The sequence below is a fragment of the Streptomyces sp. enrichment culture genome (assembly GCF_964273255.1).
In the GTDB taxonomy this organism is placed as follows: Bacteria; Actinomycetota; Actinomycetes; order Streptomycetales; family Streptomycetaceae; genus Streptomyces.
This window is the reverse complement of record NZ_OZ186835.1, coordinates 5,071,555-5,126,999: the sequence shown is the minus strand read 5'-3', so window position 1 is coordinate 5,126,999 and position 55,445 is coordinate 5,071,555. Positions and strand designations below refer to the sequence as shown.

Sequence of the window (55,445 nt, the reverse complement as noted above, 5' to 3'; positions counted from 1 at the left end):
GCCCGCTCCCGGGCCCAGGCGAGGGCGGCCGGGGACAGGTCGACGGCGTCCACGTCGTAACCGTGGGCCGCCAGGTACAGCGCGTTGCGTCCGGGCCCGCAGCCGAGTTCCAGCGCCCGGCCCCCGGTGAGGAGTCCCCGTTCCACGCAGGACACGAGGTGCGCGTCGGGTTTCGCGGCGAAGAACGGCACCGGGCGGGAGCGGTCGGCGTAGAAGCCGTCCCACCAGTCGGCGCCCCGGTCCGTCCAGCGGTCGGCCCCCGGTGCGAACAGGTTGTCCAGCAGGTCCAGTACGTCGTCGACAGTGCGCGTGCTCCGGTCCATCCGGTCCCCTTTCCAGGCAGGGCAACACTACCGCCGGGGAAGGTAAAAGCCCAGGTCAGACAGGGTGCGCGAGGGCGAGGCGAGGAGCCTGGGCGGCCCGCTGCGGGGCGGCCGGCGGAGTGCCGGACCACCTGCCCGCGCCGGTGCGGAAAGGCTCTCACGGACGGGACGGAAGGCCGTCCGCACCCATGTCCCGGCGGCCCGGCCGACGCTTTCTCAGCCGGCCGGACGCCGGTGGGCCGGTGCCGGCCGTCCGCCGTCAGTGCTGGTCCGCCACCTTCCGCGGCAGCCACAGCCACATCAGCAGGGCACCGACGAGCAGGACCGCCGTGCCGGTGCGGAAGGCGAGGGCGTACCCCTCCGTGAGGGCTTCGGGGCTGGTGCTGCCGCCCGCGCGGGAGGCCGCGATGGTCGACATGACCGCCAGGCCGAGGGAACCGCCCATCGTGCGGGAGGTGTTGATCATCCCGGAGACCAGACCGGCCTCCTCGGGGGCAGCGCCACTGGTGGCGACGCTGGCGAGCGGGGTTCCGGCGAGGCCCGCGCCCAGCATCATCAGGATGCCGGGGAACATGATCGCCGTCAGATACGCCCCGTCGGCGGTCATCGTCGACTGCCAGGCGAAGCCCGCCACCGCCACCAGGGTGCCGAGGACGGCGACGGCGCGGGAGCCGAGCCGGTGCATCAGGCGGGGCGCCAGCTTGGAGCCGAGCACCACGGCGAGGGAGCTGGGCACCAGCGCGAACCCGGCCTCCAGCGGGGTGTAACCGAGGACGTTCTGCGCGTACAGGGTCATGAAGAACCACATGCAGAACATCGCCGAGCCGGACAGGAACATCCCCACGTTGGCCGACGACACCGAGCGCAGCCGGAGCAGGCCCAGCGGCATCAGCGGGGCCCGGGTGCGGGCCTCCACGAGCAGGAACAGGGCGATCAGCAGCAGGCCGACGGTGAGCGGGACCAGGGTGGCGGTCGCGGCCCAGCCCTCGGCCTCGGTCTGCGAGATGCCGTAGGCGAGGGTGGCGAGGCCGCCGGTGACCAGGAGCGCGCCGGGCAGGTCGAGCCGGCGCCCGTCCCCCGCCCGGCTCTCCGCCAGCCACGCCAGCGCACCGGCCAGCACCACCGCGCCCACCGGCACGTTGATCAGCAGGACCCAGCGCCAGGACAGCAGGTCCACCAGCACGCCGCCGACGAACCCGCCCGCCGCGCCGCCCCCGGCGCCGACGGCGGTCCAGGTGGCGATCGCCCGGGCGCGGGCGGCGCCCTCCGGCACGGCCTCGGTGACGATGGTCAGCGTCGACGGGGCGAGGACGGCCGCCCCGAGGCCCTGCACCGCCCGCGCCAGGAGCAGCTGCCAGCCCTCCTGCGCCAGTCCGCCGGCCAGGGAGGCCAGCGTGAAGAGGGTGAGGCCGACCAGGAACATCCGCTTGCGCCCGAACAGGTCGCCCGCGCGTCCGCCGAGCAGCATGAACCCGGCGAAGGCGATGGCGTACGCGTTGACGACCCACTGCAGGCCCTGCTCGCTCAGGCCGAGGCCGGTCCGCATCGAGGGCAGCGCGACGTTGACGACGGAGACGTCGAGCACGACGAGGAACTGCCCCGCACACGCGAGCGCCACCACCATCCAGGCAGGAGGTGAGGGACGGCGGCGGGCGGTTCCGGCGGGGGCTTCCTGGGCGTCGAGCATGAGGGCCATGCTCTCAAGTGCCGGATGTGCCGTGCATCGGGATTTCGCCGGGCAGGTCCTCGGCCCGGGGACCTAGGTCCGGCCCGGACCCGACGCCAGGGGCTCGCCCGGACGGGCGGACGGGGCAGACGGGGCAGACGGGACCGACGGGCGGGGGTGCGGCGGCGACCGGCCCGGACGGAGGGGTACGCCCCGGCTACCGACCGGCCCGGGCGGAGGGTGTGCCCCGGCTACCGACCGGTACCCCTGTCGTCCGGCCTCCCGGCCGGTAGGGCAGCATGGCGCCCTGAGACAGCGAGACCCGAGCGAGCACCCGAGAGGACGCCGATGGCGCCGGCACCCGAGCCCGAGATCCTGGCCGCGTTCGAGGCGGCGAAGGGCTTCATGCCCGTGGACGAGGGCCTGGCCCTGTACGCGGCCGCCGTGGAGGCCGGCCGGCTGGGCCTGCCGCTGCTCGAGATCGGCACCTACTGCGGGCGCTCCACGCTGCTCCTGGCCGACGCGGCGCGGGCCGCCGGGGTCGCCGTACTGACCGTGGACCACCACCGGGGCAGCGAGGAGCAGCAGCCCGGCTGGGAGTACCACGACCCGGAGACGGTCGACCCGGACCTGGGCGTGATGGACACGCTGCCCGCCTTCCGCCGGACCCTGTACCGGGCCGGTCTGGAGGAGCACGTGGTGGCCCTGGTGGGACGCTCCCCGCAGATCGCGGCGCTCTGGAACACCCCGCTCGGCCTGGTGTTCGTCGACGGCGGCCACACCGACGAGCACGCCACCGCCGACTACGAGGGCTGGGCCCCGCACGTCGCCGACGGCGGCCTCCTCGTCATCCACGACGTCTTCCCGGACCCGGTCGACGAGTTCACCGGCCAGGCCCCCTACCGGGTCCACCTGCGCGCCCTCGCCTCGGGGGCCTTCACCGAGGTCTCCGCCACGGGCTCCCTGCGGGTCCTGCGCCGCACCGCGCCCGGGACCTGAACGCCAGGGCGACGGGCGGGGCAGTACGAGGAGCAGCAGGCGGGGGCAGCGCCCCTGTCAGGTCACCCGCTCCCGCGTCCCGGGCGCCGGGCGTCGTGCCGATGAGCCGGAGGGGCGGTGCCGTGGCCGCTAGGGTGGCTGCGTGTCGTACACAGGCCCCGACTTCGATCCGCCCCGGCCCCGCCGGTCCCCGCGCCGCCCCCTGATCGTGGCGGCCGCCGCACTCGTGCCCGGGGCGCTGCTCGGCTGGGCGGTGTACGCGGCCGTGGGCGGTTCGGACGACGACGGCGACAACGGGTCCGCCGCGCCCCGGCCGTCGGCGGCGGCGCCCGCGTCGTCGGGCGGGCCGTCCTCGCCCGGGGCCTCCGCGTCGGAGCCGGGCGGTCCGGACGACGGGACACCGAGCGCCTCCGCGACCTCGTCCTCCCCGTCCGCCCCGGCCTCGGCGCCGGCCGGTTCGGGGGCGTTGAAGGGGAAGGTCGTCGTCATCGACCCGGGGCACAACCCCGGCAACTTCCAGCACGCCGCCGAGATCAACCGCCAGGTGGACATCGGGACGAACCGCAAGGAGTGCGACACGACCGGGACCGCCACCAACGACGGTTACCCGGAGGCGAAGTTCACCCTCGACCTCGCCCACCGGATGCGCGCCCTCCTGGAGGAGCAGGGCGCCACGGTGAAGCTGACGCAGGACGCCGACCGGCCCTTCGGACCGTGCATCGACGAGCGGGCGCGGATCGGCAACGAGGCGAAGGCCGACGCGGTCGTCTCCCTGCACGCGGACGGGGCGGGCGCCGGGCAGCGCGGTTTCCACGTCATCCTGCCGGGCGCGGTGAACGCCGGCGGGGCCGACACCCGCGCCATCGTGGGCCCTTCGCGCGAACTGGGTGAACGCATCGCGGGGAACTTCGTCCGGGTCACGGGCAACGCGCCGTCCAACTACGTCGGCGGCGGCACCGGTCTCGTCACGCGGAAGGACTTGGGCGGTCTCAATCTGTCAACGGTTCCCAAGGTGTTCGTCGAGTGCGGCAACATGCGCGATAGCAAGGACGCGGCGCTGCTGACCAGTGGCGCCTGGCGGCAGAAAGCGGCGCGGGGGATCTCTGACGGAATCGTGAGTTTCCTGCGCGGGCAGAGGTCGGCGCGCTGATCCGGGCGGACAGCTCCAGCGTGCGGACGGTAGTGTCCTCCTACGATGAGGGGTCACCCCCGCGCTTCACACCGGAGCCTGAGGGCGACAAGGTGACAGCGACGCCTCTTCCGACGACGAGACGACCTACGAAGGACCTGAAGTGAATATCCGCTCCCTCACTCGAGGCGACGGCGTGGTGATCGGAGCAGCGGTATTGCTGTTCATCGCGTCTTTCCTCGACACGTTCGGCGGCGACGGCGACGACATCCCCAACGCCTGGGACAACCTCGGCCTGGTGATGAGCCTGTACATCGCCGGTATCGCCGGTGCGGCCCTCATCGTCGTGTCCCGCGCGCTGCCCCAGCCGCCCAAGGTCGCCGGTCTGGACCTGGGCCAGTTCGGTGTGGCCCTGACGGTCTTCGCCGCGTGGACCTCCTTCTGGTCGATCATCGACCCGATGGGCGCGTTCGACGAGGTCTTCTCCGCCTTCAACAGCCGTGAGCCGGACACCGGTGCCGGTCTCATCCTCGGTCTGATCGCGGCGCTGCTGCTGGCCGCCGCGGCGATCGCGACGCCGCTGGTGCCCGCCCTGAAGGGCGCCCTCATCCCGGCCGCGCGGCCCGCCGCCCCGCAGCCCTACGGTGCGCAGCCGCCCGGTGGTTACGGCTACCCGGGGGCGCCGCAGCAGGCGTCCTTCGGCGGTCAGCCGCAGCCCGGGCAGCCCGGGCAGCAGCCGTTCCCCGGCCAGCCGCAGGGGCAGCCGGCCGCTCCGGCCGCCGGTGACTTCTCGCCGTTCTGGTTCGCCGTGCCGGTGACCCGGCCGCTGTTCGCGGAGGACGGCTCGCCCGCCCCGATCGCCGAACTGGCGCCCGGCACCTGGTACCTCGCGGTCGAGCAGCGCGGTCAGGCGCTCGTCGCCCAGACGCAGGACGGCCGCCGCGGGGTCCTCCAGGACACCTCGGGCATCCAGCGCGGCTGACCCGGCCGACCGGGCCCGCCCCTCGTCACGGCCCCTCGCCCCTCCGGGCGGGGGGCCGTTGCCGTGCGGTCGGCACCTGCTCGGAGCAGAGATGAACTGACACTCCGTCAGTACGCGTGCGTGCGGCCCGGTCTCCCGCCCGGCTCCTGGGGCCGTCGCCCCTCCCCCGGTCACTGTGGCGCGGGGTGCGCGAGGGACCGGTGACCGACCTTCCCGCCCCGGCGCCGGAGGGCCCGCTGCTGCGGGCCCTGGCGAACGCGGAACTCAGTCCCCGAGGCCGGGAAGGGCCGAAGGCACGCGTCGGGACCGCGCACAGGCGGATCCCGGCGGCCAGCCGCAGCCCCCTCCGGCCCCCGGTGCGCCGGGCCGCCCGGCCGGGGGCCTGGGACACCGGGGCCGGCCGGGGCGGGCCGGGGACTCCGTGACCGGCGGCGCCGGGCGCCGGCGTCACCGGGGCTCCCCGGGTGCGCCGGTTGCCTCCGGGCCACCGGGGGCTCCGGGATCACCGGGGGCTCCGGGGGCTGAGGAGCCGCCGGGCGCCGGGTAAACAGCGGAGCCGCCCGCCCTCGTGGAGCCGCCCGCGACCCCCGGGCCGTTGTCCGCCGCCCCGGGTTCGTCGTCCGCCGACCGCGTGCGCGGTGGGCGTCCCGGGCCCGGCCGGCCGCCCGCCAGGTGCAGCAGGCAGGCGTCGGGTTCGGCGAAGGGGAGCAGGTCGACGTCCTGGGGCTCCGGGCCCAGGGCGGCCAGGGCGGCCCGGGTCAGTCCCTCGTGGACGCCGCAGACCACCCCGGGGTGTTCGCGGGCCGTCTCGACGAAGGGGCAGCGCGGCAGCCGCACCCGGCGGGCCCCGTCGTCCGCCTCGGGCGCGAAGCCGATCTCCGTTAGCAGCCCGAGCACCCGGCGCCGGGCGTCCCCCAGATCCGCGCTCGGCTCCTGCCCGGCGGTGAGGACGCGCCCCCAGTCCTCGCCCGCCGCGAGGGCCTCCGCGCGCGGGTCGGCGGCGGACCGGGCGATGCGGGCGGCCAGGACGGCGGCGAGTCCGGCGTACTCCCGGGCGGGGGACGCCTGCGGCGACCGCGCCCGGTAGAGCCGGGCAGGTCGGCCCCGGCCGGCCGGGGCCGACCGCTCGCGGACGGCGAGACCGTCGTCCACCAGGGCGTCCAGGTGCTCCCGGACGGTGTTGACGTGCAGCGCGCAGACCCGCGCCAGGGCGGCGGCCGTCACCGGGCCGGACTGTCCGCGCAGGTACTGCAGGACCCCCCGGCGCTGCCGGGACAGCGGCAGCCGGTCCGCGCCACTGCCGGGAAGCGGTCCCTTATTTTCCACGGCCATGTCCGTACTATATTGCAGACATCGACCCGGACCGACCGGGACGGGTCGTCCACCGCCGGAAGGACGCGCCGTCATGAGCACCCTGACCATCGCATCGGACCCCCGGGACGCGGCGGCCGCCGAGGCCGTCGAGACCCATCACGAGCAGCTGGCGGGCGAGTTGGCCGGGCGGGTGACGATGCTGCTCGCGGCGGCGGAGGGCGACCCGGCCGAGGCGGAGACCGTGCGTTCGGCGCTGGTCGATTTCTGCGACCGGGACCTGCTGCCGCACGCGGCCGCCGAGGAGCGGGCCCTCTACCCGGCCGCCCGCGACCTGCCCGAGGCGCGGCTGCTGATCGACGGCATGCTGGCCGAGCACCGCAGGCTGACCGCTCTCGTCGACGCCCTGCGCGCCACCGGCTCCCCGGTGCGGACGGCGGCCGACGCCCGGGCACTCCAGGTGATGTTCGAGGAGCACCTGGAGAAGGAGAACACGCTGGTCCTGCCCCTGCTGGCCGCCTCGTCGGACATCTCGCTGGCCGGGCTCCTCGCGGGCATGCACGAACTCCTCGGTCACGAGCACGGCCACTCCCACGGCCACGAGCACGGCGCGGAGGGCGAGCAGGCCGGGTCCGGCGGCGGCTGCGGCGGGAGCTGCGCCTGCGGCGGCTCGGACGACGTCGACGCGCCGGAACTCGACGTGCGGGAGGTCCCGCACGCGATCCGTCACGCGACGGTCTTCGGGGCCCTGTCCGCCGTGCCCGCGGGCCGGGCGCTGGTGCTGGTGGCGCCGCACGACCCGCTGCCGCTGCTGCGGCAGATCGAGAGCCGGCACCCCGACACGTTCACGGTGGAGTACCTGGAGCGGGGCCCCGAGGCGTGGCGCCTGCTGCTCAGCCACCGCTGAGCGGAAGGTCCCGCACGACGGGCACCGCGCACGGCCGCCCGGTCCGTCCCCGGGCGGCCGTGGCGGGGCCCCGTCCCGTCGCCGAACCGCCCTGGCGCCCGGGAGGTTCCGGGTTTCAACCGGGGTTCCGGGGCCAGACGGAAAACATGTCCCCTCGCTATCGCACTGGTTCCACGTCGGCAGGGACGGTCGTCGCGGTGATCGCGGACATCATGGCCGTCATCCTGATCCTGTGGATTCTGATGTATCTGATGGACGCCAACCGGGCCAACGCCCTGGTGCAGTTCGTCCACGACGCGGCCAACTGGCTGGCCGGCTGGTCGCGTGACCTGTTCACCTTCGACGAGGCCTGGGCACGGGTCGTCGCGGGCTACGGACTGGCCGCGGTGGTCTACCTGTTCATCGGCCACGCCATCGCCAACCGCCTGCACCGCCGCTGACCGGGCCCCCCACCACTGACCGGGCCGCCCGCCGCTGACCGAGCCGCCCCCGGCCCCCGGTCCTCGGCCCCCGGCCCCCGGCCATGACGGGCCGCCGACGGCATCCGCACGGCCGCTGCGCCCGCCCGCCGAGGCGCGCGGGCGCGGCGGCCGAAGGCGGCTCAGCGCAGGGCGCAGCAGTCCGGGTCGAGGCCCCTGGGCAGGTGCTCGCCGCCGAAGACCGCGCAGGTGGCCTCGTGGCCGCCGAGCGCGGCGACGGCCAGCAGCAGGGCACCCGCCGTCCAGGTGGTCAGCTCCCGCGGCCAGATGGCCCGGTCGTCGAAGACGTAGCCCGTCCAGTACAGGCCGGTCTCCGGGTCCCGCAGGTGCTGGATCGACTGGAGCACCTCCAGCGCGCGGTCGGACTCGCCGATCGCCCACAGTGCCAGGGCGAGTTCGGCGGACTCACCGCCCGTGACCCACGGGTTGGGGATCACGCAGCGCACCCCGAGTCCGGGGACGACGAAGCGGTCCCAGCCCTCCTCGATGCGGGCCTTGGCCTCCTCGTCGGTAAGGGCGCCGCCCAGGACCGGGTAGTACCAGTCCATGGAGTAGCGGTCCTTGTCGAGGAACCGCTCCGGGTGGTGCCGGATCGCGTGCCGGAGCGCGCCGGCCGCCAACTCCCAGTCGGGCTGCGGTTCTTCGCGCTGCTCGGCGATGGCGAGCGCGCAGCGCAGGGCGTGGTGGATCGAGGACGAGCCGGTGAGCAGCGCGTCCGCGGTGGCCGTGCCGTCGTCGTCGCGCCGCCAGCCGATCTGCCCGCCGGGCTGCTGCAGCCGCAGCACGAACTCCACGGCCGCGTAGACGCAGGGCCACATGCGGTCCAGGAAGGCGTCGTCGCCGGTGGACAGGTAGTGGTGCCAGACGCCGACCGCGACGTAGGCGACGAAGTTGGTCTCCCGGCCGCGGTCGGTGACGTCGCGGTGGTCGCCGTCGGCGTAGGCGGCGTACCACGAGCCGTCCTCGTTCTGGTGCCGGGCCAGCCACAGGTAGGCCTGCTCGGCCGCCTCGTGGGCGCCCGCCGTGTCCAGGGCCATGGCGGCCTCGACGTGGTCCCAGGGGTCCAGGTGGTGGCCGCGGAACCAGGGGATCGCGCCGTCGGCCCGCTGCCCGGCGAGGATGCCGGCGACGGTCTCGGCGGCCTGACCCGCGGTGAGGACCCCGGTCAGGACCAGGTGTTCCGTCCGGGGAGTGGTCACGTCGCCGCCGCCTCCGCCCCGGCACCGGCCTCGGCACCCGTCGCGGCCCCGGCTCCGGCCGGGATCCCGGCGTCCGCGCCGGTTCCGGTGGACGGCAGGTGCGGCTTGGTCGCGTAGGCCACGAAGCTCTTGCCGATCAGCGGGTTCAGCGCCCGCTCGGCGACCCGGGTGGCCAGCGGCTTCTTCATGATGTCCCAGACCAGCAGCTTGTGGTACGCCCGCACCGGCAGCGCCTGGTCGTTGTCCACGCCGAAGGCGCACTTCAGCCACCAGTACGGCGAGTGCAGGGCGTGCGCGTGGTGCGTGCCGTACGGCTTGAGGCCCGCCTCGCGGATCCTGCCCAGCAGTTCGTCCGCGCGGTAGATGCGGATGTGGCCGCCCTCCACCTCGTGGTAGGCGTCGGACAGCGTCCAGCAGACCTTCTCGGGTCCGTAGCGCGGCACGGTGACGGCGATGCGGCCGCCGGGCTTGAGGACGCGGACCATCTCGGCGAGGACGCCCTTGTCGTCGTGGATGTGCTCCATCACCTCGGAGATGATCACGACGTCGAAGGACGCGTCGGGGAAGGGCAGGGCGAGGGCGTCGCCCTCCATGGCCGTGGCGGTGGCCCCGGCGGGCGCCTCACCGGCCTCCTTCATCGCCGCGAACCACTTGGCGACCTCGCGGATCTCCTCCGCGTTCCGGTCCAGCGCGACGACCTGCGCGCCGCGCCGGTAACACTCGAACGCGTGCCGCCCGGCGCCGCATCCGAGGTCCAGGACGCGGTCGCCCGGGGCGAGCGGGAACCGGGTGAAGTCGACGGTCAGCACGTGGCCCTGCTTTCGGGAGAGTCGGCACCTTCAACGGCGTGGGGAGGAACGGAGGCTGCCGCGGCCTGCGCGGCCGGCGCGGGCGGGGCGGCGGGGGACGGCGCCGGGGCGGTCCGCGGGCCGCGCGGACGTCCGGGCGCCGGGGCGGCGGCGCGGTCCATCGCCTCGCGGTAGCGGGCCACGGTGCCCTCCGCGGCGCGGGCCCAGGTGAAGTGCCGCAGCACGCGGTCCCGTCCGGCCGCGCCGAGGCGGGCGCGCAGCGCGGCGTCGCCCAGCAGGCGGGTCAGTCCGGCGGCCAGGGCCCCGGCGTCGCCCGGCGGCACCGCCAGGCAGGTCTCGCCGTCGCGGCCGGCCACCTCGGGGATGGCGCCGCCGGTGGTGGCGAGCAGCGGGGTGCCGGTGGCCATGGCCTCGGCGGCGGGCAGCGAGAAGCCCTCGTAGAGCGACGGCACGCACGCCACCTGCGCGGAGCGCACCAGGTCGACCAGTTCGGCGTCGGTGATGCCCTTGACGAACTCCACGGCGCCTTCGAGGCCGTAGCGTTCCATCGCCTGCACGACGGGCCCCTTCTCGGGCCGCTTGCCGACGACGACGAGGTGGGCGTCGGGCTGTTCGACGCGGACCTTCGCCAGCGCCTCGACCAGGAAGACCAGGCCCTTGAGCGGCACGTCGGCGCTGGACGTCGTCACGATCCGGCCGGGCACCACGGGCACCGAGGGGTCCGGGGAGAACAGGTCGGTGTCGGCGCCGATGTGGACGACGTGGATGCGGTCCTGCCGGACACCGAGGTGGTCGGCGATCTCGTCGCGGGAGGTGCCGGAGACGGTGAGCACGGAGGGCAGGCGGCGGGCGACGCGCTTCTGCATCCGCGTGAACGCGTACCAGCGGCGCACCGCGTAGCGCCGCTTCCGGCTGTCCGCCGCGTCGAGCTCCAGCTGCCGGTCGACGGTGATGGGGTGGTGGACCGTGGTCACCAGGGGCGCGCCGAGGTCACCGAGGAGGCCGTAGCCGAGGGTCTGGTTGTCGTGCACGACGTCGAAGTCGCCGCGCCGGGCGCGCAGATGGCGGCGGGCCCGCAGGGAGAACGTCAGCGGCTCGGGGAATCCGCCGGTCCACATGGTGGCGACCTCGAGGGCGTCGATCCAGTCGCGGTACTCGCCCCGGCCGGGGGTGCGGAAGGGGTCCGGCTGCCGGTAGAGGTCCAGGCTCGGCAGCTCGGTCAGGCTCGGCCCGTCGTGGCCCGGCCCGAGGACGTCGAGGACGGGATAGGGCTGGGCGCCGATGACCTCGACCCGGTGCCCGAGCCGGGCGAGTTCGCGCGAGAGGTGGCGGACGTAGACGCCCTGACCGCCGCAGAACGGGTTTCCCTTGTAGGTGAGGAGTGCGATGCGGAGCGGTCGCGAGCCGTCGGCTGCGGGGCCCTGCGAAGGCCCGGCCTGACTGGCCTCAGCGGTCACTTAGGGCCCCCTTCTCCCTGCACTGTCCCGCGAGGTTACGCCGGGACGCTAATCTAGAACAAGTTACAGAGTTGATCGTTCGGAGGCTTCGAATCTACCGGCAGGTAGGAGCGCTCGGTGCAGTGGATCAGGTGATTCACGCCACGGCCGACGGCGTGCCATGCTGTCCGATCATCCACCCTCACCGACTGTCACGGAACGGGACCCATGCCCGCGGAAGCCAACCCAGACAAGGCGACCAAGGCGGCCAAGGAAGCCAAGGCGGACAAGGCGGCCAAGCAGACGGCGGGGGCCGACGGCGCGCGGCTCTCCTCCCCGGCGTCCCCGCTCACCGAGCGGCAGGAGGCACGCCGGCGCAGCATTCTGCACGCGACCGCCCAACTGGCCTGCCGGGGCGGCTTCGACGCGGTCCAGATGCGTGAGGTCGCGGAGTCCTCCCACGTGGCGCTGGGCACGCTGTACCGCTACTTCCCGTCCAAGATCCACCTGCTGGTCGCCACCATGCAGGACCAGTTGGAGCACCTGCACGGCACCCTGGGCAAGAGGCCCCCGGCCGGGGAGACGGCGGGCGAGCGGGTCGCGGAGACCCTGATGCGGGCCTTCCGCGCGCTCCAGCGGGAACCGCACCTGGCCGACGCGATGGTGCGGGCGCTGACCTTCGCCGACCGCAGCGTGAGCCCCGAGGTCGACCAGGTGTCGCGCCAGACCACGGCGATCATCCTGGACGCCATGGGCCTGGAGGACCCCACCGCCGCCACCGCCGAGCAGTTGTCCGCGGTCCGGGTCATCGAGCACACCTGGCACTCGGCCCTGATCACCTGGCTCTCGGGCCGCGCCTCCATCGCGCAGGTCCGGATCGACATCGAGACGGCGTCCCGGCTGATCGACCTGACGGCCGCGGAGGCGGAGCGGCCCTGACGGAGAGGGCGGGCGCGCTCGTCCCCCAGGGGCGGCCCACTCCAGGGTACCCCGCCACAGGGGCCCCGCCCTGGCACGTCCCCCGGGGCTCCCGGCCCCCGGGCTCCCGACCCGGGGCTCCCGACCCGGGATCCCCCGCGGGGCTCCCCGCTCCCGGAAACTCCCCACCGGGACCCCGTCACCGCCTCGCCGGACGCCGGGCCGGCGTCCTCTGCGCCATGCCTCCGCCGACGGCACCGTCCACGAACCCCGGCCCGCCACCGTGGCATGTGATCCGCCAGAGGGGCGCGTCTAGGCCGTTTCTTTCAGATCATCGGATCGTTGGTCTGGGTGTGTCGTTGACTGACGCCCAGTGGGCCCGCATCGAGCCGTTGTTGCCGGACCGGACCCCTCGGCGCGGTGGTCGGTGGCGTGATCACCGGCAGGTGATCGACGCGATCGCGTTCAAGTACCGCACCGGCACCCCGTGGATGGACCTGCCCGAGCAGTTCGGGTCGTGGAAGGGCGCGTACAACCGGCTGCGGAAGTGGGCCGCCGACGGCACTTGGGAGAAGGTCTTCACCGCCCTGCTCGCCCAGGCCGACGCCGAAGGCGACCTCGACTGGGTCGTCGCAGTCGACTCCACTGTCGTGCGCGCACACCAGCACGCCGCCGGGGCCCGTCAAAAGGGGCCCCGGCCGGCGAGCCGGCTGACCATGCCCTCGGACGGTCCCGCGGCGGACTGACCACGAAGATCCACCTCGTCGCGGACGGCGGTTGCCGACCGCTGGCGTTCGTCATCACGCCGGGTCAAGCAGGTGACGCACCCGCCTTCGAGCAGGTCATGGCCCGGTTACGGGTGCCCAGACGGATCGGCCGCCCCAGGGTCACGCCAGACGTGGTCCTGGCCGACAAGGCGTATTCGTCCCGGGCGATCCGCCTCCATCTTCGACAGCGGAAGATCCGAGCGGTGATCCCGCAGCCGGCGGACCAGGCTGCGAACCGCAAGCGACGTGGTCGGCTCGGGGGCCGTCCCCCGGCCTTCGACCGCGAGACCTACAAGCAGCGCAACACCGTCGAGCGGTGCATCAACAAGCTCAAGCAATGGCGCGGCCTGGCCACCCGCTACGACAAGACGGCCACCATTTACCTAGCCGGACTGCACCTCGCCGCCATCTTCATCTGGTCGACGAGGTGATCCGAAAGAAACGGCCTAGAGGGGCGCGTCGCACTCGAACCCGAACGTCTCCTGGGCGGCGTCAGCGGGGAACTCCGGATGATCGCGCCAGATCCGGGCGAAGGAGACCAGAAGATTCCATGCGGCGGCGGCCACATCCGGCGTCGCCCCGCCCGGATGCGGAGTGGCCCGATGGAAGCGCACCGCGGCGATCTGCTTGTCCGCGGCCAGACGCAGGGCCGTTGCCGCGCGGCGGGCTTCACCGTGGAGGGGGGCCGGGTCAGGGATGCGCTCCGACACGAAGCGGACCAATCGGTCGACCTGGTCCTCGGAGATCCGCTCCACCCATCCCACCCCCCGTGGCCGGCAAGCCCGTTCGTCCGGTGCCCGGCGCCAACTGTCGCACCTCGCAGCGTTCCCGGCGGCCTCCTGACACCTCGCTCGACCAGCCTACGCATCCGCCGGGGCCGCCACCGCCATGGACCGCTGACCCTCCCCCCGGTCTCCGCACGCATTCCGACGACGTGGCCGACGACGTCGGACGACGACCTGACCGAGGCGCAGACGTGCCCGAGGCACAGGGGCACTCCCCCGCGGCGGCTCCCCCACCGGGACCTCGCCGACCGGGGCCCGACGGCCCGGGGGACGGCCCCGACCGGCGCCGCACGGCGAGGGCCGCACTCCCGGAGCGGAGCCGGCCGGGGGTGCCTCCCGGCCCGTCACACCCCCGCCGCTCCCCCGTCACACCCTCCGCGTGACCTCAGCCACCTCCCCGCCACCGCCCCTGGTGGCCCGGTCGGGGGCGGGTAGAGTGGCCGCGTCGTTTCACACCCGTACGGGGGGAAGCCGGTGCGAATCCGGCGCTGACCCGCAGCCGTGAGCCGTCCCAGCGGACGGCGAGCCGGAATGCCCCGCACGGATCGTGACCGGCTCACGTGCCCGGCAGTCCGCCGGAGCACGGCACCGTCGAGGTATACGGAGCCGAGCCGCCGGGGTGTCCCGTGCTGCCCGACTCCCCTCAGGGAGAGGCACCCGCCCATCATGAACTTCCGCCGTGGCGCCGCGGCCCTGGCCGCCGTCGCCGTCATCGGCTCCGCCGCGCCGGCCGCAGCCGACTCGTCGCCGTCGCCCTCGCCGTCCGCGAAGCTGCCCGCCGCCCTGTTCGGCGACGGCGACCCGCAGTACGACGGCGTCTGGCGCCAGTCCCTCGCCCTCCTCGCCCAGGACACGGCCGGCGTCGAGCCCGCCGCGTCGGCCGTCGAGTGGCTGACCGGCCAGCAGTGCGCCGACGGCTCCTTCGGCCCGTACCGGGCCGACACCTCGAAGGCGTGCGACGCCAAGACGATGGTGGACACCAACCAGACCGCCGCCGCCGTGCAGGCGCTCACCGCGCTCGGCGGGCACGACGCCGTCACCACGAAGGCCGTCGACTGGCTGAAGTCGGTGCAGAACAAGGACGGCGGCTGGGGCTACACCGCGGGCGGGGCCAGCGACACCAACTCCACCTCCGTCGTGATCGGCGCGCTCGCCGCCGCCGGGGAGAAGCCCGCCGAGGTGACGAAGGACGGCAAGTCCCCCTACGACGCGCTGCTGAAACTGGCGCTGCCCTGCGACGACAAGGAGGGCCCGGGCGCCTTCGCCTTCCAGCCCGACAAGAAGGGCACCCTGGTCCCCAACGCGGACGCCACCGCCGCCGGTGTGCTCGGTGCCCTCGGCGCCGGCCTGGTCGTCGAGCCCGGCAAGGGCGACGGGACGACGGCCGACGGCTGCGCGAAGGCGGGCACCCCCGAGCAGGCCGCCGCCAACGGCGCCGCGTACCTCACCGAGGCCCTGGCCGAGGACGGTCACCTCGTCTCCTCCCTCCCCGGCGCCGAGGACCAGCCCGACTACGGCAACACCGCCGACGCGGTGGTGGCGCTGTCCGCGCAGGGGGCGACCGCCCCCGCGAAGAAGTCGCTGGCCTGGCTGGAAGAGAACGCCGCCGAGTGGGCCGCCCAGAGCGGTCCCGCCGCGTACGCGCAGCTGATCCTCGCCGCCCACGCGACCGGCGCCGACCCCCGCGCCTTCGGCGGCACCGACCTGGTCGCGAAGCTCGGCGCGACCGGCCCGGAGGCGTCCGACGGCACGCGGTCGGACCGGGCCGGCGCGGACGGGACGAAGGACGCGACGGCGGACGAGAAGAAGGACGAGTCGGGCTCCGGCTTCGGCATCTGGTGGTTCGTGGGCGTCTGTCTGGTCGCCGGCATCGGCGTCGGCTTCCTCGTCAGCGGCCGCGCCAAGCGGAAGCAGCCGTGATCCGCCGCCTCACCGTCCTGCTCCTGGCCGCGCTGGTCCCGCTCGCCGCCGTCCTGGCGGGCGCGGGCCCGGCGCAGGCGGTCGGCTACCGCTACTGGTCCTTCTGGGAGCGCGACGGCGGACAGTGGACCTACGCCACCCAGGGCCCGTCGACGGCGCGCCCCGCCGACGGCGACGTCCAGGGCTTCCGCTTCTCCGTCAGCGAGGACTCCGGCGACGCGGCCACGCCCCGGGGCGCCGCCGACTTCGACACCATCTGCGCCGACACCCCGGCGCAGGACGGCCGCAAGCGCGTCGCGCTGGTCATCGACTTCGGCACGGCCGCCGACGCCCCGTCCGGGGAGCGGCCGCCCGAGCGGCGGACGGCCTGCGCCCGCGTCGCCGGGAACGCGACGACGGCCCAGGCCCTGGCCGCCGTGGCCGAGCCGCTGCGCTACAACACCAACGCCCTGCTCTGCGCGATCGAGGGCTACCCGACGTCGGGCTGCGGGGAGCAGGTCTCCGGCACGGAGGCGGACCGGGAGAGCCCGCAGGGCCCGGACCGCACGGGCGAGGACCCGTCGGCGGCCGGGCGGGACGGGTCGGAGTCCTCCGGCACCTCGTCCGCCTCGGACGCCTCGGACGGCGACGGAGGCGGTACGGCGCTGGGACTGGCCGCCGGCATCGCCCTCGTGGCGCTGCTGGGCGGGGCGGCGGTCTGGCAGGTACGCCGCCGTGGCTGAGCCCCGGCCCCGCCCGGCCGGCGGCGGACGGCCGCCGGCCGCCGGCACCCGGCCCGAGGGCGGCGACCGCCGCGCCCCGGGCGGCTCCCCGCGCTCCGGCCGCCCGGGGGGCACGACCGCCCGGGGGCGCCGGTCCGGGCCGACGCTGCACCCCGGCGCCTGGTGGCTGTGGGCGCTGGGGCTCGGCACCGCCGCCACCCGCACCACCAACCCGCTGCTGCTCTGCCTCCTGGCGACCGTCTCCGGGTACGTCGTGGCCACGCGCCGCCCGAACGCGCCCTGGGCCCGCTCCTACGGCGCGTTCGTCAAGCTGGCGCTGGCCGTGCTGGTCATCCGGCTGCTGTTCGCGATCGTCCTCGGTTCGCCCATCCCCGGCAGCCGCGTACTGGTGTCCCTCCCCGAGGTCCCGCTGCCCGCGTGGGCGCAGGGCATCCGGCTCGGCGGCGACGTCACCGCCGAGGCCCTCACCTTCGCCCTGTACGACGGCCTGAAGCTGGCCACCCTGCTCGTCTGCGTCGGCGCCGCGAACGCCCTCGCCAACCCCTCCCGCCTGCTGAAGTCCCTGCCCGGCGCCCTGTACGAGATGGGCGTGGCGGTCGTGGTGGCGATGACCTTCGCCCCGAACCTGATCGCCGACGTGCAGCGGCTGCGCGCCGCCCGGCGCCTGCGGGGGCGGCCCGACAAGGGGGTCCGCGGCCTGTTGCAGGTGGGGCTGCCCGTGCTGGAGGGCGCGCTGGAGCGGTCCGTGGCGCTGGCCGCCGCGATGGACGCCCGCGGCTACGGCCGCACCGCCGAGGTGCCGCCCGCCGTCCGCCGCACCACCGCCGCCCTGACCCTCGGCGGCCTGCTCGGGGTGTGCGCCGGGACGTACGGGCTGCTCACCGCCGAAGGGGGCCGGTACGGTCTGCCCGTCCTCCTGGCCGGGCTGGCCACCGCCCTGACGGGCCTCTGGCTGGGCGGCCGGAGATCCCTGCGGACCCGGTACCGCCCGGACCGCTGGGACGTCCGGGCCTGGCTGGTCGCCGGTTCCGGCGCGGCCGTCGCCGCCGCCCTGTTCGTGGCCGCCGCGCGGGATCCGGCCGCCCTGCACCCCGGCGTGGTGCCGCTGGTGGCACCGACGCTGCCCCTGTGGCCGGCGGCGGCCGTGCTGATCGGTCTGCTGCCCGCCTTCGTGACGCCCGCCCCCGAGGACAACCGCAAGGAGCCCGTGTGATCCGCTTCGAGAACGTCTCCGTGACGTACGACGGCGCGGACGAACCCTCCGTGCGGGGCGTCGACTTCGAGGTCCCCGAGGGTGAACTCGTCCTGCTCGTCGGCCCGTCGGGGGTCGGCAAGTCGACCGTGCTCGGCGCGGTCAGCGGCCTGGTGCCGCACTTCACCGGCGGCACCCTGCGCGGCCGGGTCACGGTCGCCGGCCGGGACACCCGCACCCACAAGCCGCGTGAACTCGCCGACGTCGTCGGCACGGTGGGCCAGGACCCGCTGTCCCACTTCGTCACCGACACCGTCGAGGACGAACTCGCCTACGGCATGGAGTCGCTGGGCCTCGCCCCCGACGTGATGCGCCGCCGCGTCGAGGAGACCCTCGACCTGCTGGGCCTCGCCGACCTGCGCGACCGGTCCATCTCCACCCTGTCCGGCGGCCAGCAGCAGCGCGTGGCCATCGGCTCGGTCCTCACCCCGCACCCCCGGGTGCTGGTGCTGGACGAGCCGACCTCCGCGCTGGACCCCGCGGCGGCCGAGGAGGTCCTGGCGGTCCTCCAGCGTCTGGTGCACGACCTGGGCACGACGGTCCTGATGGCCGAGCACCGCCTGGAGCGCGTCATCCAGTACGCCGACCAGGTCGTCCTGCTGCCGGGCCCCGGCGAGCCCCCGCGGCTGGGCGGCCCGGCGGAGATCATGGCGGTCTCCCCGGTGTTCCCGCCCGTGGTGGACCTGGGGCGGCTGGCGGGCTGGACCCCGCTGCCGCTGACGGTCCGCGACGCCCGCCGCCGGGCCGCTCCGCTGCGGGAGCGGCTGGCGGACGCCGCGGCGGCCCGCCAGGAGACCGCGACCGGAAGAACCCGGACCCCGGACCCCTCCCCCGCCCGCAAGCGGCTGTTCAAGCGGCCCGCCGCAGACGCCCGCACCGCGCCCACCGTGGCCGAGGTCCGCGATCTGGCGGTGCGCCGCGACCGGGTCCAGGCGCTGCGCCGGGTCGACCTCACCGTCGTCCCCGGCGAGACCGTCGCCCTGATGGGCCGCAACGGCGCCGGGAAGTCGACGCTGCTCAGCGCGCTGGTGGGGCTGGTGGAGCCGTCCGGCGGCTCGGTCCGCGCCGGTGACGCGGTCCCGCACCGCACCCGCCCCCGCGACCTGATCCGCCGGGTCGGCCTCGTCCCCCAGGAGCCCCGCGACCTGCTCTACGCCGACACGGTCGCCGCGGAGTGCGCCGCCGCCGACGAGGACGCGGACGCCGAGCCGGGCACCTGCCGGGCGCTGCTGTCCGAGCTGCTGCCCGGCATCGCGGACGACACCCACCCCCGCGACCTGTCCGAGGGCCAGCGCCTGACGCTCGCCCTGGCCGTGGTGCTCACCGCCCGCCCGCCGCTGCTGCTGCTGGACGAGCCGACCCGCGGCCTGGACTACGGCGCGAAGGCCCGCCTGGTGGCGCTGCTGCGTGAGCTGGCCGCCGACGGCCACGCCATCGTGATGGCCACCCACGACGTGGAGCTGGCGGCGGACCTCGCGCACCGGGTGGTCCTGCTCGCCGAGGGCGAGGTGATCGCCGACGGGCCCTCGGCGGAGGTCGTCGTCGCGTCCCCGTCCTTCGCGCCGCAGGTCGCCAAGATCCTCGCCCCGCAGCACTGGCTCACGGTGCCCCAGGTCCGCGAGGCGCTGTCGTGACCCCGCGCACGCCCCGGCCGGGCGCCCGCCCGGAGCGCCTGCCCCGGGACCGGCAGGCGCGGGCGGTCCGTCTCGGCCCCCGATCCCTGGCCGCGCTGGCGCTGGTCAGCGCGGTGGGCGTGGCCGGGTTCGGGTGGCCGTTCCTCGCCCCGCCCGCCTCCACCCTGAACGCCCACGCCCAGGACGCCCCCTGGCTGTTCGCCGGCCTGCTGGTGCTGCTGGTCGCGGTGGTGGCGGCGACGATCTCGGAGTCGGGGCTGGGCCCGAAGGCCGTGGCCATGCTGGGCGTCCTGGCGGCGACGGGGGCGGCCCTGCGCCCGATCGGGGCGGGCACGGCCGGGCTGGAGCCCATGTTCTTCCTGATGGTGCTCAGCGGCCGGGTCCTCGGCCCCGGCTTCGGATTCGTCCTCGGTGCGATCACCATGTTCGCGTCCGCCCTGCTCACGGGCGGGGTCGGGCCGTGGCTGCCGTTTCAGATGCTGGCGATGGGCTGGTTCACCATGGCCGCGGGCTTCCTCCCCGGCCCCGACCGGCTCCGGGGCCGGACGGAGGTGGTGATGCTCGCCGTCTACGGGTTCCTGGCGGCCTTCGTCTACGGCACGGTGATGAACATGTCGGGCTGGCCCTTCATGTCCGCCCTGGCCTCGAACATCTCCTTCGACCCGGACGCGTCCGTCCCCGCCAACCTGGCCCGCTTCCTGGCCTACTGCCTGGCGACGTCCCTCGGCTGGGACCTGGGGCGCGCCCTGCTCACCCTCGTCCTGACGCTGACCCTGGGCCCTGCCGTGCTCAGGGCGCTGCGCAGAGCGACCCGGCGGGCGGCCTTCGAGGCGCCGGTCACATTCGACGGGCCGGCCGGCGTGAAGCACCCCACATGACGCGGATCACGTACGAAGCGGGGCCGTAGCCGCCGGCCCCGCTCCGCACCGGCGTGACCTGGGCGAAGCGGAGCGGCAGCGGTCGAGGGGCACCCCCCACATGACCGCCCGAACTAGTAAAAACGGTCTTTGCGGACATCTACCCGGCCTGTTTCTCTGGACGACGTCGTCAGGCGCCGACGAGCCCTCCGGGGCCGCGGCGCCGCCGTATGCCCCGCGGAACGACCGCGGCTCCCACACACGGCGGCGACCCACTGTTCCCGACCGAAAGGCCGCGCGTGTCCGCCGCTTCCCTCCTGCGCTCCCTCGCCACCCCGAAGAAGACCGTCGCCGGCGCCGCCCTGGCCGCCGCGGCCTGCGGCACGCTGTTCGCCGCGGCCCCCGCCCAGGCCGCCCCCGCTCAGGCCTCGGCGCAGGCGACCGCGAAGAAGATGATCGGCAACTCGGCCCAGTACCAGTGCTTCTCCAGGATCGTGCAGCACGAGAGCAACTGGGACGTGCGGGCCACCAACGCCTCCAGCGGTGCGTACGGCCTGGTGCAGGCCCTGCCGGCCTCCAAGATGGCCTCGGCCGGCTCCGACTGGAGGACCAACCCCGAGACCCAGATCGAGTGGGGCCTGGACTACATGAAGGACCGCTACGGCAGCCCCTGCGGCGCCTGGGACTTCTGGCAGTCCAACGGCTGGTACTGATCCCACCCGGCCGACACCACGGCACGTCCCCCCCATACCGAAGGCGGCGCCCCCTGATCCCCGGGGCGTCGCCTTCGCCCGTTCCGGGCCGGGAGCGGGCCCGACGGCCCCGGGCCCGCTCCCGGCCCGCCGTGTCAGTCCTCCCCGCTAGTGTTCCCGCCATCGCACACCGACCCGGAGGATCGACACACGTGACCGGCCGCCCGTCCGCCTTCCCGCTGCCCTTCCGCGGGGCCGCCCGCTCCGTACCGCTCGCGACGCCCCGCACGCTGGGGGAACTCCGGATGATGCGGTGCAGCGCGCACATCCGGGCGAAGCCGGGGTGGTACGACAAGATGAACGACCCCGAGATCGCGGCCCGGTGGGCGGGGGAAGCCCTCGCCCAGGGCCTGACCGAGGCCCAGGTGCGGTACGTGCTGGCCGAGCTGCGGCACTACGCGGCGCTGCGGGACGCCCGGACCGGGATCGAGGTGTCCGCGGTCGACGGGGTGTGGCAGTCGGACACGCTGATCGACGACGCACTGGCATCCCGGCTGCGCGAGGCGGTCCGCGTCCTGGAGGACGTCCCGGAGGCGGAGAAGGACTGGCACCCCGGGTCCGAGGGGCAGGTGCTCGACCTGGTGCACCCCTCCCTCTTCTGCCGGGTGCGGGGGGTCAGCGGGCCGGAGGACGTGTGGGAGAAGGCACCGGGCGGCTACGCGTCGTACGAGTTCTCGGAGCGGTTCCAGTGGCTGCCGACGGACGCCGACGTGGGCGAGGACGGCGAAGTGGTGTTCCGTTCCTACGTCAACAACGTCCACCCCGTGGCGCACGCGGAGCTGGCTGCCGTCCTGCCGGAGCTGTTCGGGCGGCTGCGTCCGCTGTTCGAGAACGTCCTGACCGATCTGCGGCACCCGCGGCCGCTGCGGATCGAGGCCGACCCCTACGGCTGGTACGACTCGGAGCCGGAGTACCCGCACGCGGAGTCCTACGCCAGTGAGGAGGCCCACCGCGAGGCGTGCGAGGCGTGGGAGGAGGCCATGGACGACTGGTGGGACAACCGCCGCCCGGTGATCCCGGACGCCCCGGAGTTCACCCCGCCCCCGGTGCCCGAGGCGTCGGCCCGGGTCGGTCTGCGCGGCCGCCGGCTGCAGGTCGTCGTCAAGCTGGCGAGCATCCACCTGACCCCGGACCGGCCCGAGTACGCCGGCGGTTCCTGGCACGTGGAGGGGATGCTGAACGAGCGGATCGTCTCGACCGGCATCCACTACTGGGACAGCGAGAACATCACCGAGAGCACGCTGAGCTTCCGGACGGCGCTGGACGACCCGCAGTACGAGCAGAACGACAGCCCGGGCATGCGGGAGGTCTACGGCCTCGAGAACGAGGGCGCGCTGAACCAGGTCCTGGGGACGGCGTCGACGCCGGCGGGCCGCTGCCTGGCCTTCCCCAACGTCCTGCAGCACCGCGTCGGACCGTTCCGCCTGGCGGACCCCACCCGCCCGGGGCACCGGAAGATCCTCGCGTTCTTCCTGATCGACCCGTCGGAGAGGATCGTCTCGACGTCCGACGTGCCGGAACAGCAGCCGTGGTCCGGCACCGCGGCCATGACGCTGGAGCAGGCGAGGGAGTACCGCCAACAGCTCATGACGGAACGCACGTTCTTCGTCGCCGAGCACAACGAGGAGGTCTACGAGCGGGAGTTCTCCCTCTGCGAGCACTGAGCGGTCCCGGGCCGGGGAGCGACGGCTCCCCGGCCCCCGCACCCCGGGCGGGGGCGGAACGGGGACCCGCGCCGCGCCCGTCCGGCCCAAGCGCCCCGCCGTGCCCGGGCGGCGCACTGAACGTCCGCGCCCCGTTCCGCGTCCTCCTTCACGTGCCCCACGCCGATCTCACCCTGCCCCGACAGCCCTGGCGGGCGGACCCGGCCCCGCGGCGGAACCTTCCCCTCCGCTCCTGGGGCCGGCGGCACCGCGTCCCGCTCCTCGCCACCCTCCCCGTGCTCCCCCTCTACGCCCTGTGGGTGCTCCTGCTCGCGACCGGCGGCGGCGACCTGGCCGCGCAGGACGCCTGGGCCTCCTTCGTGAACCGGCACGGGAGTTCCGCGTACAACCTGTCCTGGTACGGGGGCATGCACACCGCCAACTACAGCCTGCTGTCGCCGTATCTGATGGCCGGCCTCGGGGTGCGGACGGTCACCGTGGCGGCGGGCGTCGCGGGGTCCTGGCTGGCGGCCGTCCTCGTGGTCCGGGCCGGGCTGCCGAAGCCGCTGCTCCCGGCCCTCCTCGCCTCCGTCGCCCTGTGGTGCAACGTGGCCTCCGGGCGGACCACCTTCGCCCTCGGGACCGCCTTCGCGCTGGCCGCGTGGGTGATGCTCAGCCGCGGCGACCGGTGCGTCCTGGCCGGTGCGCACGCCGCCCTCGCCACCATGGCGTCCCCGGTGGCCGGGCTGTTCCTGGCGGTCGTCGGGGCCGGGTACCTGCTCGACCGGCAGCGCGCCCGGGCCGTGGCCCTGCTGCTGCCGCCCGCCGCCGTCGTCGCGACGACCAGTGCGCTGTTCCCCTTCTCCGGCGAGCAGTTGATGCCCGCGGGGCGCATCTGGCCGCCGGTGCTACTGGGGCTGGCGGTCACCGTGCTCGCCCCGCGCGACTGGCGGGTCGCCCGCTTCAGCGGCGCCGTGTACGCCGCCGGGACCGTCGCGGTGTATCTGGTGCCCTCGCCCATCGGCACCAACGTCGAGCGGTTCGCCGAGTACGCGGCCCCCGTCGTGCTGCTGGGCGCGCTGCTCGCCCGGCCGGGCCTGCGGGCCGTGCGGCGGACACTGCTGATCGGCGTGCTGGTGTTCGCGACGGCGTGGGCGGGCCAGAAGACCGTCGACGACCTGAAGGTGTCCACCACCGTCCCGGCCTGGGCGGCGCACACGGAGGGAGTGGTGCGCGCGCTGAAGGGGCTCGGCGCCGACCGCACCCGCGTCGAGGTGGTGCCCGCCCGCAACCACCGGGAGGCCGTCGCGCTCGCCCCGCACGTGCACCTGGCCCGCGGCTGGAACCGCCAGCTCGACGTGGAGCGCGGCCGTCTGTTCTACGACGGGTCCTTCTCCGCCGCGGCCTACCGGGAGTGGCTGGACCGCTGGGCGGTCGGCTTCGTCGTGCTGCCCGAGGCCAGGCCCGACGGGTTCGCCGCGCAGGAGGCGCGGCTGATCCGCAAGGACCGTCCCGACTGGCTGGAGCCGGTCTGGCGGGACGCGCACTGGCGGATCTTCCGGGTGCGGGACGCGGTGCCGCTGGTGTCCGCCCCGGGTTCCGTGGTGCGCACCTCGGGCGCGGAGATCGTGGTCCTGGTGTCCCGGCCGGGTCCGGTGACGGTGCGGGTGGCGTACTCGCCGTGGCTGCGGTCCGACGGCGGCTGCCTGAGCCGGCAGGGCGCCATGACCCGGCTGACCGTGCCCGCGCCGGGCGAGTACCGGATCAGCTCGGAGTACGGTCCTTCTCCGGCACCGGTGGCCGCTCGCTGCTGACGGCGGCGGCGGTGACCGTGCGGGCGCGCGGCCCCTGCAGGACGTGGGTCAGGCCGAAGCCCGCGGCGACGACCAGCGCGCCGCCGGCCGCGTCCAGGATCCAGTGGTTGCCGGTGGCCACGATCGCGGCGGCGGTGAACAGGGGGTGGAGCAGGCCGACGAGCTTCATCCAGGTCCGGGGCGCGATGACCGCGACGACCACACCGCACCACAGGGACCAGCCGAAGTGCAGGGAAGGCATCGCCGCGTACTGGTTGGTGAGGGCGGTGAGGGTGCCGTAGTCCGGCTTGCTGAAGTCCTGCACGCCGTGGACGGTGTCGATGATGCCGAGGCCCGGCATCAGGCGGGGCGGGGCCAGCGGGTAGAGCCAGAAGCCGACCAGGGCGAGCAGGGTGGTGAACCCGAGGGCGGAGCGGGCCCAGCGGTAGTCGACGGGGCGCCGCCAGTACAGCAGTCCCAGCACGGTGAGCGGGACGACGAAGTGGAACGACGTGTAGTAGAAGTCGAAGAAATGCCGCAGCCAGTCGATCTTCACCACGGCGTGGTTGACGGCGTACTCGATGTCCAGGTGGAGGACGCGTTCGAGGTCGAGGATCTGCTGTCCGTGTTCCTCCGCGCGGGCCCGGCCCGCGGAGTTGCTGCCGCCGGTCGCGGCCAGCCGCACCTGGGAGTACGCGGCGTAGGTGACGCGGATCAGCAGCAGTTCGAGCAGCAGGTTGGGGCGGGTGAGGACCCGGCGCAGGAACGGCAGCAGCGGGACGAACCGGAAGCGGGTGGGGACCGGCGGCGCGTACCGGGTCGGCACGGGCTCGTCGTAGTACCGGGAGGTGCGGGACAGGAAGGGGATCGCGGTGGCGGCGGCCAGCGCGGCGAGCAGGACGATGTTGTCCCGCACCGGATGCAGCACCGCCAGGTTCGGCAGGATCATCGTGGACGGCAGGGTCATCACCAGGACGACGGCGACGGGCCACAGCAGCCGGTCCGAGGCGCGCTTGCCGACCCGGCCGACGACGGCGAGCAGCAGCCACAGCAGCTGGTGCTGCCAGGCGGCCGGGGAGACGACGATGGCGACGCAGCCGGTGACGGCGACCGCCAGGAGCAGTTGGCCGTCCCGGGCGTAGTGGACGGCACGGCGCAGCCCGAGCACGACGACGGCCGCGCCGATCAGCAGGAACAGGCCGATCTCCAGCGGGCCCTCCAGCCCGAGGCGGAGCAGGGCGCCGTGCAGGGACTGGTTGGCGAGGGCGTCGGCGGGGCCGCCGAGGCCGACGCCGGAGATGTGGCGCGTCCAGTAGGCGGCGGAGTCCGCGGGCATCGCGGCCCACGCCAGGGCGGTGCCGAGGGCGAAGGTGAGGCCGGTGGTGGCGGCGGCCCGGCGGCGGTCGGTGAACCACAGCAGCGGGGCGAACAGCAGCAGGGTGGGCTGGAGCGCCGCCGCGAGCCCGACGAGGACGCCGCTGGTGCGCGAGCCCCGGGCGACGAAGCAGCCGAGGAGGACCAGCAGGACGGGCAGGATGCTGGTCTGCCCGAGCCAGAGGGCGTTGCGCACCGGCAGGGAGAGCATCAGCAGGCTGACGGCGACGGGCGCGGCCAGCAGGGCGGTGCGGCGGCCGACCGGCTGGGGCAGGGCGCGGACGGCGACCAGGCCGAGGGCGACGACCAGCAGCAGGGTGCCGAAGGTCCATCCCCAGCCGAGGGCCTGTTCAGCCGAACGAGTGAAGGGCTTGAGGACGAGACCGCTGAAGGGGGTACCGGTGAAGCTGGTGGAGTCGTAGAGGGAGCCGCCGACCCGCAGCACGCCCTCCGGGCCGAGCCAGGTCTCCAGGTCGGTGAGCCGCTCCCCGCGGGGGGAGGTCAGGACGAGGGCGACCTGGCGTGCCGCGAGGAGGGCGGCGACCAGCCACAGTCCGAGACGCAGCGTGTTCAGCCGTGCCGGGTTCCCGCTGACGGCGGCCGCGCCCACCGCAGGTGCCGGCCGCCCTCTGTGCTCCGCATTCGCCACGCCTCGTCGGCCTCCCGCCCCGTCGCCGCGCGCTCCCGCGCGCGGGATCCTCCACGAACCCTACGGGGCTCGCTCCGCCCCCGGAGAGAGACGCGGTGCACCCCCGGTTCACCTGACGTCTCTTCCGCTTTTGTCCGGAAGACGATAGACGGCGGACCGCCGGGCCGCCTCCCGGTCCCACGACGCGGGCGCGCGGCGAGGGGACCGTCCCCGGCACCGGCGGGGCGCGGGCCGGACCCGGTCACCGGGACACGGCGAAAAGCCGCGCCGGGCCCGGGGCGCCCGGCGTATGTTGCTCGGCGATCGCTGGTGGGCGCAGGCCCTCATCTGACCGGAAGGCACGGGATCTTGAACGACGCGCAGCTGTGGCACGACGTGGACGACTACTTCGCCGGCCGGCTCCTCACCGACGCCCCCGACGACGCCCTGGCGGCCGCTCTGAGCGACAGCGAGGCGGCCGGGCTCCCCCCGATCGCCGTGGCCCCCACCCACGGCAAGCTGCTGCACCTCCTGGCCCGGGTGCAGGGCGCCCGCCGCATCCTGGAGATCGGCACGCTCGGCGGGTACAGCACCATCTGGCTGGGCCGCGCGCTGCCGGACGACGGGCGGCTGATCACCCTGGAGTACGACCCGCACCACGCCGAGGTCGCCACCCGCAACCTCGCCCGCGCCGGGCTCGCCGATCGCGTGGAGGTGCGGGTGGGCGCGGCCCGGGAGTCGCTGGACCGGCTGGCCGAGGAGGGCGCGGAGCCGTTCGACCTGGTCTTCGTCGACGCCGACAAGGCCAACAACCCGCACTACGTCGAGGGGGCCCTGAAGCTGACCACCGCCGGTGCGCTGATCATCATCGACAACGTGGTCCGCGGCGGCCGGGTCGCCGACCCGGACGACGACGCCCCCGACGTGACCGGCACCCGCGCGGCCCTCGACCTCATCGGCGGCCACCCGCGGCTGGACGGCACCGCGATCCAGACGGTCGGCGTCAAGGGCTACGACGGCTTCGCCCTGGCCCGCGTGGTGGCGTGAGCGACGGGGGCGGACGGGGAGCGGGCACCGGCGCGGGCGGGCCGGGCGGGCCCCGTGATCACACCTCGTGGTAGAAGCCCACGTTGACGCTGCGCGGCGCGGCGCGGTCCTGGATGACGACCTCGCCGCTCCCGCCCCGCGGCAGCGCGACGCTGCCGCCGTACGGGACGGGGTGGGCGTGCTCCCCGACGGTGATCCGGACCTCGGAGGACGGCTCCGGCAGGGATCCGCGCAGCCAGGTCAGGTGCCAGCCGCCGTCCTGCCCGCACTGGAACTCCAGGTGCACCCGGGAGACGAACAGCCAGTCGTCCGGCGTCGACAGCCGGCACACCGCCCGGTCGCGGCCCACCCGCAGCACGGTGCCCGGCTCGCTGGGCGCGTCGGCCATGAGCATCCCGGCCGTGGCGCCCTCTTCCGCCGCGGACACGGCGGCCATGGTGAGTTCGAGCACGTGCGCTCCTCCTGAGCAGTCCTGGCGGGCCGGTACGGTCCCGGCCCCCGGTGGCCGAGTCGGCCCGGTACGGCGGCCGGAACGGCTCGCTGCCGCCGCATGATAAAACGCCCGGCGGCACGGCGTCCGGCACAATGGGGCTCATGACCGAGCGGAAGCCACCGGGCGTCGACTTCGGGACCTGGGTGGACAAGCAGATCCGGGACGCCGAGCGCCGGGGGGAGTTCGAGCGGCTGCCGGGCGCGGGCAAGCCGCTGCCGCCGGACGTGGAGACCGCCTACGACGAGATGTGGTGGGTGAAGCGGAAGATGGCCCGCGAGGGCATCTCGTACCTGCCGCCGGGGCTGGCCCTGCGCAAGGAGGCGGAGGACGCCCTGGAGGCGGCCCTCGCGGCCCCCTCGGAACAGGCCGTGCGGAAGATCCTCACGGAGATCAACGCCCGTATCCGCGAGATGATGTACAAGCCGCCGCCCGGCCCCCCGCTGGGCAGGAAGCCGTACGACGTCGAGGACGTCGTACGGCAGTGGCGGGAGCGCCGGGCGGACGCGGGCGGGGCGGGCGGGTAGCAGCCGCCCCGGACGCCTCAGACGTGCAGCAGCCGCTCCGCCAGTTCGCGGTAGTCCCGCAGGGCGAGCCGCAGTTGCTCGGTGTCGGTCGCCGCGGCGGCCGGCTCCGGGGAGCCCTCCGCGGTCTGCCAGGACCGGCGCAGGGTGCGCCGCCGTTCGGTCACCGCCTCCGTGAAGCGGGCGGTGAGTTCCTGGAGCACCTGGTCGGCCTCCTCGACGGCTTCCCGCGGGGCGTCGACGAACCCGGAGACGGCGTGGTGCAACTGTGCGGTGAGCGCGTCGAGTTCGCCGTGCGGGAGCAGGGTTGCGCCGGAACCGTCGTGGCCCGGCCGGTGTCCCGCGCCCGGGGCGGATGCCGTGCGGCCGTCGCCGAAGGGGTCGGTTCCGGCGGCCGCGCCCGTCGCGGTCGGGTCGGCCGTGCGGCCGGTCGTCGCCTGCGGGCCGGACGGCTGCCCGTCGCCCGGCGTCGGGCCGGGGCCGGCCGTGCCGTCGGTGCGGCCGTACGCGTCGTCACGGGGGCCGGGGGTGCCGCCGTGCACGCCGGTGGTGCCGGTGGTGCCGGTGGTGCCGGTCGGGCCCGTGGCGGGATCGCGGTGGACGTCGGGGCCGTGGCCGGTTCCGGGGTGTCCGGTCAGGGGCCGGCGGGTCGTGTCGGACATGGATCAGCTCTCCTTCGCCTGGCGGCGGTGCAGCAGGGACGGCATCCGGGAGCCGCGTGCGGCCGGGGTCCGGTGTCCGCCGTCGTGGGCGGCGCGGTGGCGTCCGCCGTCGTGGCCGGACGTGTGCACCAGTTCCTCGAACAGGGCGCGGGCGTCGACCATGGCCTCGCGCAGCTCCTCGGTGCCGGCGCCGCCCTCGTGGGCGCCGTTGACGCGGGCCTGCGCCACCCGGTGCACGCGCCGGTAGCCCTCGACGTGGTGGGCGTGGTGCACGGACAGTGCGGCGAGCTGCTCCTCGTACTGGCCGCCGTCCGGGAAGCCCCGGGCTCCGGCGACTTCGGCGAGCAGCCGGTCCGCCTCGGCCACCGCGTCACCCGGCGAGTCGACGAACCGCTCCTGCGCGGCCGTCCAGCGCGCCTCGTAGTGTTCCCGCTCGGCGGGCTCCAACGGCCGTGCCCGCAGGTCGCCGTGGCGCTCCACGCGCGCGGCCAGTTCCCGTTCGGCCGCCTTCGTGTCCCCGTCGTGCCGGGCCACCGCCCGGTCGTACTCGGGGCCGAAGCGCCGCTTCAGGCCGACACCGTGCCGGGGACCGCGGGTGCGCTGCATCAGCAGGGCCGCGGCGACGGCGACGACCGCAACAATCACGATCAACGCAATGATCAGGCCAGTGGACATGAATGCCTTCCGGGTTCCGGTCCAACCGGCACTCCTCGCGAGCCGGTTCAGTTTTCCGGGTGTCCCGAAGCCCCTGCCACAAACCGGGCCGGTTCGCATCCCGGGAGCGGGAGGACACGTCCCCTATGGACGATTGCGGACCGGCGCGCGCCCCCCGCACGATACGTGCATGAACTGGACGGCGGCCCCCGAACCGTACGACTTCGCCGACGCGCTGGTCCTCTGGCGGGCGTACTACACCGAGGTCAGCGACCGTTGGTACCTGCTGCACGAGGGGCGCCGCACCGCGCCGGAGGAACGGGAGCGCGAGATCGCCGCCGTTACGGGCAGCGACCTCGCCCCGCCGACCGGGCGGCTGCTCGTCGGCCGGTACGCGGGCGAGGCGGCCGGCACGGCGGGCTTCCGTCTGCTCGGGAACGGCACCACCGCCGAGATGACGCGGGTGTTCGTGCACGCGCACCGGCGCGGCACCGGTGGCGCCGCGCTGCTCGTCCGGGCGGTGGAGGAGGCGGCCCGGGCGGCGGGGGCGACCCGGATGGTGCTCGACACCCGGACCGACCTCGTCGAGGCCCGGACCCTGTACGCCCGTCTCGGGTACGCCGAGACCGCACCGCACAACGCGGTGCCGACGGCCGAGCACTGGTTCGCGAAGACGCTGGGCTGACCGGCCGGACGCCCCGGCTCACGCCCGTTTCACGGAGTCCCCGCCCCGCGCCGTCTTCTGGCGTCCGCCGCGCCCCGCTCCCCCCGCCGCTTCACGGCGTCCGGGTCACCGCCCGTTCGTCGTGCGGGCGTTCGCTGCTGGAGCCGCAGAGCTCGTCGGTGAGTTCGTGGACCAGGTGGACCAGGTCGGTGGGGCGGTCCGGTCCCCACCAGTCGCCGAGGAGTTCGGCGAGGGACTCCTCGCGGGCCCGTGCCAGCCGTTCGGCGGCCTGCCGGCCCTCGTCGGTGAGGACGAGGCCGAGCCCCCGGCGGACGGCGAGGCGCCGTACCTCCACCTGGCGGGCGGCCTCGATGACCACGTCCAGCGGGACCGGGCTGCGTTCGGCGAGCAGGGCCGGCTCCACCTCGCCGTGCCGCCGGATCCGCAGCAGCAGCCAACTCGCCGCGGGCAGCAGGTCGTAGCCCGCGCGATCGGTGATGGTGCGGTAGATCTCGCGCCGCCCCTCGCGGGTGCCGAGCAGGGACAGCGCGCGGTACACCTCGTCGTACGACGAGCGGTGCACGGGGTTGCTGGCCAGGGTCTCGGTGCCGTCGGGGGCGGTGACCGAGCCGCGCAGCCTGTCCTCCTTGAGGAACCAGGCGAGGACGAAGCCGACGAAGGCGACCGGGGCGGCGTACAGGAAGACGTCGGTGATGGCGGTGCTGTAGGCGTCGACGGCCGCCGGGCGCAGCGCGGCCGGCAGGGCGGCGATGCCGCGCGGGTCGGCCTCCAGGGCCTCCACCGACGCGCCGGGCGGCAGCGGGGTGCCGCGGAAGGCGTCGAGCAGCTTGTCGTCGAGCCGGCCGGCGAAGATCGTGCCGAAGATGGCGACCCCGAAGGAGGCGCCGATGGACCGGAAGAAGGTCGCCCCGGAGGTGGCGACACCGAGGTCCTGGTAGGAGACGGCGTTCTGCACGATCAGCACCAGGACCTGCATCACCAGGCCGAGGCCGAGGCCGAAGACGAAGAAGAAGGTGCTCATCACGGCGGTGCTGCTGCCCGGGTGGAGCTGGTGGAGCAGGACCAGTCCGAGCGTGGTGACGGCGGTGCCGGCGAGCGGGAACACCTTCCAGCGGCCGGTGCGGCTGACGATCTGGCCGGAGCCGGTCGAGGCCAGCAGCATGCCGGCCACCATCGGCAGCATGTACACACCGGAGGTGGTCGGACTGACGCCCTTGACCACCTGGAGGAACGTCGGCAGGTAGGTCATCGCGCCGAACATGGCGAAGCCGATGATGAAGCTGATCACGGCGGCGAGGGTGAAGGTGCGGATGCCGAACAGCTTCATCGGAATCACCGGCTCGGCGGCCCGGCGTTCCACGGCCACGAAGGCGACGGCGAGGCCGGCTCCCAGCAGGGCCAGGCCGATGATCTGCGGTGACCCCCAGGCCCAGGTGGTCCCGCCGAGGGAGGCCACCAGGACGAGACAGGTGGCGACGGAGGCGATCAGGAAGGTGCCGAGGTAGTCGATGACGTGCCGGGAGGAGGCGCGCGGCAGGTGCAGCACCGTCGCGATCACGGCGAGCGCGACGACCCCGACGGGCAGGTTGACGTAGAACACCCAGCGCCAGCTCAGGTGCTCGGTGAACAGCCCGCCGAGCAGCGGCCCGAGGACGCTGGTGGTACCGAACACCGCGCCGAACAGGCCCTGGTAGCGCCCGCGTTCGCGGGGCGGCACGAGGTCCCCGACGATCGCCATGGACAGCACGATGAGTCCGCCGCCGCCGAGTCCCTGGAGCGCGCGGTACATGATCAGCTGGGCCATGTCCTGGGCCGCGCCGCACAGCACGGACCCCACCAGGAAGATCACGATGGCGATCTGGAACAGCTTCTTGCGCCCGTACTGGTCGCCCAGTTTGCCCCACAGCGGGGTCGCGGCGGTCGAGGCGAGGAGGTAGGCGGTGACCACCCAGGACAGGTGCTCCAGACCGCCGAGGTCGCTGACGATGGTGGGCAGCGCGGTGGCGACGATGGTCTGATCGAGTGCCGCGAGGAGCAGCCCGAGCAGCAGGGCGCCGATGGGGAGGACGATGCTGCCGGACACCCGTCCGGGGGCCTCGCCGCCGGACGCGGGTGCCGTCCCCCGGTCCGGGTCCGGGGGCGCCGTGCCCCCGCCGACGCCGTGCGGCGCGCCCGCCGCGCCCGCCGGGACGGGCCGGGCGGTGGCACCCGACGGCCGCCCGGCGCCGGGTGCGGGCTGCGCGCGGCCCGCGTCGTGGGTCGATCCGTGCCCGTCCCCGGCCATGAAGCCCTCCACAGAGTCCGGTATTCCTCCCCCATCGTGATCGGTGTGACCCGTTATGGCCTGTTGAGTCCTCCCGGAAGCCTGCATTCCGGGGGCTTGAGGGCCGCGGTGTGGAGATGATCTGCATAATCTCTGGAGTTCGTGAGGGGAGGGCTGACGCGTGGACCGACCGACGGGAACCCCGTGCCCTGAATGCGGCACGCCCAGGAACCGGGACAACACCCCCTCCTGCACCTGCACCGAGCGCGCCTCCGACGCCCTGCGCGACGCCCGCACGGCCGAGGCGGCGGCGGCCGAGGACTTCGACCCGCTCCGGATCCGGCCGTACGTCGAACTGGACGCACCGGCGGAGCGCCCGCCCGGAGACGCCCCGGCGCTTCCGGCGGCGGGTCCGGCGGGACGCCCGGAGGACGGTGCTGCGGGACGTCCGGTTCAACCAACGGCCGGGGTTCCGGGCGACGGTCCGGCGGCGGGCCCGGCGGGCGGCCGCGCGGGCGGTCGCGCCGACGGCCCGGTGGCGGGCGCCCTGCCGGGCGGCGGCGCCGTTCCGCGGGACGGCCGGCCCCGTCCGGACGCCGACGCCGACGCCGACGCCGACGCCACGATGACCCTGCGCGCCGTCACCCCGGACGCCCCGGACGCCCCGGGCACCCCGGCGGCGCGGACGTCACGGGCCGCCGGGGCGACCGGCGCCGGGCCGACGGAACCGCACGGACACGGTCCGGCGGCGACGCAGGGGCCGTCCGGCCCGTCCGGCTCCCCCGGTCCGTCCGGTGAGCCCGGTTCGTCCGGCCCCCCGGCCGGGGCCGCCGACGCCACGACCGTGCTCCCCGCGCCCCTCGCGGCCACCGACGCCACGACGGTGCTCCCCACGCCCCTCGCCCCGCCCACGTCGGAGCCGAGCGCCACCGACCTGCACCTGTTCGAGCACCCCCGTACCGCCGGACCGGCGTCCGGCGGTACGGGGGTCCCGCCGGAAGCCGCCCCCGCCGCCGCGCCGGGCCGGCGCCGCCGGACGGCGCTGATCTCGGCCGCCGGGGCCGTGGTCCTGGTGATCGGGGCGGCCGGCTGGGCCAGCGGCCTGTTCTCCTACGAGACGCCCTCGCGGGACGGCGCGCTGCCGGACGACGTCCGGGCGAGCGTGCCGGACGCCTCGGCGCCGCCGCCCTCCTCGGCACCGGCCACCGGTACGTCCCCGGCCGCCCCGACGTCCGCCTCGGCCTCCGCCTCCGCGTCGGGGAGCCCGAGCGCGTCCGCCTCGCCGTCCGCCTCGGAGTCGGCGTCCGCGGAGGCGTCGGCGAGCGCCTCGCCGTCGGCGGAACCGTCCGCGAGCGCCACGTCCGCCACCCCCGCGGAAGCCGCCCCCGGGGACGACGACGCCGAGGGGGGCGGCCAGGGCGCCGCCGGTCCGGTGCTGCGACGCGGCGACCGGGGTCCCGAGGTGGTCGAACTGCAGCTGAGGCTGCGTCAGCTGTTCCTGTACAACGACGACATCCACGGGCAGTTCAACCGGCGCGTCGAGGACGCCCTGCGCACCTACCAGTGGGCCCGCGGCCTCCGCGGGGAGATGGGCACCTACGGCCCGCAGACCCGGAGCCGGCTGGAGTCGGAGACTCGGCAGCCGTAGCCCGTCCGGCCGCGCCCGGCGGGGGCGGCCGGCCCGAGGCGGGGGCGTCGCGCCCCCGAACGGCCCCGGAGGCCCGCCCGGCGCCCGGCCCGGCGAGGTCAGCGCCCGGCCCGACGGGGTCAGCACCCCGCCCGACGGAGTCAGCGCCCGGTGTGTGCGGGTCCCGCGTCGGTGACGGTCAGCCGGAGCGTGCCGTCGGGAGCCGGCGCGACCCGCACCCCGGTCAGGTCGCGCACCGCGACGTCCGGGTCGAGGAAGGGCGCCCGGGGGCCGACGCCCACCACCCGCATCCCGGCGGCACGGCCCGCGGCGATCCCGGCGGCGGAGTCCTCGAAGACGACACAGTCGGCGGGGTCGACCCCGAGTTCGGCGGCCCCCTTGAGGAAGCCCTCGGGGTGCGGTTTGCTCGCGCCCACGGACTCCGCCGTCACCCGCACGTCGGGCAGGGCCAGCCCGGCGGCGGCCATCCGGGCGGTCGACAGGGCCACGTCGGCCGAGGTCACCAGGGCGTGCGGCAGACCGGCGAGCGAGGCGAGGAAGGCGGCCGCTCCCGGCACCTCGACGACGCCCTCGGTGTCGGCGGTCTCCTCGGCGAGCATGCGCGCGTTGTCGGCGTGGTTCTGCTCCATGGGCCGGTCCGGGAGGAGCAGCGCCATGGACGCGTAGCCCTGGCGGCCGTGGACGACCTTCAGGACCTCGTCCCCGTCCAGCCCGTGCCGCGCCGCCCAGCGCCGCCAGACGCGCTCCACGGAGGCGTCGGAGTTGACCAGGGTGCCGTCCATGTCGAGCAGCAGGGCACGGGCGGTGAGCACGAGGGGGGCCGTCATCGGCAGCTCCAGAAGACACGGGCCGGACTCCGGACGGATCGGACCGGGCCCCGGCGGGGGCTGGGGACAAGGCGGCCCCGCCCGCCGGTCAGGGAAAACGGGCGGGAGCCACTTTGTTCATCCACGGTACAAAATAATCCCTGGACCTGCCACCGATCCCCACCGGCTTCACCCTCCGTTCGCCGGACGTTCGCCCCGGGACCACCCGGCCACCCCGGGATGGCGCGGAGGCGGACCCGTGCGCCACGGCGTCCGGCCCACGGCGACCGCCCCGCGCCCTCGTGGCCGCCCGCGAGGGCCGGCACACGTCACGCCGTCGCCGCCTCCCACAGGCTCCACAGGCCGAGGCCCAGCATCAGCAGGGCCGCGATCCGCGTGATCAGCCGCAGCGGCACCCTCTTCATCAGGGCCTTGCCGCCGACGATGCCCAGCCCGGCCACCGACCACAGGGCCAGCACCGCGCCCAGGCCGACGGAGAGCGGGTCGTCGTAGCGGGCGGCGAGGTTGGCGGTCATGATCTGGGTGAGGTCACCGAACTCGGCGACCAGGATCAGCATGAAGCCCGCCCCGGAGACCTTCCAGAAGGACTGGTTCTCCGGCTTGCGGATCTCCTCCTCGTCCTCGTCCTTGCGGAACGTCAGCACGGCGGCGCCGCCCAGGAAGAGCAGGCCCGTGATCACCTGCACGAGCTGCTGCGGCAGCAGCGTGAGCACGCTGCCGGCGGCCACCGCGAGCGCCACGTGCAGGGCGAACGCGGCGGCGACGCCGGCGAACACGTACGAGGCGCGGTAGCGGGTGCCGAGGACGAGTCCGGCGAGCGCCGTCTTGTCGGGCAGCTCGGCGAGAAAGACGACGCCGAAGACGACGGCCGTCACGGTCAGGCTGATCAACGGTTCCTCAATCGGTCGGGACTGCCCCACCGAGAGTGCTGTGCGATTCCGCGACACCTCGGCACGGCAGTGCGCACGGCACCCGTACCGTGCGGCACGGGTGTGCACTGCATGCCGAAGGTCTCGCCGGCCCACCCACGCGGTCTCGCGGTGGTCGGCCTCCGGGCGCCGGCTCAGCGGGCTGAGCAGTATGTCGACGGTCCGGCGTAGGGCTACTCCCCTTCTGCGCCCTCCAGGGTACGCCACCCTCCGGCCGGACCCGCCGGGCCCTCCCGGCCCGCCCCGTCCGCACCCTCCCGGGCGTCGGCGCAGGGCCTCGGCCGGTCCTCACAGCCGAGCCCTTCCCAGCCCTCCCCAGCCTTCCCCGGCCCTCCCGGACTCCGTGCGGAGCCTCCCCGGCAACGTCCCCGCGGACATCCCCCGCAGCCGGCCGCCGGGACATCCCCGCGGACATCCCCGCGGAAGATTCACGTCTCAACCATAGACATGTCATGGGCGCGTCATTAGCTTCTCACCGGGCCCACCCCTCCCCGCAACCCGGCGTGGCGAGCATTCCCCTGCTCGTCTCCAACGCCCGCATCCCACAAGGGAGTTCGCATGCCCAAGGTCTACGCGCGTCGACGGCTCGGCATCGTCGCGGCGCTCACCGGACTCATAGCCTCCGCCGGGCTGTTCAACGGCCCGGCCGCCTCCGCGGCGCTCCCCACCCCGGTCAGCGCCGCCACCGCCCGCAGCTACCTCGCCTCGCTCCCGGTCCGCGCCGAGGACCGCACCGGCTACCACCGCGACCTGTTCCCGCACTGGAGCACGGTCAGCGGCACCTGCAACACCCGCGAGACCGTCCTCAAGCGCGACGGCACCAACGTCGTCACCAACTCCTCCTGCGCCGCGACCAGCGGCAGCTGGTACTCCCCCTACGACGGCGCGACCTGGTCCGCCGCCTCCGACGTCGACATCGACCACGTGGTGCCGCTGGCCGAGGCGTGGGACTCCGGCGCCGACGCGTGGACCACCTCCCGGCGCCAGTCCTTCGCCAACGACCTCACCCGCCCGCAGCTGATCGCGGTCACGGACAACGTCAACCAGTCCAAGGGCGACAAGGACCCTGCGGCCTGGATGCCCTCCCGCACCGCCTACCGCTGCACGTACGCGCGTGCCTGGGTACACGTGAAGTACTACTACGGCCTCTCGGTCGACTCGGCCGAGAAGTCGGCTCTGCAGAGCCACCTGGCGAACTGCTGACCGCAGCGTTCTCCCGCCGGCCTCCGTCGCTGCGTACCGTACGGGGCGACGGAGGAAGGGGTCTTCACATGGCCGGACTGCGACTCGGACCGCTGCTGCGGCACGTCGACGGCTCGTCCGCGACCGTCTGGGCCGAGACGAGCCGCCCGGGCACGGTCGACGTACGCTGCGCGGACGGGTCCGGCGGCCGGGCGGACACCTTCCAGATCGCCGGCCACCACTACGTGCTCGTCGAGGTGACGGGCCTGACCCCGGGCACGGCCGTGCCGTACGAGGTGCACCTCGACGGCACCCGCGTCTGGCCGCTGCCCGACGACCCGTTCCCCGGTCTCCCGCCGTCGGTCATCGCCACCCCCGGGCGGGCCGACGACACGCGCATCGCCTTCGGCTCCTGCCGCTGGGCGTCCCCGCCCACGGGTGAGCCCGACCCCGTCGGCCCGGACGCGCTGGACGCCCTCGCCGCCCGCATCGCGGCCGACCCGGGAGGCGAACGGCCGGACGTGCTGCTCCTGCTGGGCGACCAGGTGTACGCCGACGAGACCTCCGAGGCCACCCGCGCCTGGCTGGCCGCCCGCCGCGACCTGCGGGACCCTCCCGGCAGCCAGGTGGCGGACTACGAGGAGTACACCCGCCTGTACTACGAGAGCTGGCTCGACCCGAAGGTGCGCTGGCTGCTGTCCACCGTCCCCACCTGCATGATCTTCGACGACCACGACGTGATCGACGACTGGAACACCTCCGCCTCCTGGGTCGAGGACATGCGCGCCACGTCCTGGTGGCGGGAACGGGTGCTGAGCGGCCTGATGTCGTACTGGGTGTACCAGCACCTGGGCAACCTCTCCCCGCGCGAGCTGGCCGCCGACCCGGTGTACGCGGCCGTCCGGGCGAAGCCGGACGGCACCGACGTGCTGCGCGCGTTCGCCTCCGACGCGGAGGCCGACGCGACGACCGTCCGCTGGAGCTACCGGCGCGATCTCGGCCGGGTGCGGCTGCTGATGGTGGACAGCCGTGCGGCCCGGGTCCTCGCCGAGGGCGAGCGGTCCATGCTCGACCCGGGCGAGGCCGCCTGGCTGCGCGAGCAGGCCCTGGACGACCGCGCCTCCTGCGACCACCTCCTCATCGGCACGTCCCTGCCCTGGCTGCTGCCGCACCTGGTGCACGACGTCGAGGCGTGGAGCTCCGTGCTGTGCCGGGGCGACAAGGGGCCGCGCTGGGCGCGGTTCGGGGAGAAGCTGCGGCGGGCGGCGGACCTGGAGCACTGGGCGGCCTTCCCGGACTCCTTCGCCGGGCTGGGCGAGCTGGTCGCGGAGGCGGGCAGCGGCCCGGACGCGCCCGCCACCGTGTGCGTGCTGTCCGGGGACGTCCACCACGCCTACGTCGCCGAGCCCGCCTGGCGCGGGCGGCGCGGCCCGGACGCACGCGTGGTGCAGCTGACCTGTTCCCCGGTGCACAACTCCGTCCCGATGACGATCAAGCTCGGCTTCCGCTTCGGCTGGAGCGGCCTCGCCCGGCTGCTGGGCCGCGCCTTCGCCCGCCACGGCGGCTGCGGGCGCCCGCCGGTGTCCTGGCGCCGGACGGGCGGCCCCTGGTTCGGCAACCAGCTGATGACCCTGACGGCGCGGGGCCGCGCGGCCACCCTGCGCCTGGAGCACGCCCGCACGGAGGAGTCCGGGGCGCGCCTCGCAACGATCATGGAGACGGACCTCACCCGCTGAGAGCCGCCGGGGCCGCCGGGGCCGCCGGGGCCGCCGGGGCCGCCGGGGCCGGTACCGGACCGCGACCGCCCGGCGCCGTCGGACCGCGACCGCCCGGCCGTCGGCCTCACCGCCCACCGGGGCACGTCCCCACGGCCGCCCTCGGGGGCCGCACCCGGTCACCCCGGCCTGCCGCCGTCCCCCACCGCATCGCCTGCGGGCGCCCCGGCGATGCGGAACGTGCGAGCCCCCCGTGACCTTCTCGTCACTCGCCCGGCGTACGCTGTATGGCTGTCTGTCATTGGCCACTCCTGCCACTCCTGCCGCTCCCCCCGCGACAGCGCGGCACGGTCTGGCCCCACGGGGGAGCCACGGGAGTTTCGGGTGGAGAGTTTCGGGTCGCTGATCGGCAGCCCATGGATCTACGCAGTGGTGGCCCTGTCGGTGCTGCTGGACGTGTTCCTGCCCGTGCTGCCCAGCGGGGTCCTGGTGATCACCGCCGCCACGGCGGCGGCGGCGAGCACCGCGACCGGCGTCCCCGACATCATGGCGCTCGTCCTCTGCGCGGCCACCGCCTCCGTCCTGGGCGACCTGGTCGCCTATCGGCTCGCCTGGCGCGGCGGCGCCCGGTTCGACCGCGCGATCGCCCGCTCCCGGCGGCTCACCGGCGCGCAGGAACGTCTCGGCGCGGCCCTCGCCAGAGGCGGCGGCGCCCTGGTGATCCTGGCCCGCTTCGCCCCCGCGGGCCGCTCACTCGTCTCCCTCGGTGCGGGCGCCGCCCGGCGCAGGGCACGGGAGTTCCTTCCCTGGTCGGCGCTGGCGGGCCTGTTCTGGGCCGGGTACAGCGTGGCGCTCGGCTACTTCGGCGCCCACTGGCTGGGCGCCACCTGGCTGGCCACGGCGGTGTCCGTGGGCGCGCTGTTCGCGGCGGGCGCGGGCGCCGGGTACCTGGTGCGCAGACGGCCGCGGGCCACCGAGGCGTCGTAGCGCCGGGACCCGGCGGCCGGACGGCACCGGCTCACGTCCCACGGCTCACCGGCGGCCACCGCACCGCACGCCGACCGCACCGCACGCCGGCCGCACTGCCCGAGCGGTACGCCACCCGTGGGACCCGCGCTCCACCGCGGCCACGGTGTGTCCGCCCCGCGGGCCCTTGTCACGCACCCCCTAGCTCGCGGCCTGCCGGTGCCGTGCGGGCGTGCCGCGCACCTCCAGCCGCTCCAGCAGCTCGGCGGTGGCCTCGGCGACGGCCTCCACGGCCCGGTCGAAGACCTCGCGGTTGTGGGCGGCGGGCGCCCGGAAGCCGGACACCTTCCGCACGTACTGCAGGGCGGCGGCCCGGATCTCCTCCTCCGTGGCCTCCTCGGGCAGGGCGGGCGGACGCAGGGTCTTGATACTCCGGCACATGACCCCAGTCTCGCTCCGCGCCCCCGCCCCGCACCAGCGCCCGGCGGGCCCCGGCTCAGTCCTCGTCGAGGTCGACCCGCCAGTCGTTGGACGTGATCGGACGGCCCTTCGGATACTCGAACGTGACCTCGCCCAGCAGGGTGAAGCCCGCCTTGCGGCACACCGCGTTGGACGCCGCGTGGGTGGCCTTGGGGAAGGCGTGCAGCCAGCGGTGGCGGCCGGCGGCACGGGCGGCGCCGACGACCGCGCGGGCGGCGGCCGAGGCGAGGCCGCGGCCCTGGAACTCGGGCAGCACGGCCCAGCCCGTCTCCCAGACCGTCCCGTCCCGCCACTGCCGTTCCCAGAAGCCGATGGAGCCCACGGTCTGCCCGTCGCCCTCCAGGGTGACCCGGTACATCCGCCCCGGCTCCAGGGTCAGGTACCGCTCGTGCCGGGCGAGCAGCTGTTCCTCGTCCTCCGGGCCGCCCAGCTGCTCGGTCATCTCGGGGCTGTTGATGCGCCGCAGCAGCCAGAGGTCGTCCTGCGCCCACGGCACCAGCAGCACCGCCACCCCGCGCGCGTCCGTTCCCGCGGCCGCCGGGGCGACCGCCCCGTCCCGCTCCTCGTTCCCGCTGTCCCCACCCACGATCTCCATGGCGATCACCGTACGACCGGGCGCGGCCGAAGGCGCGGCCGGGCTGCTCACGATCGGGTGAACCTCCCGGCGGACCCGTCGGGAACTCGCCCCTCAGATTCGAACAGGCGTATCATTGGGCCGTGGCTGCGACCTATGACTTCCCCAGTGACCTCCTCGCCGGTCAGGAGGAACTGCATCAGGTCCGGGCCGAGTTGTCGGCCCTGCTGAAGCGCCTCCCCTGGTCGGTCGAGCCCCTCGACGGCTTCAGCGACGACACCGGCTGGCGCCGGGTCGAACGCCCCGCCTCGCCCGGCTGGAGCGAGGACGAGCAGGCCGAGGTGGAGAAGCTGCGCCGGCGCGAACACGAGCTCGCGGTCTTCGTCAGCACCCACCGCTACTGGGACAGCCTCACCGGCGCCGACCGCGTGCACGCCCGGTCGCGGCTCAAACACGCCACCGCCCGGGACGGCGGCTCGGACGAGGCGGCTCCCGGCACGCCGTGACGACGGCACGCCATGACGACGGCAGGGCCCCGGAATCACTCCGGGGCCCTGCCGTCGTACCGGTGGGCGCGGACGGTTTCGAACCGCCGACATCCTGCTTGTAAGGCAGGCGCTCTACCCCTGAGCTACGCACCCGTGACCAGGGCCGTGCCCCAGGTCGAGTGGACAGCCTACATGGCCCCGTACGGGCCCCGGCACACCCGTACCGGGGGCTTTCCCCACCCCCGATACGGGAGCGCGCCGGATCCCCCGGGAGCCCCCTGATCCCTACGGTCGTAGTGCGCTCGCCAGGAGCGCCCGCCGTCCGTCCCAGGGGAGACCGTCATGACCCGCATGACCCGCACGCACCGCACGACCGCCGCCGCCACCGCCGCCGCCCCAGCACCCCTCCCCCGCCGCCGGACGGGGCGGGTGCGGGCCGTGGCGGTCGTCGGGGCCGCCGCGGTGCTGGTGGCGGGGCTGGCGGGCTGCGGGGCGTCGGCCGCCGACGACACGGAACCCGAGCGCCGGACGTTCGGCCTCACGGGCACGACCCTCACCGTGGACTCCGACGACTCCGCCCTGGAGATCGTCGCCGCCGACGCCCACCCGTCCGGGAAGATCCGGGTCACCCGGTGGTTCCGGGGGCGGGTCGTGATCGGCTCGGACCCGAAGGTCAGCTGGTCCCTGAAGGACGACCGGCTGGTCCTGCGGCTGAAGTGCTCGGGCATCATCGCCGACTGCGCCGCCCGGCACCGGGTGGAGGTGCCCCGCGGGATCGCCGTCACCGTGCACAACCGCGACGGCAGCGTGCGGGCCGGCGGCTTCACGGATCCCCTGAACGTCCGCACGGGGGACGGTTCCGTGCACGTCACCGACACCTCCGGGCCGCTGGAGCTGCACAGCGGGGACGGGTCGGTGCGCGCGGAGGTCTCCTCCCGCACGGTGCGCACCCGCTCCGGTGACGGCTCCGTCCGCCTCGCACTGCGGGCCGTGCCGGACCGGGTGGAGTCGCACAGCGGGGACGGCTCCGTCACCATCGAGCTGCCCCGGGCCGCCTACAAGGTGGACACCCGCACCGGTGACGGCCCCGAGCGCGTGTCCGTGCCCCGCGACGACGCCAGCCGCCATGTGGTGACGGCGCGCACCGGCGACGGAAGTCTGACCGTCCGTACAGTGAACTGACCGGCCCGTGTGTTCGTCCTCCACCGGTGGGACAATGGCACCGGGCCGGGCGAACGACAGTACGGGAGAGGGATGTGACGGCGACATCAGCGCAGCCGCACTCGCCGTCGATGCCATGCGTGCCGCGCACGCGTGGCGCCGTACCCCCTCCCCCACCGGGGCCGCCGTCCGTGCGGCCGTCGCCGCCGGCGTCCGTGCCGCGGGCGCGGGCGCGCCGGACCGGCGGTGCCCTCGGTGACGTGCTCGCCCTGGTGGGGCTGCCGTTGGTCGCGGTGCTGGCCGTGCCGGCCGCGTTCACCGGCGGCGGCACCCGGCGCTGGTTCGGCGGGCGGGCGGAGAGCCAGCGGGCCGAGGCGCAGGCCGCGAAGGACGCGGCGGCCGCCGCCTTCTACGAGCTCGACACCGCCCAGCGCGACCTCAGGATCTCCATCGAGACGATCGTCGCGGTCGACGCCTCCCCGGCCGCGCGCAAGGCCGTCGCCGACTTCGAGGCGATCGGCCGCCGCATCGACGAGGCCAGCCACCACTACATCGCCGCCGTCGACGCGCACGACCTCGACCGCGACGACCTGGACGCGTCCGCGGCCTCCCGCGCCCGCGCCGAACTGACCGCCGCCAAGGACGAGCTGGGGCGGGTCAAGCAGGAGCTGGACCGCTTCACCGACGGGCTCGGGCCGCTGCTCGACAAGGCCGAGACGCAGCTGGCCCGGCTGGCGCCCGCGGTGGAGCGCGCCCGGCAGGCCCTGCTCGCGGCCTCCCAGGCGCTCGACGCCACCCGCGACACCGGGCTGAAGGCCGACGACCTCGCGGCCCGGCTCGCCGCGCTCTCCCCGGAGCTGACCGCGCTGAACCAGGGCGCCGGGCAGCACGGGGTGCCGCAGACCCTGGAGCGCGCCGCGCGCGTCACCCGCGAGGCGGAGGCCGTCCGCGCCGAGGCCGTGCGGCTGCCGGAACGGGCCGCCGAGATCGACCGCCGGCTCGTCTCCCTGCGCACCCGCGCCCAGGCCCTCACCACCCGTTCCGAGCAGGTCGACCCGGTGCTCAGCGAGCTGCGCCGCCGCTTCACCGTGGCCTGCTGGCAGGACCTCCAGCGGGTCCCCGAGGTCGCCCGGGACAACGTCCGGCAGGCGGAGGCGAAGCTGGCCGAGGCGCGCACCGCCCGGCAGGAACAGCGCTGGGCGGACGCGACGGCCCTGCTGTCGACGGTGCGGGCGCTGCTGAACACCACCGACGAGGCCGTGTCCGCGGCCGGTGACCGGCTGCAGCAGCTGAACGCGGTGCAGAAGGACCCCGAGCAGGAGATCGAGCGCACCCGGTTCGCCATCCGCGACGCCCAGCGGCTGGCGATGGCCGGACGCAACACGCCCGACCCGCGGCACGCCCGCCCCCTGGACGACGCGGTGGCCCGCCTGGAGCGCGCCGTCACCACCCTGGAGGGCCGCCACCCCGACTACTGGCACTTCCTCACGGAGACGGAGACGGTCCGGCAGACGGTGGCCCGGGTGGTGTCGCAGATCCGCGAGGAACGCGGCGCCGGCGCGTCCTGACCGAGCGGGACACGGCGCGTCCGCGCCCCGGCGCCGCGCGCCCGTACCCGGCCGGGCGCCCTCCGGTTAACCTGGGCCCATGCCTCGCTACGAATACCGCTGCCGGACCTGCGGCGACACCTTCGAACTGAGCCGTCCCATGGCGGAGTCCGCCGCACCCGCGGCCTGCCCGGCGGGTCACGACGACACCGTGAAGCTCCTGTCGACCGTCGCGGTGGGCGGCACCTCCGCCGCCCCGGCCCCGGCCCCCGCGTCGGGCGGGGGCGGAGGCGGCTGCTGCGGCGGGGGCTGCTGCGGCTGAGGCGCCGGGGACGGCGCCGAACGGCACCGGAGGTGTGGCGGACCCCCGTCCGGGCACCCGTCCGCGCGTCGTCCTCAGGCTCCCTTCAGCTCCCCTTCCCTAGCGTGGTCCCATGACAGCCATCGCAGCACACGGGGTCGTCGCCGCCGCGGGCGACAGTCCCGGACCCCAGTGGGTCACCGACCTCATGGAGACGCTGGGCGCGCCCGGAGCGGGCCTCGCCATCGCGCTCGAGAACCTCTTCCCGCCGATCCCGAGCGAGGTGATCCTGCCGCTGGCGGGGTTCACCGCGAGCAGCGGACGCATGGGGCTGCTCAGCGTGCTGCTGTGGACGACCGCCGGGTCCGTGATCGGGGCGCTGGCGCTGTACGGCGTGGGCGCGCTGCTCGGCCGGGACCGGACCCTGGGCATCGCCGCCCGGCTGCCGCTGGTGAAGGTCGCGGACATCGAACGGACCGAGGCGTGGTTCCTGCGGCACGGGACCAAAGCGGTGTTCTTCGGCCGGATGATCCCGATCTTCCGCAGCCTCATCTCGGTGCCGGCCGGTGTGGAGCGCATGCGGCTGCCGGTGTTCCTCGGTCTGACCGCGCTCGGCAGCGCGATCTGGAACACCGTGTTCGTGCTGGCCGGTTACGCCCTCGGTGACAACTGGGAACAGGTCACGGCCATCGCGTCGACCTACTCGAAGGTCGTCCTGGGGGTCGCCGCCCTGGCGCTGGTGGCCTTCCTCGTCCTGCGGCTGCTGCGCCCGGGGGCCGGCCGCCGCAGGCGGACCGGGCGGACCGACGGCCCCGGCGACGCGGACGACGCCGACGCCGACGCCTGCCAGTCCGACGGCCACGGTGGCGGCGGCACCACCGACACCCTCGCCCTGCGGCCCCGCCGCCACGCACCCTCGGACCGGTAGGACGGCCGCCAGGAGCCGTCGGACGGGCAGGGCGGCCGCCCGGGACCCTGCGGTCGGCGGAGCCGAGCGTGGTACACGCCCCCCGCCGAGAGGGCCACGCGCCCTCCGACCGGTGGGACAGAGGTACCCGCCCCGGGACCGGTGGGGCACTGGCGTACACGACCTTCGCCGCCTTCCCCGAGTGGTGCCCCCGGAACCGCCCGGGCAGGGTTCCGCCGGCCGGCCGGACGGGCGGCCCGCGGCGCCTCCCTCGGCGCGTCCCGTGGCGGACGCCCCCGCCCCCCGGCCCTCGCCGGAGCCGGACGCCCCCGTCGCCCCTATCCGGACGGGCGCACCGTCCGCAGGAACTCCCGCAGGATGCGCTCACCGGCCGCGACCCCCCGCTCGGGCAGGGACGTGACCGTGGGCGCGGTCCAGCCGACGTCGGCCAGTTCGCCGTGGCCCGGGCGCCAGCCCCGGTCCGCCGCGAGGAGCAGGTCGGCGTCGAGGAGGGAGTCACCGGCGGCGAGGGTGAGCTCGGCGCCGGTGCGGCGGGCGACCTCGCGCACGGCCGCGCTCTTGGTGAGCGGCTTCGGCACGGCGTAGATCTTGCGGCCCTGGAGGGAGACCGTCCAGCCGAGGTTCTCCGCCCAGGCGCCCAGCTCCTTCACCCAGTCGCCGGGCAGCAGGTCGCGTTCGACGACGAGGTAGGCGAACAGGTCCTCGGCCACCCGGTGCTTGCGCACCCAGACCGGGTCGGCGGTGCGCAGCAGGTGCTCCTGGACCTCGGCGAGCGGCGCGCACTCGTCGGCGAGCCGGGCGGTCACCCGGGCCTGCCAGTCCGGATCGGACACGCCGTCGACCAGCAGGTGGCCGCCGTTGGCGCAGATCGCGTAGGCGGGGGGCGGGCCGGGCAGGTTGATGCGCTGGTACTGCTCGCGGGTCCGGGTGGTGGTGGGGACGAAGACGGCGCTGTCGCCGAGGTCGGTGAGCAGGCGGGCCGCCGTCTCCGTCATGTAGCACAGCGGCTTGCTCTCGTAGACCTCCACGCACAGCAGCCGGGGCGCCCGTGCGTCCGGCATGGTCAGGGCGAGGGCGGCGGCGGAGTAGATGAGGGTGCGGTCGAGGTCGCTGGCGACGAGGACGGGCATCAGCGGGTCACCGCCTTGCCGTCGGCGCCGGTGGCGCCCCGGGTGTAGCGGGGGTGGATGAGTCCGACGCAGGTGTACGGCAGGCCGTCGACCTCCTCGACGGGCACCCCCCGCTGCTCGGCGAGCAGGCGCACGTGGTCGAGGTCGCTGCCCGCTCCGGTGCGGGCGAGCACCTTCCACGGCACCCGGCGCAGCAGCACCCGGGTGGTCTCGCCGACGCCGGGCTTGACGAGGTTGACGTCGTGGATGCCGTACTCCTCGCTGATGCGTTCCACCGCGGCCCAGCCCTCCCAGGTGGGGGTGCGGTCGGTGGCGAGCAGTTCCGCCGCGCGGGCGCAGGCGGCGTCGGTGACCTCGGGGAAGCGGGCGGAGACGGCGTCGAGGAAGGCCACCGAGAGGTCGGCGCCGGCGAGTTCGCGGTAGAACTTGGCCCCGTGGAAGTCGTGCGGGCCGACCAGGTCGGCACGGAGCACGGTGCGCGAGATCAGGCCGGAGACGGTGGAGTTGAGGCAGGCGGACGGGATCAGGTAGTCCTCGCGGGTGCCGTAGGTGCGCACGCAGGAGCCGGGGTCGGCGAGGACGGCGATCTCGGGGTCGAAGCCGGCGGCACCCCCGGCCTTCTCGAACTCCGTGACGGCCTGGGCCAGTTCACGGGTGATGGCGCCCTTGCCGGTCCAGCCGTCGACGAACACCACGTCGCGCGGGTCGTGATGGGCGGCCAGCCAGTGCAGCGCGTTGGCGTCGATGCCCCGGCCCCGGACGATGGAGACGGCGTAGTGCGGGAGGCCGAGGCCGTGCCGGTACTGCGCCCAGCGGCGCATGAGGATGCCGACGGGGGTGCCCGCACGGGCCAGCGAGACGAGGACGGGGCGGGGCGACCGCTCGGCGAGCACCGTCTCGGTGACGACGCCGACCGCGTGGGCCAGGCGGGCCGCCGAGGCGTCCAGGGCGGCGTGGAACAGCTGCTGGTACTGCTCGCTGGGCTGGTACTCGACCGGCAGGGACTCCGCGTAGTGGGCGCCGCCGCTCTGGATGGCCTCCTCGCGCTCCTCGGTCGGCGCCTCCAGCGTGACGTCCGAGAGGTCCTGGAGCAGCCAGCCGACCTCCTCGGGCGCGTACGAGGAGAAGGCGGGACCTCTGAGCGGGTCGGGCAGCATGGCGGCGGGCCTTTCGGGGGCGTCCGGTCGGTCCGGTCGGTCGTCGTCCCGGGCAGTGCGCCGGGGGGCGGGCACGTACGACGGTACGACCGCGAGGAGGACGTGCGGCGTGTGCGCGGCGAGCCGGTCGGTGAGTCCGCCGGGCGCGTGCAGGGCGGGCGTGTCGGCGGCCGAGTCGACGACGGCGACGACGGCGTCGAAGCCCGCGCCGGCCACGTTGTAGGCGTAGCGCTCGCCGGGGCCGTCGGCCGGGTCGTCGTGGGCCGGGAAGACCAGGCGGGTGCGGATCGCGTAGCCGGGGTCGTCCACGGCGAGGACGGGCGAGCGGGTGGTGGTCGAGAAGCGGACGTCGGTGTCCGGGGCCAGGCGTTCGAGTTCCCGGGCGAGGCGCAGCGGCGCGTACATCAGCTCCTCGCAGCCGAGGACGAGGACCCGGCGCGCGCCGGCCGGCAGCGCCCCGGCGAGGCGGGCGGCCATGGCGGGCAGGGCGTCCTCCAGGCGCGCCCGGTGCGCGGGGGTGAAGCCGTGGCGGCCGCCGTCGGGGAGCCCGGCGGGCCAGCCGAGGTCGACACGGAGGACGGGCGGTACGTCCTGCTCGGTCCCGGGGGCGGCGGGGTGCGGGCCGTCCCCGGCGGCCGGGGCCGGGGACGCCGGAGACGCGGCCGGTCCCGCCGGTCCCGCCTGCGCCGCGTCGCCGGCGTCCCGCGTCCCGGCGGCGGCGCGTTCGTGGCGCTCCACCAGGGCCCGTCCCCGCTCCAGGACGTCCTCGGGCAGCCGCACGGTGCCCGAGGCGGTCGTCACCAGGTCGATGCGTGCCCCGATCTCCCGGGCGAACGCGTCCAGCCGTCCGGCGTCGGCGGGCGAGCGCATGTCGACGAGGGCCACGATCACGTACCGCCCGCGCGGGTGGCGGGCGTGCAGGGCGCGGACGGTGTTGAGCACCGTGTTGCCCGTGGAGAACTCGTCGTCCACCAGGACCAGGGGGCCGTCGCCGGCCAGCAGCCGCGGGTCCTCGGGGAGCAGCAGGTGGGACGTGGCGTGCGAGTGGGACTCCTCGAAGCCGCCCGCGGTGGGGACGCCGGGGACGGGGCGGCGGGTGGAGTGCAGGTAGGGGGCGGTGCCCAGGCCGTCCGCCACCGAGTGGCCGAGGCCGGTCGCGGTCTCCGCGTAGCCGAGGACCACCGCCCGGCGGGCCGCGTCGCCGAGCAGGTCGCGGACCCGGCGGCCCAGGGCGACGCCGTGGTCGTGGACGACGGACGGGGAGCGGGGTACGTGCTTGCCGAGGACGTTCGACACCAGCAGGTGGGCCCGCTTGGGGTTGCGCCGCAGCGCCAGGCCCAGCAGGCCGGTCAGCGTGTCGTCGCCGGCCAGCTCCACCCCGAGCCGCTCCGCGACCCAGGTCCCGGACCAGACGTCCGAGCCGTCCGGCGTGGCGTCGCGCCCCGCGCGGTGCGCCCCCTCGTTCACTGCCTTCTCCATGGATTCCTTGCGTTCGTTTCCGGCGCCGGCCTTCGGCGTCCGGCAGTCGTCCGCCGGGCGGCGGACCGCCCGGCCGGGCTGCGGCCGGGGTCCGGCGGGCCGACCGGTCCGGCGGGCGCCGGCGGGCGTGGGACCGCCGGGCCCGGCGGCTCACGGCCGTCGGGCGGGCCCGCCGTCGGCCGCCGTCACTTGGTGAGACCGGCGGCGAGCAGTTCCACGAAGCCGATGTCCTCGTTGGCCACGCCGAACACCTCGGCCCGCAGCAGGGTCCGCTCGGCCCAGGCCCGGTGCGGCTTCACCTCGTTCATCTTGTTGGTGTACGCCGACTTCATGACACCCCCACCGCCCCTTTCCGGACGCAGGATGTCCTGGGCGTCGCTGTACTCCTCGTGGCTGACGACGGACAGCGCGTGCACCGGCAGCACATGGGAGGGGTGGATGCAGGTCTTGCCGAGCAGCCCGTTGGCCTGGTCCAGGGAGATCTCGCGCAGCAGCCCGTCCATGGAGTGCTTGATGAGCTGTTCGCGCAGGGCGACCGCCTGGCCCTCCAGGAAGGGGCTCTGCCGCAGTTGCGGCTTGAACATCCGCTCCTGGACCCGGAAGTACTCCCAGACCGGCCCGGTCACGGTGAACCCGGTGCCGTCGGCGCGGGCGAGCATGTTCACCACGTCGGAGATCACCGAGGCGACGACCTGTATGTCGTAGGCCGTCATGTCGGGGCCCCGGCGCAGGCCGTAGGAGGAGCAGAAGTCGGTCACGCCCAGGCGCAGGGCGAGGACCCGGTCGCGGTACTTGTCGACGGTGCGGGAGATGCCCTCCAGGACCTCCACCCGGGACTCGCGGTAGAGCAGCTCGGGCGACTCCAGCACGGGCATGGCGAACAGCCGCCGCCCGCTGGCCGCCTCGGCGTCGGTGAGGGCCTCCAGGAAGGGCATGCCGTGTTCCTGGGTGAACTTCGGCAGCACGAATCCGGACAGCAGGCGGACGGCGGGGCCGAGGCGGCGCACGAGGTCGGGTATCTGCTCCGGGGTGCGCACCCGGATGAACAGCAGCGGGAGTTCCACGCCCGTCCGGGCGTCCAGGTCGGCGAACTGGCGCACGAGGTTCTCCTCGGCGTCGGTCACGTCCGCGTCGCTGATGGAGTCCTCCAGGCACAGCACCATCGAGACGACACCGCGTCCGGCCTGCTTCACGACGTCGTCGGCGAGGCGGGGGCGGATGGCCGGGCTGTAGAGGGTGGCCCCGAGGGCGGCGGAGAGCAGCCGGCCCGGGGAGTCCGGCGTGAAGGCGCACGGCTCCCGGTAGAAGAGACGTTTCCGCACCTCGAGGGCTATGTGACCGAAATGATGCATTGGACTCCCTCGGGGCCTTTGGTACGGCGGTGACACGTCAGAAGGTGGCCGGTAATAGTACGTACGGAACGATGTCGACGGTTCCCACCGGGCGTTAACGGCGTATGACTCCGCCGTGTCGGCCGCCCCCCGCATTGTCGTGACCAGGACGCAGCAGGCAGGATGACGGCATGACGCACGCGATGCTGAAGGGGTCGAACGTCCCTCTCGAAGCCACCACGGTACGCGCCGTGCTGCGCTGGTCGCCCGGGCAGGGGGTACCCGACGTGGACGCCTCGGCGTTGCTGCTGGGCGCCGACGACCGTGTGCGCTCCGACGAGGACTTCGTCTTCTACAACCAGCCGCGGCACCCCTCGGGCACCGTCTGGCGGCTCGGCAAGAAGCGCGACGCGGACGGCCTGACCGACACGATCCAGACAGACCTCGCCGGCACCGAGCCCGGCGTCGGACGGATCCTGCTGGTCGCCTCGGCGGACGGCGTCACCTTCGACCGGGTGCGCGACCTGCGCATCCTGCTGTACGACGCCCAGACCCCGGACGCGGAGCCCCTCGCGTACTTCGACATCAAGCCGGAGACCGGACAGGAGACCGCGCTGATCTGCGGCGAGCTGTACCGGCGCGGCGAGGGCTGGAAGTTCCGGGCGCTCGGCGAGGGCTATTCCAACGGGCTGAAGGGCCTGGCCACCGACTTCGGCATCTCGGTGGACGAGTCGGAGGCCGCCGCCGAGGAGCCCGCCGCCGACCAGGCGCCCGCACCGGCGCCCGCACCGGCCCGGGCGCACCCCGAGGCGCCGACGCAGCCGCACGTCCCGGCCGCGCCCGAGGTCTCCGGTCCCCTGCCGCCGGAACAGCCGGCCGGGGTGCCGTCGCAGCCCGCGTACGGCTATCCGCCGCAGCAGCCCCCGGCCGCCGCCCCGCCGGCCTACGGCTATCCGCATCCGGCGGCGCAGCCCGCCTACGGCTACCCCCAGCAGCCCGCCGCCGCGGCACCCGCCGCGTACGGCTTCCCGCCGGCCGGCTCGGCCCCCGACCCGGAGTTCCGGCTGCCGCCGCAGGGACCGCAGTTCATCGGCCGTTAGGCCCTGTCGTCACATTCCCGTCTGCCGTGCGGGCGGACGACGGGAATGTGACGACAGGACCTGGGCAGCCCGCGGGCGCCCGGCGGGACGGCGCACCGCCGGGGCGCCGCGCACCGGGGGCCGCCTGCTCCGGCCGCCGGGAGCCGGAAAGGCCGGGCGCCGGTCAGGGCCGGCCGGTCGACGCGGCCGGCGGTCAGCCGCCGGCGGTCAGCGGTCGACCTTCGTCTTGAAGCCCCGCCCCCACTGCAGCCCCCACCCGTACAGCCGGTCCAGCTCCGCCTGGAAGCCGTAGACGAACCGCACCTCGCGGCGGACGATGATCTCGTCCTTGACGTTCTCGATCATCACCACCGCGCAGGAGCGGGCCTGCGGATGGCGCTCGTCCAGGCCGATCTCGATGCGCGGGCCGTTGCTGGGGTAGAGGGTGACCATCGCCTGGGTGCGGTCGAAGGCGGGCGTCTGGTCGTAGATGTACGCGAAGACCAGCAGGCGCTTGATGTTCTCGCGCTGGTCCAGGTTGATGTACATCGTCTCGCCGGACGCCGAACCGAACCGGTCGTCGCCGCTGAGCTTGACGTACGGCGGGGCGTTGACCTCACCGAGGTAGCCGCCCAGCGGCTGGACCACGCCCTTGGTGCCGTCCTGCAGCTCGTACAGGCAGCCCAGGTCCAGGTCGACGTTGACCATGCTCTGGCTGTGCGCGACGACCTCCGGCGGCTTGAGCGCCTTGAGGGGGTGGCGCAGCAGGCTCTCCCGCTGGGGGCCGCCGAAGTCGGACGTCCGCATGCGCCAGCTCAGGTTGATGCGCAGATGGCCGGTGGCCGCCCCCTGCTTGGTGAGGGAGACCTGGCCGTGCCGTTTGGTCAGTTCGATGGCGTTGGTGGCCACGTTGCCCGAGTCGAAGTCCGTCCCGCGTCCTCGCCACAGTCCGTCCAGGAAACCCATCCCGTCCCGCCCCACGTCCTCGTGCCTCGAATCCCCCGCCCGACAAGCGCCGCCCCGGGTGCCTCCAGGGCACCGGACGGCCGACGGGGCGGCCGGCGCGAGAACTGGTCCTCGGCCCGCCGCCCCGTCCAGAGCGTTCCCTGCTGCGGGGTGCCGTCACACCCCGGAGGGCACCTCCGTCTTCTGTTCCGTGTCCCCCTCGGCCGCCGCGAGCCGCTTGTTGCGGCGCACGGACGACCAGAAGGACCAGCCGATCAGGACCACGCCGATGAGACCGGTGATGATCTCGTGGATCTGGTACTGGATGGTGATCAGGAGGATCAGCGCGAGGGCGCCGATGGCGTAGTGCGCGCCGTGCTCCAGGTAGACGTAGTCGTCCAGGGTGCCCTGGCGGACCAGGTAGACGGTCAGGGACCGGACGTACATGGCGCCGATGCCGAGGCCGAGGGCCATCAGGACGATGTCGTTGGTGATGGCGAAGGCGCCGATCACCCCGTCGAAGGAGAAGGACGCGTCCAGCACCTCGAGGTAGAGGAACATGAAGAACGCGGCCTTGCCGGCCAGGGCGACCGCGGAGCGGGGCTTGCCCTGGCGTACGGCCTTCTCCTCCTCCTCGTGTTCGCGTTCCTCCTCCTCTTCCAGTTTGTCCTCGAAGAAGCCGGAGAGTCCGCCGACGATCATGTAGGTGATGAGACCGGCGATGCCGGAGAGCATCACCGTCTCGGCCTTGTCGACATGGGTGCCGCCGTGCTGGTGGGCGTTGGCGGCGAAGGTCATGGCGGAGACGAGCAGGATGATCAGCGCGATGCAGACCGACAGCATGTCGATCTTGCCGAGCTTGGCCAGCGGGCGCTCCAGCCACGCCAGCCACTTGATCTCCCGGTCCTCGAAGATGAAGTCCAGGAAGATCATGAGCAGGAACATGCCACCGAAGGCGGCGATCGCCGGGTGCGCGTCGGTGACGAGTTCCTGGTAGCGGTCCTTGTCGCTGAGCGCGAGGTCGACCGCCTCGATCGGACCCATCTGGGCGCTGACCGCGACGATGACGACGGGAAAGACCAGCCGCATGCCGAAGACGGCGATCAGGATGCCGATCGTGAGGAAGATCTTCTGCCAGAAGGCATTCATCTTCTTCAGGATTCCGGCGTTGACCACCGCGTTGTCGAAGGACAGCGAGATCTCGAGGATCGAGAGGATCGCCACGATTCCGAAGGCGGTCCACCCCCCGAAGAGGATCGCTGCGACCAGGCCGGCCGCGGTGACCGCGAACGACCAGCCGAAGGTTTTCAGAACCACTGGCTACCCCATTGTGTTGCGAACGGGCTCCCCCGCCGCCGTGAGTCGGCTTTACGAAACGTTGACGCCGAAGTCTAGAGCGATGCCGCGCAGGCCCGACGCGTACCCCTGGCCGACCGCACGGAACTTCCACTCGCCCTGGTAGCGGTACAGCTCACCGAAGATCATCGCCGTTTCGGTGGAGGCGTCCTCGCTCAGGTCGTAGCGGGCCAGTTCCTGCCCGTCGGCCTGGTTGACCACGCGGATGAACGCGTTGCTGACCTGCCCGAACGTCTGGCCGCGCTCGTCGGCCATGTGGATGGAGACCGGAAAGACGATCTTGTCGCACCGGACCGGCACCTTGGAGAGGTCGACCAGCAGCGACTCGTCGTCGCCGTCACCCTCGCCGGTCAGGTTGTCACCCGTGTGCTCGACGGACCCGTCGGGGCTCTTGAGCTGGTTGTAGAAGACGAACCACTCGTCCCCCATGACCCGGCCGTCGCTGCAGACCAGCGCGCTGGCGTCCAGGTCGAAGGGGGCGCCGGTGGTGGAGCGCGCGTCCCAGCCGAGACCGACCATGACCTGCGTGAGGTTGGGTGCGGCCTTGGACAGGGAGACGTTTCCTCCCTTGGCGAGTGTGACGCCCATGATGCTGGTCCCTCCCCGGGTTCTGTTTCTCAGGTGGTCCTGCACGTCCGGCGCCACACGTAAACCGTGCGGCGCCGGACGGAACGGCCGTTCGACACGGCCGGCCCCGGGCGGGCCCGCCCGGGACGGTGAGCGTTGCGCTCGGTGCTGCTCAGACGTTCACACCGAAGTCCTGCGCGATGCCGCGCAGGCCGGAGGCGTAGCCCTGGCCGATGGCACGGAACTTCCACTCCGCGCCGTGCCGGTACAGCTCGCCGAAGACCATGGCGGTCTCGGTGGAGGCGTCCTCCGACAGGTCGTACCGGGCGATCTCGGCGCCGCCGGCCTGGTTGACGACGCGGATGAACGCGTTGCGCACCTGGCCGAAGGACTGCTGGCGGTTCTCGGCGTCGTAGATGGAGACCGGGAAGACGATCTTCTCGACGTCCGCGGGGACCGCGGCGAGGTTGACCTTGATCTGCTCGTCGTCGCCCTCGCCCTCACCGGTGAGGTTGTCACCGGTGTGCTCGACGGAGCCGTCCGGGCTCTTGAGGTTGTTGAAGAAGACGAAGTTGGCGTCGCTGCCGACCTTGCCCGCGTTGTTCAGAAGCAGGGCGCTGGCGTCGAGGTCGAAGTCGGTGCCGGTCGTGGTACGGACGTCCCACCCCAGTCCGACGACGATGGCGGTGAGGCCCGGGGCCTCCTTGCTCAGCGATACGTTGCCGCCCTTGCTGAGGCTGACTCCCACGAGTCCTCCCTTGGTGTCCGGGGGCGGGGTGCCCCTTGGTGCGTTGGCTGTCGGATCAACGAGTCGATCCTAGTGACGGGTTCCCGGGGCTCGCATTCCCCGCGAATGAACAATTACAGGGTGTCGAGCGCCGCGACGTACTCGTTCGTGTCACGGGCATCCGGCAGGCCGTTGACCACGGTCCAGCGGACGACACCCTCCTTGTCGATGACGAAGCTGCCGCGCACCGCGCAGCCCTTGGCCTCGTCGAAGACGCCGTAGGCGCGCGAGACCTCGCCGTGCGGCCAGAAGTCGGAG

At 74.5% G+C, this 55,445-nt stretch carries 51 protein-coding genes, 1 tRNA gene, 1 pseudogene and 1 riboswitch (2 of these 54 only partly in view); of the genes and pseudogenes, 28 read left to right on the top strand and 25 right to left on the bottom strand.

What is annotated here, in order from left to right:
* Both ACSU53_RS22225 and ACSU53_RS22220 read right to left on the bottom strand, forming a co-directional pair.
* Window positions 1-323 (bottom strand): annotated as a pseudogene (locus ACSU53_RS22225) (class I SAM-dependent methyltransferase) (it extends 486 nt beyond the left edge of the window).
* 259 nt (window positions 324-582) lie between these two features.
* On the bottom strand, window positions 583-2,019 hold the full coding sequence (locus tag ACSU53_RS22220; protein WP_437030304.1) for an MFS transporter: 1,437 nt from the start codon (window positions 2,017-2,019) through the stop codon (window positions 583-585).
* A 318-nt stretch (window positions 2,020-2,337) separates the two neighbouring features.
* Between ACSU53_RS22220 and ACSU53_RS22215 the strand changes: the two genes are divergently transcribed.
* The 3 genes from ACSU53_RS22215 (at window position 2,338) to ACSU53_RS22205 (ending at window position 5,099) form a co-directional block, all read left to right on the top strand.
* Complete coding sequence (locus ACSU53_RS22215) at window positions 2,338-2,988, top strand: class I SAM-dependent methyltransferase (RefSeq protein WP_437030302.1); 651 nt, start codon at window positions 2,338-2,340, stop codon at window positions 2,986-2,988.
* A gap of 142 nt (window positions 2,989-3,130) precedes the next feature.
* Entirely contained in the window at window positions 3,131-4,138 is a 1,008-nt protein-coding gene (locus ACSU53_RS22210; protein WP_437030300.1) for an N-acetylmuramoyl-L-alanine amidase, read from the top strand.
* Window positions 4,139-4,280: 142 nt separating this feature from the next.
* Window positions 4,281-5,099, top strand: a complete 819-nt coding sequence (locus tag ACSU53_RS22205) for a hypothetical protein (RefSeq protein ID WP_437030298.1) — start codon at window positions 4,281-4,283, stop codon at window positions 5,097-5,099.
* A gap of 447 nt (window positions 5,100-5,546) precedes the next feature.
* On the opposite strand, the gene ACSU53_RS22200 is transcribed toward ACSU53_RS22205, so the two are convergent.
* A complete protein-coding gene (locus ACSU53_RS22200; RefSeq protein WP_437030296.1) occupies window positions 5,547-6,431 on the bottom strand; it encodes a helix-turn-helix transcriptional regulator in 885 nt (294 codons plus the stop codon).
* 73 nt (window positions 6,432-6,504) lie between these two features.
* Between ACSU53_RS22200 and ACSU53_RS22195 the strand changes: the two genes are divergently transcribed.
* Together ACSU53_RS22195 and ACSU53_RS22190 are read left to right on the top strand one after the other, a co-directional pair.
* Window positions 6,505-7,317 (top strand): DUF2249 domain-containing protein, encoded by an 813-nt coding sequence (locus ACSU53_RS22195; protein ID WP_437030294.1) that lies wholly within the window; start codon window positions 6,505-6,507, stop codon window positions 7,315-7,317.
* Between the two features lie 146 nt (window positions 7,318-7,463).
* Window positions 7,464-7,757, top strand: coding sequence for a hypothetical protein (locus ACSU53_RS22190; protein WP_362089236.1), 294 nt, complete (start codon window positions 7,464-7,466; stop codon window positions 7,755-7,757).
* Between the two features lie 161 nt (window positions 7,758-7,918).
* Here the strand turns inward: ACSU53_RS22190 and ACSU53_RS22185 are convergent, their stop codons facing one another.
* From ACSU53_RS22185 to ACSU53_RS22175, 3 genes are read right to left on the bottom strand one after another with little or no spacing between them, the layout of a single operon-like run.
* Window positions 7,919-8,995 (bottom strand): prenyltransferase, encoded by a 1,077-nt coding sequence (locus ACSU53_RS22185; RefSeq protein ID WP_437030292.1) that lies wholly within the window; start codon window positions 8,993-8,995, stop codon window positions 7,919-7,921.
* Complete coding sequence (locus ACSU53_RS22180) at window positions 8,992-9,804, bottom strand: class I SAM-dependent methyltransferase (RefSeq protein WP_437030291.1); 813 nt, start codon at window positions 9,802-9,804, stop codon at window positions 8,992-8,994. Before ACSU53_RS22180 ends, ACSU53_RS22185 begins: the two co-directional genes overlap by 4 nt.
* Window positions 9,798-11,261 (bottom strand): glycosyltransferase family 4 protein, encoded by a 1,464-nt coding sequence (locus tag ACSU53_RS22175; protein WP_437030289.1) that lies wholly within the window; start codon window positions 11,259-11,261, stop codon window positions 9,798-9,800. The genes ACSU53_RS22180 and ACSU53_RS22175 overlap by 7 nt, the downstream gene beginning before the upstream one ends.
* 207 nt (window positions 11,262-11,468) lie before the next feature.
* Here ACSU53_RS22175 and ACSU53_RS22170 point away from each other — a divergent pair, with 207 nt between their 5' ends.
* The gene (locus ACSU53_RS22170) at window positions 11,469-12,179 is read left to right on the top strand and encodes a TetR family transcriptional regulator (protein WP_437030288.1); all 711 of its coding nucleotides are present in this window, start codon (window positions 11,469-11,471) and stop codon (window positions 12,177-12,179) included.
* A 317-nt stretch (window positions 12,180-12,496) separates the two neighbouring features.
* Window positions 12,497-13,356, top strand: a protein-coding gene (locus ACSU53_RS22165; protein ID WP_437032984.1) for an IS5 family transposase whose coding sequence is annotated in 2 segments (ribosomal slippage) — window positions 12,497-12,842 and window positions 12,842-13,356 — 861 coding nt in all. Because the reading frame shifts where the segments join, the coding sequence is not laid out codon by codon here.
* Window positions 13,357-13,371: 15 nt separating this feature from the next.
* On the opposite strand, the gene ACSU53_RS22160 is transcribed toward ACSU53_RS22165, so the two are convergent.
* Complete coding sequence (locus ACSU53_RS22160; protein ID WP_437030286.1) at window positions 13,372-13,680, bottom strand: hypothetical protein; 309 nt, start codon at window positions 13,678-13,680, stop codon at window positions 13,372-13,374.
* Between the two features lie 494 nt (window positions 13,681-14,174).
* A riboswitch (cobalamin riboswitch) is annotated at window positions 14,175-14,247 on the top strand.
* Window positions 14,248-14,376: 129 nt separating this feature from the next.
* Between ACSU53_RS22160 and ACSU53_RS22155 the strand changes: the two genes are divergently transcribed.
* From ACSU53_RS22155 to ACSU53_RS22120, 8 genes are all read left to right on the top strand, one after another.
* A complete protein-coding gene (locus ACSU53_RS22155; RefSeq protein WP_437030284.1) occupies window positions 14,377-15,630 on the top strand; it encodes a prenyltransferase/squalene oxidase repeat-containing protein in 1,254 nt (417 codons plus the stop codon).
* On the top strand, window positions 15,627-16,352 hold the full coding sequence (locus ACSU53_RS22150; RefSeq protein WP_437030282.1) for an SCO2322 family protein: 726 nt from the start codon (window positions 15,627-15,629) through the stop codon (window positions 16,350-16,352). Before ACSU53_RS22155 ends, ACSU53_RS22150 begins: the two co-directional genes overlap by 4 nt.
* A complete protein-coding gene (locus ACSU53_RS22145; protein WP_437030280.1) occupies window positions 16,345-17,565 on the top strand; it encodes an energy-coupling factor transporter transmembrane component T in 1,221 nt (406 codons plus the stop codon). The genes ACSU53_RS22150 and ACSU53_RS22145 overlap by 8 nt, the downstream gene beginning before the upstream one ends.
* Window positions 17,562-19,238: an ABC transporter ATP-binding protein gene (locus tag ACSU53_RS22140; protein ID WP_437030278.1), complete on the top strand. Its 1,677-nt coding sequence runs from the start codon at window positions 17,562-17,564 to the stop codon at window positions 19,236-19,238. Before ACSU53_RS22145 ends, ACSU53_RS22140 begins: the two co-directional genes overlap by 4 nt.
* Window positions 19,235-20,116, top strand: a complete 882-nt coding sequence (locus tag ACSU53_RS22135) for an ECF transporter S component (RefSeq protein ID WP_437030276.1) — start codon at window positions 19,235-19,237, stop codon at window positions 20,114-20,116. Before ACSU53_RS22140 ends, ACSU53_RS22135 begins: the two co-directional genes overlap by 4 nt.
* 278 nt (window positions 20,117-20,394) lie before the next feature.
* Window positions 20,395-20,808 carry a lytic transglycosylase domain-containing protein gene (locus tag ACSU53_RS22130; protein WP_437030274.1) on the top strand — a complete coding sequence of 138 codons (414 nt, stop codon included), beginning with the start codon at window positions 20,395-20,397 and terminating at the stop codon, window positions 20,806-20,808.
* A 191-nt stretch (window positions 20,809-20,999) separates the two neighbouring features.
* Entirely contained in the window at window positions 21,000-22,511 is a 1,512-nt protein-coding gene (locus ACSU53_RS22125) for a DUF4246 domain-containing protein (protein WP_437030272.1), read from the top strand.
* A 152-nt stretch (window positions 22,512-22,663) separates the two neighbouring features.
* Entirely contained in the window at window positions 22,664-24,304 is a 1,641-nt protein-coding gene (locus tag ACSU53_RS22120) for a hypothetical protein (protein ID WP_437030271.1), read from the top strand.
* On the opposite strand, the gene ACSU53_RS22115 is transcribed toward ACSU53_RS22120, so the two are convergent.
* Window positions 24,255-26,306 carry a bifunctional glycosyltransferase 87/phosphatase PAP2 family protein gene (locus ACSU53_RS22115; RefSeq protein ID WP_437030269.1) on the bottom strand — a complete coding sequence of 684 codons (2,052 nt, stop codon included), beginning with the start codon at window positions 26,304-26,306 and terminating at the stop codon, window positions 24,255-24,257. The two genes, ACSU53_RS22120 and ACSU53_RS22115, sit on opposite strands and share 50 nt — an antisense overlap.
* 348 nt (window positions 26,307-26,654) lie before the next feature.
* On the opposite strand from ACSU53_RS22115, the gene ACSU53_RS22110 reads away from it, so the two are divergent.
* The gene (locus ACSU53_RS22110; protein ID WP_437030267.1) at window positions 26,655-27,332 is read left to right on the top strand and encodes an O-methyltransferase; all 678 of its coding nucleotides are present in this window, start codon (window positions 26,655-26,657) and stop codon (window positions 27,330-27,332) included.
* Between the two features lie 58 nt (window positions 27,333-27,390).
* Here ACSU53_RS22110 and ACSU53_RS22105 read toward each other — a convergent pair whose 3' ends face one another.
* Window positions 27,391-27,783: a hypothetical protein gene (locus ACSU53_RS22105; RefSeq protein WP_437030265.1), complete on the bottom strand. Its 393-nt coding sequence runs from the start codon at window positions 27,781-27,783 to the stop codon at window positions 27,391-27,393.
* Between the two features lie 143 nt (window positions 27,784-27,926).
* On the opposite strand from ACSU53_RS22105, the gene ACSU53_RS22100 reads away from it, so the two are divergent.
* Window positions 27,927-28,349 (top strand): DUF1992 domain-containing protein, encoded by a 423-nt coding sequence (locus ACSU53_RS22100; protein ID WP_437030264.1) that lies wholly within the window; start codon window positions 27,927-27,929, stop codon window positions 28,347-28,349.
* 17 nt (window positions 28,350-28,366) lie between these two features.
* On the opposite strand, the gene ACSU53_RS22095 is transcribed toward ACSU53_RS22100, so the two are convergent.
* Complete coding sequence (locus ACSU53_RS22095) at window positions 28,367-29,008, bottom strand: hypothetical protein (RefSeq protein ID WP_437030262.1); 642 nt, start codon at window positions 29,006-29,008, stop codon at window positions 28,367-28,369.
* Between the two features lie 3 nt (window positions 29,009-29,011).
* Complete coding sequence (locus ACSU53_RS22090; protein WP_437030260.1) at window positions 29,012-29,683, bottom strand: hypothetical protein; 672 nt, start codon at window positions 29,681-29,683, stop codon at window positions 29,012-29,014.
* Window positions 29,684-29,852: 169 nt separating this feature from the next.
* On the opposite strand from ACSU53_RS22090, the gene ACSU53_RS22085 reads away from it, so the two are divergent.
* Window positions 29,853-30,347 carry a GNAT family N-acetyltransferase gene (locus ACSU53_RS22085; RefSeq protein ID WP_437030259.1) on the top strand — a complete coding sequence of 165 codons (495 nt, stop codon included), beginning with the start codon at window positions 29,853-29,855 and terminating at the stop codon, window positions 30,345-30,347.
* A 91-nt stretch (window positions 30,348-30,438) separates the two neighbouring features.
* Here the strand turns inward: ACSU53_RS22085 and ACSU53_RS22080 are convergent, their stop codons facing one another.
* Entirely contained in the window at window positions 30,439-32,631 is a 2,193-nt protein-coding gene (locus ACSU53_RS22080; RefSeq protein WP_437033336.1) for a DHA2 family efflux MFS transporter permease subunit, read from the bottom strand.
* A gap of 160 nt (window positions 32,632-32,791) precedes the next feature.
* Here ACSU53_RS22080 and ACSU53_RS22075 point away from each other — a divergent pair, with 160 nt between their 5' ends.
* A complete protein-coding gene (locus tag ACSU53_RS22075) occupies window positions 32,792-34,258 on the top strand; it encodes a peptidoglycan-binding domain-containing protein (protein WP_437030258.1) in 1,467 nt (488 codons plus the stop codon).
* A gap of 140 nt (window positions 34,259-34,398) precedes the next feature.
* Here ACSU53_RS22075 and ACSU53_RS22070 read toward each other — a convergent pair whose 3' ends face one another.
* Window positions 34,399-35,085 (bottom strand): HAD-IA family hydrolase, encoded by a 687-nt coding sequence (locus ACSU53_RS22070; RefSeq protein WP_437030256.1) that lies wholly within the window; start codon window positions 35,083-35,085, stop codon window positions 34,399-34,401.
* A gap of 308 nt (window positions 35,086-35,393) precedes the next feature.
* On the bottom strand, window positions 35,394-35,975 hold the full coding sequence (locus ACSU53_RS22065) for a TMEM165/GDT1 family protein (RefSeq protein WP_437030254.1): 582 nt from the start codon (window positions 35,973-35,975) through the stop codon (window positions 35,394-35,396).
* Between the two features lie 597 nt (window positions 35,976-36,572).
* Here ACSU53_RS22065 and ACSU53_RS22060 point away from each other — a divergent pair.
* The 3 genes from ACSU53_RS22060 to ACSU53_RS22050 all read left to right on the top strand — a co-directional run bounded on the left by ACSU53_RS22060 (window position 36,573) and on the right by ACSU53_RS22050 (window position 39,898).
* Window positions 36,573-37,217, top strand: a complete 645-nt coding sequence (locus ACSU53_RS22060; RefSeq protein WP_437030252.1) for an HNH endonuclease family protein — start codon at window positions 36,573-36,575, stop codon at window positions 37,215-37,217.
* 68 nt (window positions 37,218-37,285) lie between these two features.
* On the top strand, window positions 37,286-38,932 hold the full coding sequence (locus tag ACSU53_RS22055) for an alkaline phosphatase D family protein (protein WP_437030251.1): 1,647 nt from the start codon (window positions 37,286-37,288) through the stop codon (window positions 38,930-38,932).
* A gap of 363 nt (window positions 38,933-39,295) precedes the next feature.
* The gene (locus tag ACSU53_RS22050) at window positions 39,296-39,898 is read left to right on the top strand and encodes a DedA family protein (protein WP_437030249.1); all 603 of its coding nucleotides are present in this window, start codon (window positions 39,296-39,298) and stop codon (window positions 39,896-39,898) included.
* Window positions 39,899-40,078: 180 nt separating this feature from the next.
* Here ACSU53_RS22050 and ACSU53_RS22045 read toward each other — a convergent pair whose 3' ends face one another.
* Window positions 40,079-40,318 carry a DUF2277 domain-containing protein gene (locus ACSU53_RS22045; RefSeq protein ID WP_437030248.1) on the bottom strand — a complete coding sequence of 80 codons (240 nt, stop codon included), beginning with the start codon at window positions 40,316-40,318 and terminating at the stop codon, window positions 40,079-40,081.
* A gap of 55 nt (window positions 40,319-40,373) precedes the next feature.
* Window positions 40,374-40,952, bottom strand: a complete 579-nt coding sequence (locus tag ACSU53_RS22040) for a GNAT family N-acetyltransferase (protein ID WP_437030246.1) — start codon at window positions 40,950-40,952, stop codon at window positions 40,374-40,376.
* Window positions 40,953-41,074: 122 nt separating this feature from the next.
* Here ACSU53_RS22040 and ACSU53_RS22035 point away from each other — a divergent pair, with 122 nt between their 5' ends.
* On the top strand, window positions 41,075-41,437 hold the full coding sequence (locus tag ACSU53_RS22035; RefSeq protein ID WP_437030244.1) for a hypothetical protein: 363 nt from the start codon (window positions 41,075-41,077) through the stop codon (window positions 41,435-41,437).
* Between the two features lie 63 nt (window positions 41,438-41,500).
* Here the strand turns inward: ACSU53_RS22035 and ACSU53_RS22030 are convergent.
* Window positions 41,501-41,572: transfer RNA gene (locus ACSU53_RS22030), tRNA-Val, on the bottom strand.
* Between the two features lie 198 nt (window positions 41,573-41,770).
* Here ACSU53_RS22030 and ACSU53_RS22025 point away from each other — a divergent pair.
* From ACSU53_RS22025 to ACSU53_RS22010, 4 genes are all read left to right on the top strand, one after another.
* Window positions 41,771-42,601 (top strand): DUF4097 family beta strand repeat-containing protein, encoded by an 831-nt coding sequence (locus ACSU53_RS22025; RefSeq protein ID WP_437033334.1) that lies wholly within the window; start codon window positions 41,771-41,773, stop codon window positions 42,599-42,601.
* Between the two features lie 110 nt (window positions 42,602-42,711).
* Complete coding sequence (locus ACSU53_RS22020; protein WP_437033332.1) at window positions 42,712-44,148, top strand: hypothetical protein; 1,437 nt, start codon at window positions 42,712-42,714, stop codon at window positions 44,146-44,148.
* Between the two features lie 79 nt (window positions 44,149-44,227).
* Window positions 44,228-44,449, top strand: a complete 222-nt coding sequence (locus ACSU53_RS22015; RefSeq protein WP_437030243.1) for an FmdB family zinc ribbon protein — start codon at window positions 44,228-44,230, stop codon at window positions 44,447-44,449.
* A 112-nt stretch (window positions 44,450-44,561) separates the two neighbouring features.
* Window positions 44,562-45,356: a DedA family protein gene (locus ACSU53_RS22010; protein WP_437030241.1), complete on the top strand. Its 795-nt coding sequence runs from the start codon at window positions 44,562-44,564 to the stop codon at window positions 45,354-45,356.
* A 317-nt stretch (window positions 45,357-45,673) separates the two neighbouring features.
* On the opposite strand, the gene ACSU53_RS22005 is transcribed toward ACSU53_RS22010, so the two are convergent.
* The 3 genes from ACSU53_RS22005 to ACSU53_RS21995 form a co-directional block, all read right to left on the bottom strand.
* Complete coding sequence (locus ACSU53_RS22005; RefSeq protein WP_437030240.1) at window positions 45,674-46,486, bottom strand: HAD family hydrolase; 813 nt, start codon at window positions 46,484-46,486, stop codon at window positions 45,674-45,676.
* The gene (locus ACSU53_RS22000) at window positions 46,486-49,122 is read right to left on the bottom strand and encodes a phosphoribosyltransferase (RefSeq protein WP_437030238.1); all 2,637 of its coding nucleotides are present in this window, start codon (window positions 49,120-49,122) and stop codon (window positions 46,486-46,488) included. Before ACSU53_RS22000 ends, ACSU53_RS22005 begins: the two co-directional genes overlap by 1 nt.
* A 185-nt stretch (window positions 49,123-49,307) precedes the next feature.
* On the bottom strand, window positions 49,308-50,474 hold the full coding sequence (locus ACSU53_RS21995; protein ID WP_437030236.1) for an HpcH/HpaI aldolase/citrate lyase family protein: 1,167 nt from the start codon (window positions 50,472-50,474) through the stop codon (window positions 49,308-49,310).
* A 170-nt stretch (window positions 50,475-50,644) separates the two neighbouring features.
* On the opposite strand from ACSU53_RS21995, the gene ACSU53_RS21990 reads away from it, so the two are divergent.
* Window positions 50,645-51,553 carry a TerD family protein gene (locus ACSU53_RS21990; RefSeq protein ID WP_437030234.1) on the top strand — a complete coding sequence of 303 codons (909 nt, stop codon included), beginning with the start codon at window positions 50,645-50,647 and terminating at the stop codon, window positions 51,551-51,553.
* Between the two features lie 207 nt (window positions 51,554-51,760).
* Here ACSU53_RS21990 and ACSU53_RS21985 read toward each other — a convergent pair whose 3' ends face one another.
* The 5 genes from ACSU53_RS21985 to ACSU53_RS21965 all read right to left on the bottom strand — a co-directional run.
* A complete protein-coding gene (locus ACSU53_RS21985) occupies window positions 51,761-52,498 on the bottom strand; it encodes a TerD family protein (protein ID WP_437030232.1) in 738 nt (245 codons plus the stop codon).
* Window positions 52,499-52,654: 156 nt separating this feature from the next.
* Window positions 52,655-53,794, bottom strand: coding sequence for a DUF475 domain-containing protein (locus ACSU53_RS21980; RefSeq protein ID WP_437030231.1), 1,140 nt, complete (start codon window positions 53,792-53,794; stop codon window positions 52,655-52,657).
* A 51-nt stretch (window positions 53,795-53,845) separates the two neighbouring features.
* Window positions 53,846-54,421, bottom strand: a complete 576-nt coding sequence (locus ACSU53_RS21975; protein ID WP_362089273.1) for a TerD family protein — start codon at window positions 54,419-54,421, stop codon at window positions 53,846-53,848.
* 151 nt (window positions 54,422-54,572) lie between these two features.
* The gene (locus ACSU53_RS21970; protein WP_437030229.1) at window positions 54,573-55,148 is read right to left on the bottom strand and encodes a TerD family protein; all 576 of its coding nucleotides are present in this window, start codon (window positions 55,146-55,148) and stop codon (window positions 54,573-54,575) included.
* Window positions 55,149-55,261: 113 nt separating this feature from the next.
* On the bottom strand, window positions 55,262-55,445 hold the end of the coding sequence (locus ACSU53_RS21965) for a peroxiredoxin (RefSeq protein ID WP_437030227.1). 275 nt of this gene lie beyond the right edge of the window; 184 of the gene's 459 nt are visible here — the last part of the coding sequence; its start codon lies off the right edge, out of view — the gene reads right to left on this strand; the stop codon is at window positions 55,262-55,264.

What these genes read in the sequence shown, in the direction of transcription:
- ACSU53_RS22010 (WP_437030241.1), top strand. Translation starts at nt 44,562, where the DNA reads ATGACAGCCATCGCAGCACACGGGGTCGTCGCCGCCGCGGGCGACAGT.
- ACSU53_RS22040 (WP_437030246.1), bottom strand. Translation starts at nt 40,952, where the DNA reads ATGGAGATCGTGGGTGGGGACAGCGGGAACGAGGAGCGGGACGGGGCG.
- ACSU53_RS22025 (WP_437033334.1), top strand. Translation starts at nt 41,771, where the DNA reads ATGACCCGCACGCACCGCACGACCGCCGCCGCCACCGCCGCCGCCCCA.
- ACSU53_RS22060 (WP_437030252.1), top strand. Translation starts at nt 36,573, where the DNA reads ATGCCCAAGGTCTACGCGCGTCGACGGCTCGGCATCGTCGCGGCGCTC.
- ACSU53_RS22045 (WP_437030248.1), bottom strand. Translation starts at nt 40,318, where the DNA reads ATGTGCCGGAGTATCAAGACCCTGCGTCCGCCCGCCCTGCCCGAGGAG.
- ACSU53_RS22090 (WP_437030260.1), bottom strand. Translation starts at nt 29,683, where the DNA reads ATGTCCACTGGCCTGATCATTGCGTTGATCGTGATTGTTGCGGTCGTC.
- ACSU53_RS22190 (WP_362089236.1), top strand. Translation starts at nt 7,464, where the DNA reads ATGTCCCCTCGCTATCGCACTGGTTCCACGTCGGCAGGGACGGTCGTC.
- ACSU53_RS22170 (WP_437030288.1), top strand. Translation starts at nt 11,469, where the DNA reads ATGCCCGCGGAAGCCAACCCAGACAAGGCGACCAAGGCGGCCAAGGAA.
- ACSU53_RS22085 (WP_437030259.1), top strand. Translation starts at nt 29,853, where the DNA reads ATGAACTGGACGGCGGCCCCCGAACCGTACGACTTCGCCGACGCGCTG.
- ACSU53_RS22000 (WP_437030238.1), bottom strand. Translation starts at nt 49,122, where the DNA reads ATGGAGAAGGCAGTGAACGAGGGGGCGCACCGCGCGGGGCGCGACGCC.
- ACSU53_RS22100 (WP_437030264.1), top strand. Translation starts at nt 27,927, where the DNA reads ATGACCGAGCGGAAGCCACCGGGCGTCGACTTCGGGACCTGGGTGGAC.
- ACSU53_RS22200 (WP_437030296.1), bottom strand. Translation starts at nt 6,431, where the DNA reads ATGGCCGTGGAAAATAAGGGACCGCTTCCCGGCAGTGGCGCGGACCGG.
- ACSU53_RS21985 (WP_437030232.1), bottom strand. Translation starts at nt 52,498, where the DNA reads ATGGGTTTCCTGGACGGACTGTGGCGAGGACGCGGGACGGACTTCGAC.
- ACSU53_RS22015 (WP_437030243.1), top strand. Translation starts at nt 44,228, where the DNA reads ATGCCTCGCTACGAATACCGCTGCCGGACCTGCGGCGACACCTTCGAA.
- ACSU53_RS22215 (WP_437030302.1), top strand. Translation starts at nt 2,338, where the DNA reads ATGGCGCCGGCACCCGAGCCCGAGATCCTGGCCGCGTTCGAGGCGGCG.
- ACSU53_RS22080 (WP_437033336.1), bottom strand. Translation starts at nt 32,631, where the DNA reads ATGGCCGGGGACGGGCACGGATCGACCCACGACGCGGGCCGCGCGCAG.
- ACSU53_RS21995 (WP_437030236.1), bottom strand. Translation starts at nt 50,474, where the DNA reads ATGCATCATTTCGGTCACATAGCCCTCGAGGTGCGGAAACGTCTCTTC.
- ACSU53_RS22155 (WP_437030284.1), top strand. Translation starts at nt 14,377, where the DNA reads ATGAACTTCCGCCGTGGCGCCGCGGCCCTGGCCGCCGTCGCCGTCATC.
- ACSU53_RS22055 (WP_437030251.1), top strand. Translation starts at nt 37,286, where the DNA reads ATGGCCGGACTGCGACTCGGACCGCTGCTGCGGCACGTCGACGGCTCG.
- ACSU53_RS22020 (WP_437033332.1), top strand. Translation starts at nt 42,712, where the DNA reads ATGCCATGCGTGCCGCGCACGCGTGGCGCCGTACCCCCTCCCCCACCG.
- ACSU53_RS21975 (WP_362089273.1), bottom strand. Translation starts at nt 54,421, where the DNA reads ATGGGCGTCACACTCGCCAAGGGAGGAAACGTCTCCCTGTCCAAGGCC.
- ACSU53_RS22070 (WP_437030256.1), bottom strand. Translation starts at nt 35,085, where the DNA reads ATGACGGCCCCCCTCGTGCTCACCGCCCGTGCCCTGCTGCTCGACATG.
- ACSU53_RS22220 (WP_437030304.1), bottom strand. Translation starts at nt 2,019, where the DNA reads ATGGCCCTCATGCTCGACGCCCAGGAAGCCCCCGCCGGAACCGCCCGC.
- ACSU53_RS21990 (WP_437030234.1), top strand. Translation starts at nt 50,645, where the DNA reads ATGACGCACGCGATGCTGAAGGGGTCGAACGTCCCTCTCGAAGCCACC.
- ACSU53_RS22005 (WP_437030240.1), bottom strand. Translation starts at nt 46,486, where the DNA reads ATGCCCGTCCTCGTCGCCAGCGACCTCGACCGCACCCTCATCTACTCC.
- ACSU53_RS22095 (WP_437030262.1), bottom strand. Translation starts at nt 29,008, where the DNA reads ATGTCCGACACGACCCGCCGGCCCCTGACCGGACACCCCGGAACCGGC.
- ACSU53_RS22195 (WP_437030294.1), top strand. Translation starts at nt 6,505, where the DNA reads ATGAGCACCCTGACCATCGCATCGGACCCCCGGGACGCGGCGGCCGCC.